Below are 57347 nucleotides of genomic sequence, written 5' to 3' on the forward strand. Positions count from 1 at the left end.
TGACTCATGGGATCACGCGTCTGCTGCCGGCAATGTGATGGTGAATGTAGAGCCTTGTCCAGGCCCGGCGCTGTCGGCCGCGACCTCGCCGCCATGCATGTCGACGATGCGCTTGACGATCGAGAGGCCGAGGCCGGTCGAGCTCTCGCCGGCGGTCGGCTTTGCTGACAGGCGCTGGAAGCGCCCGAATAGCCGCCCGAGATCCTCTGGCGAAAGTCCGGCGCCCTGGTCGACGACGCGAATGGCGGTTCTGTTGCCGTCCTGGCTGACCTGCACCGAAATCCGGCCGCCGATCGGACTGTACTTGATGGCGTTGCTGATCAGATTGTCGATCGCCTCGCGCATCCGGTCGGCATCGCATGCCGTGGTGAGGTTGGGCACGGCCGAAACCGTGATCAATTGTTGCTTGTTGACCGCAAGCGGCTGATTGGCGTCGGCCACTTCGCCGACCAGTGCCGCAATATCGACCGGCTCGCGGCGGATCGTGATGTCGAAGGCGTCCGCCATCGCATCGGAGATCAGATGATCGACCATCGACGTCAGGCGCTTGGTGGCGTCGCGGATATGGTCGATCTGAGAGGCGATGCTGTCGCGCGAGGAGCCGGCGGCGATCAGTTCGGTCAGCATCTCCGTGCGGCCCAAAATCACGCCGAGCGGATTCTTCAGGTCGTGGGCCACGGTGCCGAGAATTTCGTTCTTGAAGCCGTTGGCGCGCTGCAGGCGCAGCCATTGCGCCGACAGCCGGCGATTGGCCTGCATCAAGGCGCGGGTACGTTGCGCGACGCGGTCCTCGAGCTGGGTATTGGCCGCCTGCAGCTGCTGGTAGAGTATAACGTTGTCGAAAGCGATCGAAAGCCGGCTGCCGAAGATTTCGACCAGCGAGCGGTCGGTCTCCGACAATTGCCGCTCGGCCTGAAGCAGCACGACGACTTCGCGTCCCGAGCCGGTGCGCACATAGAGCACAGTGCGCTGGTCGACGAATTCGTGCTTGCGGCGCTTGAAAGCGGCCTCGACCATGCTCCGCAGCTCCGGATCGAGCGATCTGGCACCCGCGGCGCCGCTAAAGCGGCTGTAGCAGCCGGAGCCGGCCAGAACCGAGAACTCGTCGTTGAGGTCGCCGCCGTCGCGCAGCACCAGAATGCCCGCGCAGTCGACGTTGAGCAGCGAACCGATCTGCGTCAGCACGCCCTCGGCCAGGCGCTGCATCGACTTGAAGTCGTAGAGCGTCGAGGCGGCGTCGATGATGATTTCAAGCCCGCGGCGGGTTTGGACCATGCGTTCAAGCTGCTGATAGCTGCGTAGCGCTGCGGTGAGCGAGGTGAACAGCTTGTCGGCGGTAAGCTCGGTCTTCGCCTTGTAGTCGTTGATATCGTACTGCACGATGACCCGGCGTTCGGGCGCCTGCCCGGGCTGGCCGGTGCGCAGAATGATGCGGACCGTCTCGTTGCGCAGGTCGTTGCGGATATATTCGACCAGGTCGAGACCGGCGGCGTCGGTCTCCATGATGACGTCGAGCAGCACGGCGGCGATATCGGAATGCGCGCGCATCAACGCCCGGCCCTCGGCGGCAGAATAGGCCGACAAGATCTCAAGCGACTGGCCATTGAGGACATAGTCGCTCAGCGCAAAGCGCGTGCCCTCATGCACGGCGTGATCGTCGTCGATGACAGCGATCTTCCATTTGCGTGCGCCCGAAGCTTCCGGCGCGGCAGGGGTGTCGTCGATCAGGTGGAGGACATCGTCCTGTTCGGCCATGAATCAGTCCTGTCGCGATCCTGGTACTCGGTTGGCTGACCGCCTTTGGCGGCCTTGTTAGAAGTCTTGGGCATGATAATGCGAAATGTGGTGCCTTGTCCCGGTCTTGAATCCAGCATCATGCGCCCGCCCAGTTGCTGGGTGACCAGATTGTAGACGATATGCAGGCCAAGTCCGGTGCCGCCCTCGTTGCGGCGGGTGGTGAAGAAGGGATCGAACGCCTGCCGTTGCACGTCTGCGGTCATGCCGGCGCCGTCGTCGGCAAAGATGATCTCGACGTCGTCGCTGCCGCGGGACTTCGCCGAGATCGTGATAGTACCGGAACGCCCGCCGGGAAAGGCATGGGTTGCGGCGTTCAGGAACAGGTTGGTGAGGATCTGGCCATAGGAGCCCGGATAGCCGTCGATCATGAGATTTTCGGGCACCTCGACCGACAGCGCGATCGACGCCTTTTTCAACGCAGGGCGCAGGCTGGCGATGATCTGGTCGGTGGCCTCGTTCAAGTTGAAGGTGCGGCGCTCCGCATGCGAGCGATCCACCGCAACCTGCTTGAAGGACTGGATGAGTTCGCCGGCACGATGCAGGTTGCTCACAAGCTGCTGAGCGGCGTCCCGCGAGGTCTTGACGAACTCGTCGAGTTGGGAGCGGCGTAGCCCATTGCCGCTCCGCAAGTCGTCTTCGAACGCTTCGGTGCGGCGGGCAAAACTGGAGGCAACCGTCAGGCTGATGCCGATCGGGTTGTTCACCTCATGGGCAACACCGGCAACGAGGCCGCCGAGCGCAGCCAGGCGTTCGGCGTCGATCAGGTTCTGCTGGGCCGTATTGAGTTCGTGCAGGGTATTTTCCGCCTTTTCCTTTGCGGCGCGCAGTTCGTCTTCGGTCTTGCGCTTGGCGATGGCGTTTTCGCGGAACACTTCCACGGCGCGCGCCATCTCGCCGACCTCATCGCTTGCGGCGGTGCCCTGGACTTTCCGGTTGAAGTCGCCCGACGTGATGGCGTGCATTGCCGTCATGATCTGCTGCAAGGGCAGACGGATCGACAGCGCGATCAGGACGCCGGCGGTAATGATGATGCCGAGGAAGATTACGGCAACGGAAAGCACTTTTCGGGAGATGTCGGCAAGCGTCTGGTCGAAAGTCTCCTGCGCCTTCTGCTCGCGCTGGCGCATCTTATCCGAGAGCTCGTCGATGAGGTTGGACGCATCGACCTGACTGGCGTCGATGGCGTCCCGCAACAAATCCGTACGGTTGGTCAGTTGCGCCGACAATTTCGCAAGGCCTTCGCCGAGCGACTTGGCGCGTGTATTAAGGCGCTGCAAGGCCATCCGCTGCAAGTCGTTGTCTGCGAGGTCGTTCATGACCGGGATGGTCTGCTGGATGGTTTCGGTATTGCGGCTCGCCTCTTCGGCGGCTGCGGTTGCGAGCGAAAGGTAGTAGGAGTTGGCGGCGACCAGCATCGCCGTAAATGCCTCGCGGGACTTGCCGAGCGAGGGCCAGATCAGCGCATCGCGATGGCCGGTTGCGCCCTCGATGATCGAATAGAGCCCGGCCATATCGCGGGCGGGGGTGAGGACCTCCTGCTCATAGGTTTTCGAGATCGTCGCCTGCACCTCGCGCAATTCGCTGAAGCCGTTGAGAAAGCGCTCGGTGACCTGTTCGAGCTTCTGCACCGAACCGGAAAGCATCGGATCGGTCGAGGCGCGCGTCTTCAGCGTGCCCAGCACCGCGTCGCGCAAGTGCGAGATCTCGTCGAACAGTTCGGGGCTCGGCTGGTTGATATAACGGTGGATCAGGTTTTGCAGATGGCCGGTTTCGCTCCCGAGCGTGGCCAGGATCTTGTCGGAATCGCGCACCTGCCGCACGTCGTCCCAGGCCGATCCCAGCACCTGAACGCCATTCCAGATCAGCGCCACCAGCACCACGACCACGGCGGAGTTCAATGCGGCGATCGACAGGATGCGCCAGCGGATCGGGACCGCGCGGACCAGCGTGACCAGACGGGAGTGACCGCGTGCGGCCAGGCCCGCCGGCATTTCCGTGGTCTCATGCTGGTCGGCGGTCCCGTTCAATTCAGTTGACCTTGCGAATTCGTTCGATCAGCGCCGCGGCCTGCGGATCGCGGCGCGTCTTGGCATAGATATCGGCCATCGCGGCCTCGAACGGCTTGCGATCGAAGTCGCTTACGATGGTCACACCGGCCGCTTGCGCGCGCCGGCGCGATTGCTCCTCGAGGTCTTTCCAGCGCTCGCGCATGAAATGCCGCGATTCCCTTGCGGCGGCGCGAAATACCGCCTGGTCTTCCGCCGACAGGCTGGTCCATGCCTTGCGCGACATCACCAGCACCTCGGGACTCATCGTGTGCTCGGTGAGTGTGTAGAAGCCGGCATATTTGTAGTGGTCGGTGGTGACAAATGACGGCCAGTTGTTTTCGGCGCCATCGATCAGCTTGGTGGCAAGGCCTGTGAGCACCTGACCGTAAGGCAGCTCGATCGGCTCGGCGCCGAGCGCCTTGATCATGTCGGACATCAGTTCCGATTGCTGCACGCGGAGCCTCAAACCTTTCATGTCGGCGACCGTACGGACCGGCCGGACGCTGTTGTAGACCGACCGCGCGCCCGAATCGTAGAAGGCGAGGCCGACAAATCCGTAGGGCTCGAAGCTGCCGAGGATTTCGTCGCCGATCGGCCCGTCCAGCACCTTCTGCAAATGCTCGATCGAGCGAAACAGGAACGGCAACGCCAGCACGTTCATTGCTGGCACGAAAGTGCCAATCAGCGCCACATTCGTTCGGTTGAGATCGATCGCGCCAGCGCGGGTCTGTTCGATGGTTTCCTTCTCTTCGCCGAGCTGACGCGAATGAAAGACGCGAATCTGCAGCCGACCATTGGTCCTCTCTTCGATGAGCCTGCCCATGAAGCGCAGGGCCTGGACGGTCGGATAATCCTCGCTCTGGGTATCGGCAGCGCGAAATTCGCGGGCCGAAGCTGATGTCGTGACGGCCGTCAGGAGCAAGGCAGCAAACATGATGACGGTCCGCGAAAGGCCGGCGCGGGTAAACACGGGCAACTTGTCCCCCCTGTAATAAGGTCTGCGGCGGGAAAAAAAGGTTCAACGCAATCTCACCGTCGAGTTTAAAGCACAGAACACCGCCAATCGCCGCCCTTTGGCTGGCGCGGATATGCGTTCTCACTTCCTCCTTGCCCGTGTGGACTTGGGCAGCGATCTCGCGTGAATTTCTGCCCATTAATTCAGCAAGTTTGGCTCGATGTATGCAATTGATTTCTGCGGTCCGGCTGCGGCTGCGGCGATCTTCAGCTCACGATTTGTAAGGTGAATCAGTATTTTAGGAGGCGGTTAACCAAACCTTAAGCCTTGGCACGAACCTTGCGACGCCGGCTCCCGAGACTGATCCTGCTTTGGAGCATCCGATGAAGCGCCGCGATTTTCTGAAATCTGTTTCCGGCCTTGCAGTCGGCGCGGCGGTCCAGGCGCCTGCGATCTGGTCGCCGGCAAAGGCCGATGCGCGGTCGGAAACCCTACTGGTCGTGACCGAAGGCGGCCCCAACAATCTGGACATTCATGGCGTCGGCACCAACCGCGCAGGCTATGAGGTCTCGTGGAATTGCTACGACCGGCTGATCAGTCATGAGCTGAAAACAGAGCCTGACGGAACGCAGGCTTACGACCGCGACAAGTTCAAGCTGGAACTCGCTGATGACATGAATCTCGGCGACATGTCGGTGACCTTCAAGCTGAAGAAAAACGCCAAATTTCACGATGGCGCGCCGGTCACAGCCAAAGACGTCAAATGGTCGCTCGATCGCTCAGTGACGGTCGGTGGCTTCCCAACCGTTCAGATGAAGGCGGGCTCGCTATCCAGCACGGAGCAGTTTGTCGTGGTCGACGATCAGACCATCAGAGTCGATTTCGCCAAGAAGGACCGGCTGACCCTTCCCGACCTCGCGGTGATCGTGCCGAGCATCTACAACTCGGAACTTTTGAAAAAGAAGGCCACGGAAAAGGATCCGTGGGCGATGGATTACACCAAGAACAACACGGCAGGCGGTGGGGCCTACAAGGTGGCGAGCTGGAAGCCGGGCGTTGAGGTCGTCTACGAACGCAATGACGACTGGGTCGGCGGCAAGCTGCCGCAGCTTAAACGGGTGATCTGGCGCACCGTGCCCTCGCAGGGCAACCGCCGCGCGCTGATGGAACGCGGCGATGCCGACATCTCCTTCGATCTGTCCAGCAAGGACACCTCGGAGATGAAAAAGGAAGGCAAGCTCGTCATCCTCTCGCACCCGGTCGGCAACGGCATGTATTCCATCGATCTGAACGTGAAGAACCCGCCGTTCGACAATCAGAAGGTTCGTCAGGCCGTGGCCTATGCGCTGCCCTACCAGAAGATCATGGATGCGGCGATGTTCGGTCTCGCCAATCCGCTGTTCGGCGGCCCTTCCAACACCGTCACTGATACGACCTGGCCGGCAAAAACCGGCTATGTGAACGATCTTGCGAAGGCCAAGGCGCTGATGGCCGAAAGCGGCGTGTCCGATATCGAGACCACAATCTCCTACGATCTTGGCACCAGCGATGTCAGCGAACCCGTCTCGGTGCTCGTGCAGGAGGCATTGGGGCAGATCGGCATCAAGACCACTATCAACAAGGTGCCGGGCGCCAACTGGCGCAGCGAGATGGCCAAAAAGACCATGCCGCTGATGCTCAACTTCTTCTCCGGCTGGCTCGATTATCCCGAATACTTCTTCTTCTGGGCCTATTCCGGCCAGAACGCGATCTTTAACACGCCGAGCTATGTCAACGCCGACATGGATGCGCTGATCGACGGCGCGCGGGCAGCGGCCGCGATCGGCGACAAAGAGAAATACGCCAGAGATGTCGAGGGCTTTATCTCGAAGGCCTATACCGAGGTGCCGAGGATTCCGCTGTTTCAGCCGGTCCTCAACGTCGCCACGCAGAAGAATATCTCCGGCTATGCCTACTGGTTTCATCGCCAGCTCGACTACCGTTCGATCGTGAAGGGTTAAAGGCGGATTGCGGCGCAGCCGGAGGAGGTCGAAACCCCCATGGTGATCCTCAAGCGGCTTGCAACCGTCATTCCGACCCTGATCGGCGTGATCGTCGTGACGTTTCTGCTGACGCGCGTTCTGCCCGGCGATCCCGCCGTGTATTTCGCCGGACCCGCGGCGACGCCGCAGTCGATTGCCGAGATCCGAAAATCGCTCGGCCTCGATCGTCCGTTGCCGGATCAGTTCGTGCGTTACGTCAACGATCTTGCTCACGGCAATTTCGGCAATTCTCTCTCTACCGGGCAGCCGGTGGCCGCCGAACTTGCAAGCCGTTTGCCGGCTTCGGCCGAACTGACGCTGTCCGGCCTGTTCCTGGCGATCGCCGTCGCGGTGCCGCTCGGCATCTTTGCCGCCGTCAAACAAGGCTCCTGGATCGATCACCTCTGCCGGGTGATCGCAACCGCCGGCGTCTCGCTGCCGGTGTTCTTCACCGGATTGTTGCTCGTTTACGTGTTCTATTTTCGCCTCGGCTGGTCGCCGGCGCCGCTCGGCCGGCTCGACGCCTTTGCGACCAGCCCGCCCGACATCACCGGCTTCTTTCTGATCGATAGTCTGATCACGGGCAATTTCGAGACGTTTCGTTTCGCGTTCGGTCAACTGATCCTGCCGGCGGTAACGCTCGCGATCTTTTCGCTGGCGCCGATCACGCGCATGACCCGCGCCTCGATGCTGGCGGCGCTGGCATCCGAATTCATCCGAACCGCACGCGCGAGCGGCCTCTCCAGCCGCACAGTGATCCTGACTTACGCTTTCCGCAACGCAATGCTGCCGGTCGTGACCACGCTCGGCATGGTGTTCTCGTTTTTGCTCGGCGCCAATGTCCTGGTCGAAAAGGTCTTCGCCTGGCCGGGCATCGGCTCCTACGCCGTGGAAGCGTTGCTGCAATCGGACTTCGCGCCGGTGCAGGGCTTCGTGCTGACCATGGCAATGCTTTATGTCGCGCTTAACCTCATGATCGACATGCTCTACGGCGTGATCGATCCGCGCGTAAGGGTCGAGGCATGACCGAAGCCAGCCTCACCACGTCGGCCACCAGTCTCCAGCCGGCGCCGCCGAACAACTCGATTATCCGTCATGCGATCTATGTCATCGCGGATAATCCGGTCACTGGGTTGTCGTTCGGCCTGTTCACCCTGATTGCGCTGTGCGCTTTGTTGGGGCCATATCTTGTCCCTTACGATCCGCTCGCCAGCGACACTTCCGCGACATTGCAGTCGCCGTCGCTGCATCACTGGTTCGGCACCGATCTCTTGGGGCGCGACATCTTCAGCCGCGTGGTGGTCGCGACCCGGCTCGATTTCGTGATCGCGGTTGCGTCTGTGGCGTTGGTGCTGGTGATCGGCGGGCTGGCCGGAATCGCCGCAGGCTTCTTCGGCGGCTGGACCGACCGCATTATCGGCCGCATCTCCGATACCATCATGGCGTTTCCGCTGTTCGTGCTGGCGATGGGCATCGTTGCCGCGCTCGGCAACACCGTCACCAATATCGTGATCGCCACCGCGATCATCAATTTTCCGCTTTACGTTCGCGTCGCGCGTGCCGAAGCCAATGTGCGGCGCGAGGCCGGCTTCGTGCAGGCGGCCCGGCTTTCCGGCAACAGCGACATGCGGATTCTGCTCGCGCAGATCATGCCCAACATCATGCCGATTATGATGGTGCAGGTGTCGTTGACCATGGGCTATGCCATCCTCAACGCCGCGGGCCTGTCATTCATCGGCCTTGGGGTCAAGCCGCCGACGCCGGAATGGGGCATCATGGTGGCGGAGGGCGCCAGCAACATCATTTCAGGCGAGTGGTGGGTGGCGTTCTTTCCCGGCGCGGCGCTGATGATCGCGGTGTTCTGCTTCAACTTGCTCGGCGACGGCCTGCGCGATCTGGTCGATCCGCAGCGGAGAACCTGAGCAATGACCGCGCTGCCGCTGCTAGACGTCAGCGATCTCACCGTCGAATTCTCGACCCGCCGCGGCATCGTCAAAGCGGTCCAGCACGTCAACATCCAGGTCGCCAAGGGCGAGACTCTCGGCATCGTCGGTGAATCCGGTTCCGGCAAATCGGTGACGTCCTACGCCGTGATGCGGATTCTCGACCGCGCCGGCAAGATCGCCGAAGGCTCGGTTCATTTCTCAGGCGTCGATGTCAAGGCCGCGAGCGAAGACCAGATGCGGGATCTGCGCGGCCGCGAAATCTCGATGATCTTCCAGAGTCCGCGGCTCGCGCTCAACCCGATCCGCAAGGTCGGCCACCAGATCGAGGATGTGCTGCTGCAACACGTCCAGGTCGACCGCTCGCAGGTCACTGAGCGCGCGATCGCCGCGCTCGAGCAGGTCAAGATCGCGCGTCCGCGCGAACGCTATCATGCCTATCCGTTCGAGCTTTCAGGCGGCATGTGCCAGCGGATCGTGATCGCGCTGGCGCTGGCCTGCGGGCCGCGCCTTTTGATCGCGGACGAGCCGACCACAGGTCTCGATGTCACCACCCAGAAGGCGGTGATGGATCTCGTCGTCGAACTGACCAGACAGCGCAACATGTCGACCATTCTGATCACGCACGATCTCGGATTGGCGGCGGCCTATTGCGATCGCGTGGTGGTGATGGAGAAGGGACGCGTGGTCGAAACTGCGCCCTCGGCCAACATCTTTGCGAGGCCCGAGCACCCCTATACGCGCAAGTTGATGCGCGCGACGCCGCGGATCGGCGTCTCCTTGCGCGATCTGTTGCCGGAAGAGGAAGTTCTTTCTTCAACCTCGCCCCGCTTGCGGGGAGAGGTCGGCGCGCCAAGTGCGCCGGGTGAGGGGGACTCTCTACAAGCGCGGTCCTTGGAGAATCACCCTCACCCCAACCCTCTCCCCGCAAGCGGGGAGAGGGAGAAAGTCGAGGACGCCAAACCGTTGCTGCTGGTCGAAAAGCTGGTGAAGGAATATCCGCGCCAGGGCGCGCCGGGGCTATTCGCCAAGCTATTTGCGCGCAAGCCGCCGGCCGAGCCGGACCTGTTTCGTGCGGTCGACGGCATCAGCTTCTCCGTGCGCCACGGCGAGAGCGTCGGTCTTGTCGGCGAATCCGGCTGCGGCAAGTCCACGACCTCGATGATGGTGATGCGGCTGTTGGATCAGACGTCGGGCCGCATCATGTTCGACGGCGAGGAGATCGGTGGCATCATGCCCAATGCGTTTGCGCGGCTGCCGCAGCGCAAGAGCATCCAGATGGTGTTTCAGGACCCGACCGACAGCCTCAATCCGCGTTTCACGGCCTCGCGCGCCATCGCCGACCCGATTCTGAGGCTGGGCAATATCAGAGGGCGCGATGCGCTGCGGTCGCGCTGCGAGGAACTGGCCAGTCTCGTTGGGCTTCCGCTGCATCTGCTCGACCGGTTTCCGCACCAGTTGTCGGGCGGACAGAAGGCCCGGGTCGGCATCGCGCGTGCGATCGCGCTCAATCCCAAACTCGTGATTCTGGACGAGCCGACCGCGGCGCTCGACGTCTCGGTGCAGGCCGTGGTCCTCAACCTGCTGCAAGACCTCAAGCAGTCGCTCGGCATGAGCTATTTGTTCGTCTCGCACGACCTTAACGTGGTGCGGCTGTTGTGCGACCGCGTCATTGTGATGCGGACGGGAAAGATCGTCGAACAGGGGACGTCCGACCAGGTCTTGGGCGATCCGCAAAATGCCTATACAAGGGAGCTGCTGACGGCGATCCCCCATCCTCCGCTACCCGTCAGCTAGTTGAGGAAGCGCAACAAAAATGACTGAAAAAGACTCGCTCGACGACTACATCGATGCTGCCGCGCAGCTCCTGAGATTGCCGGTCAAGGACGCCTGGAAACCGGCGGTGCGCGCCAACCTTGAGGTCTCCATGCGTTTGGCGCGGATGGTGGACGAGTTTGAATTTTCCGACGAAGCCGAGCCCGCCAGTGTCTTCACAGCTTGAGAACGCATTTGCGGAAATGTCCGCGTCCGATATCGCGCGCGCCGTCAGGGACAAGAGATTTTCGGCGTTGGAGGCCGTCGAGGCCGCGCTGGCGCGGATCGCCAAACACGACAAGGTGCTGAATTCCTTCACCAACGTCACTGCCGAGCGGGCGCGGTCGAAAGCGCGCGCGGTCGATGAAGCCATCGCCTCGGGAAAAAATCCCGGGCCGCTCGCCGGCGTTCCTTTCGCGGTCAAGAACCTGTTCGACGTGAAGGGCCTGTCGACGCGCGCCGGATCGAAAATCAATCGCGATCTTGCGCCGGCTGCGCGCGATGCGACGCTGGTCGAGCGCCTGGAGGCGGCCGGCGCCGTTCTGGTCGGCGCGCTCAACATGGGCGAATATGCCTACGACTTTACCGGGGAAAACATTCACGACGGTCCCTCGCGCAATCCGCATGATCCGACGCGAATGACTGGCGGCTCCTCGGGAGGCTCCGGCAGTGCGGTCGGTGGCGCGCTGGTGCCGTTGGCGCTGGGCTCGGACACCAACGGTTCGATCCGGGTGCCGTCGTCGTTTTGCGGAATCTTTGGACTGAAGCCGACCTACGGCAGACTGTCGCGTGCGCGCTCGTTCCCGTTCGTGTTCTCCTTCGATCATGTCGGCCCGCTCACGCGTTCCGTCGCCGACCTCGCGCTGGCCTATGATGCGATGCAGGGACCGGACGCGGCGGACGCCGCCTGCACAACGCGGCCGGTCGAGCCGGCATTGCCGGCGCTCGCCGAAGGGATCGGCGATCTGCGCATTGCCCTTGCCGACGGTTATTTCCAGAAGAACGTGTTTCCCGAGGCGCTGGAGGCCGTCGGCCGCGTTGCCAAGGCGCTCAAGGTCGATCGTACGATCGAAATTCCGGAAGCGGCGCGCGCGCGTTCGGCGGCCTACGTCATTTCCACCTGCGAGGGCGCCTCGCTTCATCTCGACCGGTTGCGCAAGCGTCCGGACGACTTCGATCCGGCCGTGCGCGACCGTTTGATTGCGGGCGCGATGATTCCGGCGCCGATGGTTGACCGCGCGCAGAAATTCCGCCGTTGGTATCGCGCGCAGGTAGCCGAGTTGTTCAAGTCGGTCGACGTCATTCTGGCGCCGGCGACGCCCTGCATCGCGCCCAAATTGGGTCAGGTGAATTTCACGCTCGATGGCGTCGAGCTTCCAGTGCGCGCCAATATCGGCATTCACACCCAGCCGATCTCTTTCATCGGGTTGCCCGTGGTCGCCGTTCCGGTGCCGCTGGAGCCGATGCCGATCGGCGTGCAGATCATCGCCGCGCCTTGGCGCGAGGATATTGCGCTGCGGGTGGCGGCGGCGCTGGAGCGCGACGGGATTGTCTCGGCGCCCCGGCCGAGAGGAATTTGAGCATGCAGGTTGATCTTCCCGATGTGCTGGCCGAGGTGACGGCGCAATTCGAGCGCTACGAGAAGGCGCTGGTCTCCAACGACGTTGCGGTGCTCGATGAGCTGTTCCGCAATGATCCGCGGACGCTGCGTTATGGCGGCGGCGAAAATCTCTACGGCTACAAGGAAATCATGGCGTTCCGCGCCGGCCGTTCGCCGATCGGTCTCGGACGCCGCACCGACCGTACGCTGATCACCACTTATGGCCGCGACATGGCGGTCGCGTCGACCTTATTCTACCGCGATACGATGGTTGGCAAGGTCGGGCGTCAGATGCAGACTTGGGTGCGATTCCCGGAGGGCTGGAAGATCGTGGCCGCGCATGTCAGCGTGATCGACGAACCGCGAGATCAAAAGGCATGAGCCTGGACGATTTGCCAGACCTCGCTGTGCCGCGCTCGGATCCGGATGCGCCTGCCGTCGCGCGTCCTGGTAGCCGCATCGTGCGCGCAGACAAATTGACCCGCGCCGAGGAATTGCGGCAACACCTCGCCGACGAGATCGTGCGTGGCACGCTCGCGCCCGGAGCGGCTCTGGACGAGACCGACATCGCGCGGCGGTTCAGTGTGTCGCGCACGCCAGTGCGCGAGGCGTTGCGGCAGCTGGCGGCGTCGGGTCTGGTCGAAGCGCGGGCCCATCGCGGCGCGGTGGTGGCGCAGCCCTCGGTCGAACGGCTGAGCGGCATGTTCGAAGCGATGGCCGAGCTCGAGGCTTTGTGCGCAGGTCTTGCCGCAGAACGCATGACACCGGCCGATCGCTACCGGCTCGAGGCGATCCATGAAGAGCTGCGGGTATTGAGTCATGCCGGCGATCCCGACCGCTTCCACCAGGTGAACGAGCGCTTTCACAGCGCGATCTATACCGGCTCGCAGAACGGTCATATCGCCGAGATCACGCTTGCGACGCGCAAGCGCGTGCAGCCGTTCCGCCGCGCCCAGTTCCGCAATCTCGGCCGTCTGGCGCAGTCGCATGCCGAGCACGACCGCGTGGTCGTTGCCATCATGCGCGGCGACCGCAACGGCGCGGCGAATGCGATGCGCGCGCATATCGAGCGCGTGCACGGCGAGTACGAGATTTACGCGGTTTCGGTTTAAGTAAGCTGCAGGCTCGTTCCGAGCTTACTTCGCTGATTGCGCCACATAGGCCCGCCAGCCGCCGAACGCCGAAATGTCTTCTGCGCGGGATACGTCGGCGGCTTCCACGATAAAGCCTTTGACGCCGCGCCCGTCTTTCAGACGCACCGTGCCGATCGAGAGCGGCGCCGGAATGGCGGCGACGAATTTGCCGAACGCCGCCGCGGGCAAGGCCCAGACTTCGAGCGCGATCGAGGTGCCGCTTCCTGCCTCGACGCGCAGCATCCCCGGCTTTGGCGGGGTGGTGGAGAGCGCATAGAGCCTGTAGTCGGGCGCGGTCGAGGTGGCCGCGATCAGCCGCGCGCCGAGCGCTTTGAGTTCGCCGTTGAGCGCCATGCCCGACAAATGCGCGCCGACCACGGCGATTGGAATTTCATCGCCGGTCAACGACAGGTCGAGGTCGGCCAGTTGCGGCATGGCGACGCGCTTGGCGCCGAGCGGCAGTTTGGTTTGCGCATGAAAGACCCGGCCGATGCTGGCCAGCATCGCGTCCTGGCCGGCAGGCGCCAATAGCGTGATGCCGAACGGAATCTCGTCCGGCCGTATCGTCGACGGCAGCGCCAGCCCGCAGAGGTCGAGCAGGTTGACGAAGTTGGTATAAGTGCCAAGCCGCGAGTTGAGCTCGATCGGGTTGGCGAGCACTTGCGCGGTGGAATACGCAGTCGGCGCGGTCGGCAGCACCAGCGCGTCGATGTCGGTGAAGGCGTGCTCGGCGATGCGCCGCAACGTCTGCAATCGATAGAGCGCGGCAAAGCTATCGGCAGCGGAAATCCGTCCCCCCGCGACGGTGATCTCGCGCGTGACCGGATGGATCGCGTCGGGCGATGACGCGAGCAGGTTGCGGATGACAAGGTAACGCTCGGTGACCCACGGCCCCTCATAGAGCAGTCGCGCTGTCTCATAAAACGGCTCGAGGTCGAAGCTGACGAGGGTGGCGCCAAGCCCGCGCCATCGCTCCAGCGCCGCGGCGTAAGCGGCTTCCTGCGCCTTGTCGCCGAAGAAGATGAGCTGGCCATCGCGTGGCACGCCGAGGCGCAAGCCCTGCGGGAACGGACCGAGCTTCGAAAACGTCCGATCCCGCGAAAACGGATCTGATCGGTCCAGCCCGGCCATCACTGAGAGCGCGGCCGCCGCATCGTCGACTGTGAGCGAGAATACCGAGACGCAATCGAGCGTCCGGCAGGCCGGCACCACGCCGGCAGTCGGCACAAGGCCAAGGCTCGGCTTCAGTCCGACGATGTTGTTGAGCATCGCCGGTACGCGGCCAGAGCCCGCGGTATCGGTGCCGAGCGACAACGGTACGAGGCCAGTCGAGACCGCAACCGCTGATCCCGAACTCGAGCCGCCCGGAACGAGATCGGCGCGCATCGGATTGACCGGAATGCCGTAGGGCGAGCGAACGCCGACAAGGCCGGTCGCGAATTGATCGAGATTGGTCTTGCCGATGATGATGGCGCCGGCCTGGCGCAGCCGCGCCACCGCCGTGGCATCGCGGGTCGGAAGATAGGAATAGGCCGGACAGGCGGCGGTGGTGGCCAGCCCAGCGACGTCGATATTGTCCTTCACCGCAACCGGAACGCCCAGAAGCGGAAGCTCGCGCGCGTCCTTGGCCGAGAGCGCGTCGGCTTCCGCAATCGCATCTTCCTCCTCACGCAAGGAGATGAAGATCGCGGGATCGTTGTGCTCGCGAATGCGCTTGAAGCTGCGTGCGATGGTTTGTGCGGGAGATTGTTGTCCGGCGCGGTGCGCGGCGACGATGGCGGCGACGGTTTCGGTCACGCGTCACCCCGGTCCGGGTGAGAGGTCGCGTGGGCGGATCGAAGCGAAGGAGAAAGCAAAGTCGCCATATCCAATTGTACTCTGGGGCTCGTGATATTTCCCGCGTTTCGAAGCAATTGACGTGCCATCGTGTACATCATTTGGGCGCTGCCCTTTTCGCAGGAAGGCACAGTCTTATCAACCGTTTGAAGGGATTCCAGGCGCGTTGGGCGCCGGTGCGGTGGTGACCTCGCGCCGAATTTTCGGGCAGGGCCACAGCCTGCCTTCAGCGCGCGACTTTGCTGGAGCCTTGGGTGATCAAGCGCGCGGCGCGCTGGTCGCGGGCATGAATCCAGAGCCAGCTCAAGGCGACACCGAGACGGTTGCGCAGGCCGATCAGGAAGTAGATGTGGGCGATGCCCCAGATCCACCAGGCAACGGTGCCGCGCAGCCTGATCCAGCCGAAATCGATCACCGCCTTGCGCTTGCCGATCTGCGCGAGGCTGCCGGCATGGCTGTAGCGGAACGGCGGCAGCTTCTTGCCCGACAGTCGCGCGCGAATCGATTTGGCGACATAGCGCCCTTGCTGCTTGGCGGCCGGGGCGATGCCGGGCACGGGATTGCCCGAGGGATCGGCGATCGTCACGGTGTCGCCGATCGCGAAGATCTCGGGATGATCGGGAACGGTGAGATCGGGCCGAACCTGCAGCCGCCCGGCGCGATCGGCCGGCGCGTGCAGCCACTCGGCAGCGCGAGAGGCGCGCACGCCCGCCGCCCAGATCAGCGTTCTTGCCTGTAGCGGCTTGCCGGCAAAAACCACCCCGTCGGCTGAGCATTCGGTGACGGGCTGGCCCAGGATCACTTCGACACCGATCTCCTCCAGCGAGCGCCGTGCATAGGCCGAAAGCTCGTCGGGGAAACCGGCGAGCACGCGCGGGCCCGCTTCGATCAGAACCACGCGTGTCTTGTGCGTATCGATGTTGCGGAAGTCTGGCGGCAGCGTGTCACGTGCGAGTTCGGCAATGGTGCCGGCAAGCTCGACGCCGGTCGGACCCCCGCCGACGATCACGAAGGTCAGAAGGGCAGCCCGCTTTTCCGGATCGGTTTCGCGCTCCGCACGCTCGAATGCAACGAGGATGCGGCGGCGCAGAGTCGTCGCGTCTTCCAGCGTTTTCAGGCCGGGCGCGAACGGCTCCCATTCGTCATGGCCGAAGTAAGCGTGACGCACGCCGGTTGCGAGCACCAAGGTGTCGTACGACAGCACGTCTCCATCCTCGAGCAGCACGCGTTTGTTGGCGGCGTCGACGCCGTTCACGTTGGCGAACAGGGTCGTGACTTCGCTCCGGTCGCGCAACAGGTAGCGGATCGGCCAGGCGATTTCGGAAGTGGCGAGCGAGGCGGTCGCTACCTGGTACAGCAGCGGCTGAAACAGGTGGTGGTTGCGCCGGTCGACCAGCGTGATCTGGACCGGCGCGCCTTTTAGCCGCAGCGCACATTCCAGCCCGCCAAAGCCGGCGCCGACAATCACCACGCGATGGGCGGCCTTCGGGTGAGGCTCTGCTGTTGGCATTGGCGACCCCCAATTCGAGCGCTTTGTCTTCTCTGGTGTAAGCGTTCGGCCGCTTCGCTCAAGACCGCTTTCCGGATGGGCTGATAGCAAAACCCGATCGCGCGGCCTTCGCATGCCAATGCAGGGTTCAACGGTCGGCACTATAATTCTTGCCATCCGCGCCAAGGGCGAACTATGGTGCATGCCGCTTGGGGCATGATCCGAAGGTTGAAAGAGGAAGCCGTCGGTTCGTGCTTGCCGCCGAGGCGCGGTTTCGCGCACAAAACAAGGCAAAAATCAGTGCCGATCGGCCGGCCGGGCGGCGACGAGGATCGAGGAGGAGGGACGACATGAGAACGGCATTCTGGCTGGCGGGCGCGGCTGCGCTTGTCTCGGCGCAGCTCTTGGCGCAACCGGCGATCGCCGGCGACACGATCAAGATCGGATTCGTGTCCACCTTCAGCGGGCCGACCGCCGTGATCGGCAACGACATGCGCAACTCGTTCGAACTCGCGCTCGATCATCTCGGCCGCAAAATGGCCGGCAAGCCGGTCGAGGTGATCTACGAAGACGACCAGCAGAAGCCGGATGTCGGCAAGCAGAAGACCGAGAAGCTCGTGCAATCCGATCATGTCGATTTCATCGTCGGATATATCTGGTCGAACGTGCTGCTCGCCTCGCTCAAGACGGCAGTAGACTCGCAAACCTTTCTGATCTCCGCCAATGCCGGGCCCAACCAGCTCGCTGGTGAATTGTGTTCGCCTTACGTGTTTTCGACCTCATGGCAGAACGACCAGACGCCGGCCGCGATGGGCCTCTATATGAACCAGAAGGGCGTGAAGTCGGTGTTTCTGATCGGCCCGAATTATGCGGCCGGCAAGGACATGCTCGCGGGTGTCAAAAGCACGTTCAAGGGCGAGGTGCTGGGCGAGGAATATACGGTGTGGCCGAGCCAGCTCGACTTCTCGGCTGAACTGACCAAGGCGCGCAACTCCAAGGCTGAATCCATCTTCGTGTTTTATCCGGGCGCCGCCGGCGTGCAGTTCCTCAACCAATATGTGCAGGCCGGGATCAAGCAGCAGATGCCGCTCTATACCGCCTTCACGATCGACGAATTATCGCTGCCGCTGCAGAAGGACAATGCGATCGGCGTTCCCGGCGCGCAGGAATGGGTGAACGATCTGCCGAACGAGCAGAACAAGCGTTTCGTCCAGGACTACAAGAAATACGCGCCGGCGCGCCCGACCTATTATGGTGCGCAGGCTTATGACGCCGCCCAGCTGATCAACAGCGCAGTGGTCGCGGTAAACGGCGATACCTCGAAGAAAGACGCGATGAAGGCCGAAATGGAGAAGGCCAATTTCAAGTCCCTGCGCGGCCCGTTCAAATACGGCAACAACCATATCCCGATCCAGAATTTCTACCTGCAGGATGTCGTGAAGGATGCCGACGGCACGCTGTCGCTGAAGACGGTCGCCACGATCGTCAAGGACAACCAGGACAACTTTCACGACAAATGCCCGATGAAATAGGCTCGGGCGCCGCACGTCCGCCGCGGCGGTCGTGTTGCCGCCGTCGGAGGGGAGGGGGTCGACATGAGATCGTTCTTGCTGGCGAGCGTGACCGCCATTGCTTTCGCTGCTCCCGCCGCTGCGGCTGATTCCATCAAGATCGGATTCGTCAACACCTTCAGCGGCCCGACCGCGCCAATCGGCATCGACGCGCGCAACTCGTTCGAACTTGCGCTTGATCACATCGGCCGCAAGATGGCCGGCAGGACGGTCGAGGTGATCTATGAGGACGATCAGCAAAAGCCCGACGTCGGCAAGCAGAAGACCGAGAAGCTGATCCAGTCAGACCATGTCGATTTCATCGTCGGCTATAACTGGTCAAATGTGCTGCTGGCCTCGCTCAAGCCGGCGGTTGATTCCAAAACCTTCCTGATCGGTATCAATGCCGGTCCGTCGCAGCTCGCCGGTGAACTGTGCTCGCCCTATGTGTTCCTGACCTCATGGCAGAATGACCAGACGCCGACTGCGATGGGCCTCTACATGAACCAGAAGGGTGTCAAATCGGTATTTCTGATTGCACCGAACTATGCGGCCGGAAAGGACCGCCTGCGCGGCTTCAAGGACGCCTTCAAGGGCGAAGTGCTCGGCGAGGAATATACGGTGTGGCCGACCCAGCTCGACTTCTCGGCGGAGCTCGCCAAGGCGCGCGCCTCGAAAGCAGAAGCGATGTTCGTGTTCTTCCCGGGTGCCGCCGGCGTGCAGTTCCTCAATCAATATGTGCAAGCCGGCATGAGAGAGCAGATTCCGCTCTATACCGACAGCATGATCGACGAATTGTCGCTGCCGCTGCAGAAGGAGAATGCGCTTGGCATTCTTGGGATACAGCAATGGGTGAACGATTTGCCGAACGAGGAGAACAAGCGGTTTGTCGCCGACTATCGCAAGAAGTATCCGGGCTTGCGTCCGACGTTTTACGGTTCGCAGGCCTACGACGCTGTGTCGTTGATCAACAGTGCGGTGGTCGCGGTCAATGGCGATTTGAGCCAGAAGGACGCGATGAAGGCAGCGATGGAAAAGGCTGATTTCAAGTCGGTGCGCGGCGCGTTCAGGTTCGGCAACAACCACGTTCCGATCCAGGATTTCTATTTGCAGGATGTGGTGAAGAATGCCGACGGCATGTTGTCGCTCAAGACCGTCGCCGCCGTCGTCAAGGACGACCAGGATCGCTACCACGACAAATGTCCGATGAAGTGAGCGAGAACTTGCTTTAAGCTTAAAATATCTGATAATGGCGGTGACGCGCGCGTTGCCGCTTCTTTTGCCTTTCCCAAGGGGCAGGTTGAAGTTTAAGTGGGGCGCCCAAAGGGGGCTAAGGACGGGGATATTTCGGGCGAAGATGCTGCTTGTCGTCGAACAATTTCTGAACGGGTTGCAATTCGGCCTGTTGCTGTTCTTGCTGGCGGCGGGGCTGACGCTCGTTTTCGGCATCATGGATCTCGTCAACCTGGCGCATGGTTCGCTCTACATGATGGGGGCCTATTTCGCGGCGACGTTCGTGGCCTGGAGCGGCAATTTCCTCATCGGCATTGCGCTCGCCCTCGGTGCGACGCTGCTGCTCGGTATCGCGCTGGAAGTGGTCGCGTTACGGCATCTCTATGGCCGCGATCATCTCGATCATGTGCTTGCGACCTTCGGGCTGATCCTGTTTTTCAACGATATGGTGCGGCTGATCTGGGGACCGGCGGGACTCGCGCTGCCGCTGCCGGCCTGGCTCACCGTGCCGGTGCAGATCGTGCCCGGCGTGTTCTACCCTGCCTATCGGCTGGCCATTATCGTCGTCGCGCTCGCAGTCGCGGCGCTGCTTTATCTGGTCGTGATGCGTACCCGCGTCGGCATGCTGATCCGCGCCGGTGCGTCAAACCGCGAAATGATCGGCGCGCTCGGCATCAACATCAAGCTGCTTTATACGCTGGTGTTCGGCCTTGGCGCCGCGCTCGCCGGCCTTGCCGGCCTGATGCAGGCGCCGATCCTCACCGTACAGATCGGCATGGGCGAAAATATTCTCATTCTCGCTTTCGTCATCATCGTCATTGGCGGCATCGGTTCGATCCGTGGCGCCTTTGTCGCCGCCATCTTGGTGGGAATGATCGATACGCTCGGTCGTGCTTTTCTCCCCGACCTGCTGCGAAAGGTCCTGAGTTCAGCCGCGGCGTCCACCGCCGCGCCGGCACTGTCATCGATGTTGATCTATCTCCTGATGGCGATCGTGCTGGTGGCGAGGCCGGAGGGGCTGTTTCCGGCCAGCCGTCGATGACCTCATCGCTCAACGCCCGCAATGTCGTCGCGGCGATCGTCGTCGCCGGCCTGTTGCTGCTGCCGGTGTTCTCGCAACTGACTGGCAATGTCTTCGTGCTGACGCTGTTCACGCGCATCGTGATCTTCGCGCTCGCTGCCGTCAGCCTCAATCTCATCATGGGCTATGGCGGCATGATGAGTTTCGGTCACGCCGCCTATCTTGGCATCGGCGGCTATGCGGTCGGCATTCTCGCCGCGGAAGGCTTCGGCTCCGGCTTCGTTCAGTGGCCCGTGGCGCTGCTCGCTTCGGCGCTGTTTGCGCTGGTGATCGGCGCGCTGTCGCTGCGCACCCGTGGCGTCTATTTCATCATGATCACGCTCGCTTTTGCGCAGATGGCCTATTACGTCGCCTCCGGCCTGTCCCGTTATGGCGGCGACGACGGCCTGACGATCTACAAGCGCTCTACGTTCGGCGGATTGATCAATCTCTCCAATCGCGTCCAGTTCTATTACCTCTGTCTCGCCTGCTTGCTCGGCGGGGTATTTCTGGTCTGGCGCATCGTCAATTCGCGTTTCGGTCTCGTCGTCCAGGGCCTGCGCTCGAACGAGCAGCGCATGCAGGCGATCGGTTTTCCGGCGACACGCTACCAACTCGTGTGCTTCGTCATTTCGGGCACGATGTGCGGGCTCGCCGGCGCGCTGCTGGCAAACAATACCGATTTCATCAGCCCTGCCGTGATGTACTGGACCCGCTCCGGCGATCTCATGGTGATGGTCATCCTCGGCGGCATGGGATCGTTGTTCGGCCCTGTCGCCGGCGCGATCGTCTATCTCGTGCTGGAAGAATTCCTGTCGCAGGTCACCGAATACTGGGCGATGATCATGGGACCACTGTTGCTGCTGATCGTGCTGTTCGGCCGTGGTGGGATCATGGGTCTTGTCGGGAGGCTGTCCCGTGGCTGAGCCTCTGCTTCGTATCCAAAATCTGATCAAGCGGTTCGGCGGCATCGTTGCAACCGACAATCTCTCGCTCGATATCGCGCAAGGCGAGCTCCACGCGATCATCGGTCCCAACGGGGCGGGCAAGACCACGCTGATCAGCCAGTTGATCGGTCAGTTGCGCCCCTCGGCCGGCACCATTCGCTTTGCGGGCGAGGACGTCACGCATCTGCCGGCCTGGAAGCGCAGCCACCTTGGGCTGGCGCGCTCGTTCCAGATCACCTCTCTGCTGCCGAACTTTACCGCGGCCGACAATGTCGCGCTGGCGGCGCAAGCGCGCGACGGCCACTCGTTCCGCTTCTTTGGCAATGCCCGCAAGGAGAAGGGACTTCGCGCCACCGCGCTGGCCGCGCTGGAGCGCGTCGGGCTGGCGGGCCGGGCCGATGTGGTGGTCTCGCAGTTGAGCCACGGCGAACAGCGCGAGCTCGAACTCGCCGTGGCGCTCGCGACCAGGCCGCAATTGCTGTTGCTCGATGAACCCATGGCAGGGTTGGGTGCCACCGAATCCGCGCGCATGGTCAAGCTGCTTGCCGAGCTGCGAAAGGAGGTCACGATCGTTCTGGTCGAGCATGACATGAACGCCGTGTTCGCGCTCGCCGACCGCATCTCCGTGCTGGTCTATGGACGCGTGATCGCCTCCGACGTGCCGGCAGCGATCCGTAGCAACGAAGACGTCAAGCGCGCCTATCTTGGCGATCAACACGTGGTGACAGGCCATGGCTGACGGCGCGCCGCTGCTCGAAGTGGATGGCATCGAGACCTGTTACGGGCTGAGCCAGGTGCTGTTCGGGCTGTCGCTTTCCGTCCGCAGCGGCGAGATGGTGGCGCTGATGGGCCGCAACGGGATGGGCAAGACCACGACCATCCGCTCGATCATGGGACTGACTGTGCCGCGTGCAGGCCGCGTGCGCTTTGGCGGACGCGAGGTTCGCGGACTGCCCTCGTTCCGGATCGCGCAGCTCGGGATCGGTCTCGTTCCGGAGGGCCGTCAGATCTTTCCAAACCTCACGGTGCGCGAAAATCTGGTTGCGGCTTCCGCCAACCGCCTCGATGCCGGCGATCCCTGGACGCTGGAGAAGGTCCATGCGTTGTTTCCGCGGCTTGCCGAGCGCGGTGGCAACATGGGCAATCAGCTATCCGGCGGCGAGCAGCAGATGCTGGCGATCGGGCGCGCTTTGATGACCAATCCACGGCTCCTGATCCTTGATGAAGCGACCGAAGGATTGGCACCGCTGATCCGCGAGGAAATCTGGAACTGCCTGTCGATGCTGAAAGCGCGCGGGCAGTCGGTGCTGGTGATCGACAAGAATGTCGAAAATCTCGCCCGCATCGCCGACCGCCACTACATCATCGAGCGCGGCCGCACGGTGTGGAACGGCACCTCCGAGCAATTGCTGGCGGAGCCCGATCTGCAGCACCGCTATCTCGGGATCTGAACCGCGAGCAGGCGAACTCAAAACATCCCGAAATATTCGCGGTGCTCCCAGTCCGAGACCTCGGCCTGGAAGCGTTCGAACTCGGCGTTCTTGATGTGAAGGTAATAGTCGACAAAGCCGGCGCCGAGTTTTTCGCGGAAGAACGTATCGTCCTTCAGCGCATCCAGCGCCTCGCGCAGGCTTTTCGGCAACAAGGGCGCCTGCGTCTCGTAAGGCGCATCGGCCGGCGGCGGCGGTTCGACTGCGCGATCGACGCCATCGAGGCCGGCGAGGATTTGCGAAGCCATATAGAGATATGGATTGGCGGCCGGCTCGCCGATGCGGTTTTCCAGTCGCGTGGCCGGATCATTGACGCCGCCAAGCATGCGCACCATGACGCCGCGGTTGTCGCGGCCCCAGATCGCGCGGTCCGGCGCCAGCGAATAGGCGCGGTAGCGCTTGTAGCCGTTGATCGTCGGCGTGGCGAATACGGCGGAAGCGCGTGCGTGCGCCAGCAGGCCCGCGAGATAATGGCGGCCGAGCGGGCTCAAGTCTTCGCCAGCTCCTTTCGCCATGAAGGCGTTGTCGCCGCCATCGCGCGACACCAGCGATTGATGCAGATGCCAGCCGGACGCGAATACGTTCGGCAGTTTGGGACGGCACATGAAGGTCGCGTGATAGCCATGACGGTGCGCAATCTGCTTCACGGCGCTTCGGAACAGCACCATGGTATCGGCCGGCTCAAGGCCTTTGGTCGGCTTGAAGGTGAATTCGCACTGGCTTGGGCCAAACTCGACCTCGACGGAGCGCAGCGGGAGGCCGAGCGCAAGAATGTCACGGCGGATGAGATCAAGCGCCGGCGCCATCTGGTCGTAACGCTGTTCGGTCAGATACTGGTAGCCATGCGACAACAGGCTGACGGCTGGCGGCGTGCCCGGCTGACCTGCGTCTTCCGGCGAGGTCTTGGCGTCTTCGAGCCTGAAGATATGAAATTCGACCTCGAGCCCGGCGACGAAATCGAGGCCGCGTTGCGTAAGCTGATCCAGCACCTTTCGGAACAGGTGACGCGTTGCGAACGGCACGGCACGACCGTCGGCAAAGTAGACGTCGCACAACAGCCAGCCGGTTTTGGGCGCCCATGGCAGCACACGAAAGGTCGTGGGATCGGCGACCATCAACACGTCGGCCGCGCCTTCCATCTCCGCCATCGCAAAGCCGCCGCCGGAGGTGAACACCGGAAATACCGTGCGATGCGCGGTGTCCTTGGCGAACATGGTCGTCGTGATCGTGCAGCCGCTCTCGAGCGACGCGAGGGCCTCGTCCGCCACCAGCGTCTTGCCGCGAAGGATGCCGTGCTGGTCGGGAAACGACAGGCGGATGGTTTCGAGTTCTCGTTCCTCGACGATGCGGCGAAGACGGCTCGCCGCCTCCTTCTGCTCGCCGGACCACAGGCCATGACGCTCGACGAAACTCACGGCAGAACCTCAATTGTCATTCCGGGGCGCATCGAAGATGCGAGCCCGGAATCCATGGCACCGTTCGAACGCTGGGAGTAATGGATTCCGGGTCTGGTGCTCGCGCACCATCCCGGAATGACGGTGTAGCGAACAGTAGTCATCACTACACCACCCTCAACTGCGGCTTGTCCGCGACCTCTTCCGCCGGCGTAGCCCACGGTGCGCCGCGGCGGCGTTTGACGTCGACTTCCATCCAGAAGGTTTCCCATCCGCGCGTCGGCCCAATACCGTCCATCGTCGCCGGACCCTGAATGCTTCTGGCGTGCGCGGCATCGAGAAACATGAAAGGCTTTTCGCCCTTGGCCGCTTTTTCGATCTCCTGGCGCAGCAGGCGACGGTATTGCACGATCGCCTTGTCGGCGGTGCCGAGATGCTCGCGGGTCCGATCCTGAATCGGCCCCATCGATTCCACCGCCCACTGGTCGTGCACGTTGATGTCATTGCCCATGCCGGTATAGGTCGCGGTCTCTTGCTCGTGCGGATCGAAGCCGTAGTCGTTCGATTTGTTCTTGCGCGAGACGTAGTCGGGCAGCTCGTACAGTTCGAGGCGCTGCTCGCGCATCTTCTTCTTGTCGACCGGCGCGGCGTAGGAGGTGAAGATCGCGTACCAATAGCAATTCTCGTCATCGAGGGGCACGTGCCACTGCGTGATCGTCATCTCGGTGCTCATCGGGATGACGAAGGCGTGCGGGAACAGCTGGTTGGTGACGCGCACATGGGTGCGCTCCTCGTCGATTTGGCGCAGCGCAATCAGCCGCAGTCCGTATTCGGTCTGCTCGACATTGATGATCGGGCGGTCGTATTCGCGCAGGATTTTCGTCATCGGCATTTCGCTGCCGGCCGAGGCACCGCGGAACTGGCGGCCGTAAGCCGAAGATGTATCCTCGTCCTCGAAGAAGCGGTGCAGGAACGAAGCGTGCGAGGGATCAATGCCGACTTCGAGCGCCTGCAGCCAGTTGCAGCCGATGTGGCCCTTGAAAGCGAAGGTGTGGCTGTCGGGCGCGACGAAGCAGTCGATTTCCGGAAAGGCCGGCGGCTCGCCTTCGCCGAGATAGGCCCAGAGGATCCCGCCCTTTTCCACGACCGGATAGGCGCGCTGCCGGATGCCCTGACAGAGTTTGGATTCCTTCGGCTCGGCCGGCGTTTCGAGGCATTGGCCCGAGGCATCGAACAGCCAGCCGTGAAAGGCGCAGCGCAACCCGCCATGTTCGAGCCGGCCGAAGGCGAGGTCGGCGCCGCGATGCGCGCAATGGCGCTCGATCAGGCCGTAGCGCTGTTGCTCGTCGCGAAACAGCACGAGCTCCTCGCCGAGCAATTTGACCGGGCGCACTGGCCGCGGCCCCTGAAGTTCATCGACGAGCGCCGCCGGCTGCCAGTACATCCGCATCAGTCTGCCGCACGGCGTCTTCGCCCCGGTGCGCGTGATCAGGTCATTCTGTTCCTGGCTCATCATGGCGCTTCACCTCATCTTAAAAACACTTGCGATGGAAGGCAGTCGCAGCTAGGTTTGTTCGACTATTGAACAAATGTTCAATTATGGTAACACGCTCCTTGAACCGCGCAAGCGCCTGATGGTGAAGCCCAAGCGCAGCGGCGCCGAGCCCCGCGCCACGGACTTTGTCGAGAGCCTCGACCGAGGCTTGCGGCTGCTGCAGGCCTTCGGCGAGCGGCCGGGGCCCATGACGCTCAGCGAGATCGCAGAACGCGCTGGCCTGGCGCGCGCCACCGCGCGGCGCATTCTCCTGACCCTTGCCCATGGCGGCTACGTCGCGAGCGACGGCAAGCTGTTCGCGCCGACGCCGCATGTGCTGACGCTTGCGGGTAGTTACCTGCGCTCGAACCAGCTCGTCGCCGTGCTGCAACCTGTGCTCGACGAAATTGCTTCGGCGGCTCAAGAGATCAGTTCGCTCGCCGTGCTGGATGGCGAGGAGGTCGTCTTCATCGCGCGCGGCAGCCCGACGCGGATTTTCCCAGGCGGCGTCGATATCGGCTATCGCCTACCGTCATTCTGCACGGCGGTCGGGCGCGCCATGCTCGGCCGCCTCGGCGATGCCGAGCTGAAGACGAGACTGGGCGCGATGAAGCGGCAGGCCCTGACGCCGCAAACCGTAACCGATCCGAAACGTCTTTTTGCCGCCATCATCGCCGACCGCGCCCGCGGCTATTCACTGGTGGACCGCGAGGCCGAACCGCATTTCCGTTCCATCGCCGTGCCGGTGAAGCGCTATGACGGCGCGATCGTTGCTGCGATCAACATCGGTGCGCATGTCGATCGTATCGCGACCGACGAGATGCAAAAGCGCTTCCTGCCGCTGCTGCGACAGCAGGCGGAGAAAGTAAAAGCGACGTTGCTGTGAGCCCAGGCGTCGTGCCCCCGATGCTGCGCAGCGCCATAGCGTGTCGAAGACGCGCGTGAACGCGCTTATGGTGATGCGCTGCTGATCCGGGGGCTATCGCGTGGGTCCCGGCCCTGCGTCGCGTCACTTGCGGGCCGCGACGCGTCCGGGAGATCAGGCGCCCGCGGCGCTGCGCATCCCGAACGCTTTCGGCTCGTCCTGTAGAACCGGCGAGACCGCATCCAGCAGCTTCTTGGCGGCAGCGTCGATGCTGAGCCCCGCAGTATCGACGACGGCGGAAGCGCGGGAATAGAGCGGCTCGCGGCTCACCAGAATGTTGCGCAGTTCAGCCATCGCCGAACGGTCGTCGGCCATCGGACGCAAGTCGCCTTGGCGGCGGACCCGCGCCATGTGTTCTTCCGGCTCGGCCTTCAGCCAGATCGTGTAGAACGACGACAGCACAAGATCGAAGGTCACGGGCTCGGACACGATGCCGCCGCCGGTCGCGAGCACCGTTGGCTCCTTCTGCGCCAGGAGCTGGGTCAGCGCCGACTGCTCCATGCGGCGAAAGCCTTCCTGACCGTAGAGCGCGATGATCTCGGCGACCGAAAGGCCGTTCTGTGCCTCGATCTCCTTGTTGAGCTCGACAAATTTCCAGCCGATCTTCTTGGCGAGCAGCTTGCCGAGCGTGGATTTTCCGGCGCCGCGAAGTCCGATCAGTGCAATGCCGGCAAATGAGGCGCGGCGCTGCTGCGCCGCGCCTTGGCCCGAGAGGATGTCCTTGGCCTGGGCAATCTGGGCAGGCGATGCCTTGCGAAGCAGTTCGCGGATCACGGCCCAGTCGAGTGACGGTTCCTGATGCGGAATCAGATCTTCCAGATGTGCACCCATCGCGTTCGATACCCGCCGTAGCAGCACGATCGAGACGTTGCCCTTTCCGCTTTCGAGCTGCGCGATATAGCGTTCGGAAATGCCGGAAACTTTCGCCAGCACCTTGCGCGACATGCCGCGCAGCGCGCGCATGGTGCGCACGCGCTGGCCGAGCTGTTCGAGAAAGCTGGTTTCGGTCTGGGTCATTATCCCCCACGCGAGGCACGCCTGTTCACGGTGTTCTTGGTGGGCTCGCGCAACGCGATAGGAAACATAGTGCCGAAGAGGATTGACAGCAAGCGCAAGGAGTGCCTTTCTATGAATTATAATTCTTAAAATCAAAAACGTAGCGTCGCGACGCTTTCGCACGGCGGCAGGGAGACCTTTCAAGGAATTGGCATGAGCGAGACATCGCCCGCGTACAATGCAGTGAATTATCTGCTCGACCGCAACATCGATGAGGGGCGCGGCGACAAGCTCGCTTACACCGACACCATCACCGAACTCAGCTATCGCGAACTGCAGAAGCAGAGCTGCCGAGTTGCCAATCTGCTGCGCCGTCTCGGCGTTCGCCGCGAAGAACGCGTGGCGATGATCATGCTCGACACGGTGGATTTCCCTTCCGTGTTTCTCGGCGCCATTCGCGCCGGCATCGTGCCGGTGCCGCTCAACACGCTTCTGACCGCGGATCAATACGCCTATGTGCTGGCAGATTGTCGCGCGCGGGTGCTGTTTGTTTCGGAAGTGCTTTATCCTGTCGTGAAAGACATCGTCGGCCGCATGAGCGATCTCGAATGCGTCGTCGTCGCCGGCAAGAATGCGTTCGGCCACAAGTTGCTGTCGGAGGAACTCAAAGGCGAGCCCGATACGTTCGCGACCGTACCGACCCATCCCGATGAGCCGGCGTTCTGGCTCTATTCGTCGGGTTCGACCGGCATGCCCAAGGGCGTGCGGCACCTGCACGCCAATCTTGCCGCCACCGCCGAGACCTACGCCAAGCAGGTGCTCGGCATTCGCGAGGACGATGTCTGCCTGTCGGCGGCAAAGCTGTTTTTCGCCTACGGACTCGGCAACGCCCTGACCTTCCCGATGTCGGTCGGTGCCACCACCGTGCTCAATCCGGAACGTCCGACGCCGGCTGCGATGTTTGCGTTGATGAACAAGTATCACCCCAGCATCTTCTACGGCGTGCCGACGCTGTTTGCGGCGATGCTCAACGATGAGTCCATGAAAGGGCAGGGTGCCGGCAAGCGCCTGCGCATCTGCACGTCGGCGGGCGAAGCGCTCCCGGAATCCGTCGGCAACGCCTGGAAGGCACGCTTTGGGGTCGACATTCTCGACGGCGTCGGCTCGACCGAACTGCTGCACATCTTCCTGTCGAATGCGCCCGGCGACATCCGCTATGGCTCCTCGGGCCGGCCGGTGCCGGGTTACAAGGTGCGGCTGGTCAACGAGGCCGGCGCTGACGTCGCCGATGGCGAGGTCGGCGAGCTCCTGGTCGATGCGCCCTCGGCGGGCGAAGGCTACTGGAATCAGCGCAGCAAGAGCCGGCGAACGTTCGAGGGACACTGGACCCGCACCGGCGACAAATATGTGCGCGAAGCCGACGGGCGTTACATCTTCTGCGGCCGCAGCGACGACATGTTCAAGGTGTCGGGCATCTGGGTATCGCCGTTCGAGGTCGAGAGCGCGCTGATCACCCATCCCGCGGTGCTGGAGGCCGCCGTCGTCCCGGAGGCCGACAGCGAAGGCCTGCTCAAGCCGAAGGCGTTCGTGGTGCTGCGACCCGGCGTTGCGACCAACGGCCTCGATGAAGCGCTGAAGGAGTACGTCAAGCAGAAGATCGGCGTGTGGAAATATCCGCGCTGGATCGAGACCGTCGAGGCGTTGCCGAAAACCGCGACCGGCAAGATCCAACGCTTCAAGCTGCGGGATCAAGGTTAGCGTCATGGCCGGGCTTGACCCGGCCATCCACGTCTTGCTTGACGGATAGAAAGACGTGGATGCCCGGCACGGGGCCGGGCATGACGAAGGTGAGAGTACTGATGTCCCTTCCTCCCTCCGGCCACCTGCGCATTGACGAGCAGGATCTCGAATATCGCCTGATCGGGCCGCAGCCTTCGCAAGCGCCGACCATCGTGATGCTTCATGAAGGTCTTGGCTCGGCGGCGCTGTGGGGCGATTTTCCGGACCGCTTGCAGACGGCGACCGGCATGGGCGTGTTCGTCTATTCGCGCGCGGGGTACGGCGCGTCGTCTCCGGTGACCTTGCCGCGTCCGCTCGACTATATGAGCCGCGAGGCGCTCGAGGTTCTGCCGGCGCTGCTCGACAGGATCGGCTTTACGCGCGGCGTGCTGCTCGGCCACTCCGATGGCGCCTCGATCGCGGCAATCCACGCCGGCGGGACCGGCGATCGTCGCGTGCGCGGCGTCGTGCTGATTGCGCCGCATTTTGTTGTGGAAGACGTTTCAGTCGCCTCGATCGCCGAAATCCGGAAAACCTATGAGACGACCGAACTCCGCGCCAAGCTGTCACGATGGCACCGGAACGTCGATAACGCGTTCTACGGCTGGAACGACGCCTGGCTCGACCCTGCCTTTCGTCGGTGGGACATCAGCGACTATCTCGCCTACATTCGCGTACCGGTGATAATCTTGCAGGGCGCGAACGATCAATATGGGACAATTCGTCAGGTCGAGATCGCAAGGGAAGAATGCTATTGCCCCGTTGACGTGACCATTATCCCGGGCGCCGGACATTCACCGCATCGAGAGGCGGCGAAACTGACGCTCGCAACTATTACGGACTTTGTAATGCGTATTTTGACCGTGCATGAAGGGGCCGAACACCCCATCGCCTGAAATTTTCGCCGTCCAGTTCTTTTCAAGTCGTGGCTATTGCTCAATGAATATGACTTCGTCCAGCGCGGCGCATCTGCCGCTGCCCGAATGGGCTTATGTACCCGGCGAACCGGCCGACAGCGAACCGGATCATGAGACGCTGTGGCAGGCCAAGGCGTTGGTGCCGGCGCAATTCTTCGGCTTCGTTCCGGCGCGCCATCCCGCGCTTCGTTATGGCATCGCGCTGAACGATGCCGGCTATTTCTGGGAATCGCAGGAGGTGCTTGAGGCAGTCTGGGCCGCGGCGCCGCAGCGCGGCCGCGAACGCATTTTGTTGCGTGCCTGCATCCAGATCGCCAACGCCAATCTGAAGCTGCGGATGCAGAAGCCGCATGCGGCCGTCCGGTTGTGGAGCGAGGCCCTGTCGGCGATCCGGGACTTGCTGTCGCGCCGGTCGGCGGTGGCGGGCGACGGCTTTGCCGATCGTTTCCCGGCGCCGCGGCTCGCCGCCGCGCTGGAAGCTCGTTTGATCCAGCCGAGGCTGTCGAAGTCCGATTGGATCAAGATCGGCTAATGCCGCCCGTTTCAAGTTCCTTCGGGATCCGGGTGCTGGATGTGCAGAAAAATGCACATTCCGGGCCTTGAAGTCCTCTAGACCTGCCCAACAGCATGCATTATTGTGCATGTGCCCTTAACCAAGAACCGCAAGCAGGGATGGCCCATGGCCGGAGACGAACGCGCGCTTGCAGGCGGCGCGAGCTTTATCGATTTTCAGACCGACCCCTCGCGCTATCGGCACTGGAAGCTCGCCGTCGACGGCGAGGTGGCGACACTGACGATGGATGTCGACGAAAACGGCGGGCTGTTCGAGGGCTATCAGCTCAAGCTGAATTCCTACGATCTTGGCGTCGATATCGAGCTCGCGGATGCCGTGCAGCGCCTGCGTTTCGAATATCCGAACGTCAAGGCGGTGATCATGCGCTCGGGCAAGAACCGGGTGTTCTGCGCCGGCGCCAACATCCGCATGCTGGCCGGCGCTACGCATGCGCACAAGGTCAACTTCTGCAAATTCACCAACGAGACCCGTAACGGTCTGGAAGATTCGTCCGAAAATTCCGGGCAGCGCTTTATCACCGTCGTGAACGGCACCGCCGCCGGCGGCGGCTACGAGCTCGCGCTTGCGACCGATCACATTATTCTCGCCGACGACGGCTCCGCCGCGGTCGCCTTGCCCGAAGTGCCGCTGCTTGCGGTGCTGCCCGGCACCGGCGGACTGACGCGGGTGGTCGACAAGCGCAAGGTGCGCCGCGACCATGCCGATTACTTCTGCACCATCGAGGAGGGCGTCAAAGGCAAGCGCGCCGTTCAATGGCGGCTGGTCGACGAGATCGCGCCCAACAGCAAACTCGAGGCAAAGATCGCCGAGCGCGCCAGGGAGTTCGCGAGCACCTCAAAGCGCAACGGCAATGGCAAGGGCATTGCGCTGACGCCGCTGTCGCGTAGCGTCGACGAGAGCGGTATCCGCTATGGGACCGTCAGCGTCGATATCGACCGCACCGCCCGGATCGCCACGATTTCGATCGCCGCGCCCGATGCGCCGCCGCCGGCCGACATCGATGGCATGATCGCGCAAGGCGCGTCGTTCTGGCCGCTTCAGCTCGCGCGCGAACTGGACGACGCGATCCTGCATTTGCGGATCAACGAGCTTCAGATCGCCATGATCGTTTTCAAGTCGCATGGCGATGCCGCGCATGTGCTGGCTTATGACAGCTTGCTCGAAGCCAACAAAGCGCACTGGCTGGTCAACGAAATCAGGCACTACTGGAAGCGCGTGCTCAAGCGCATCGACGTGACTTCGCGCACGCTGGTCGCGCTGGTCGAGCCTGGTTCCTGCTTTGCCGGCACGCTCGCCGAACTCGTGCTCGCCGCCGACCGCTCCTACATGCTGATCGGCACGCGTCAGGGCGATAACCGCGCCGCTCCCACCATTCAACTCTCGGCGCTGAATTTCGGCGCCTATCCGATGAGCCATGGTTTGACGCGGCTTCAATCGCGCTTCCAGGCCGATCCCTCCGATCTGGAGAATGCACGCCAGCGCGTCGGCCAGGCGCTCGATGCCGAGGAAGCCGAGGCGCTTGGCCTTGTGACCTTCGCGCTCGACGATATCGACTGGGACGACGAGGTCCGCGTGTTTCTCGAGGAGCGTGCAAGCTTCTCGCCTGATGCGCTGACCGGCATGGAAGCGAACTTGCGCTTCGTCGGGCCGGAAACCATGGAATCGAAAATCTTCTCCCGCCTCACGGCCTGGCAGAACTGGATTTTCCAGCGGCCTAACGCGGTCGGCGAGGAGGGCGCGTTGCGCCGCTATGGCACCGGCCAGAAGGCGCAGTTCGATACGACGCGAGTTTGAGGGAGCGAATGGCAAGTAGGGAGTAGCGAATAGTTGTCGCGCCTTTCTGCTTGCTACTCGCCATTCGCTATTCGCGGGCCTCGCACGCGACAGCATCTTTGGAACGACCACTCTCTACCGGGAGGATGCCCATGAACGTCAACATCATGAACGTCGATTACTCGACCAAGATTCCCAACAACGTGAATCTGAGCGAGGACCGCCAGGTGCTGAAAGCGCTCGAGGGCTGGCATCCCGGCTACATGAACTGGTGGGGCGACATGGGCCCCGAAGGTTTTCAGCAGTCGCTGGTGTATTTGCGCACCGCCTATTCGGTCGATCCGCGCGGCTGGGCGAAATTCGATTACGTCAAGATGCCGGACTATCGCTGGGGCATTCTTCTTGCTCCACAGGAGGAAAACCGCGTCGTTCCCTTCGGCGAGCATTATGGCGAGCCGGCCTGGCAGGAAGTGCCCGGCGAATATCGCGCGATGCTGCGGCGGCTGATCGTGATCCAGGGCGATACCGAGCCGGCGTCGGTCGAGCAGCAGCGCCATCTCGGCAAGACCGCGCCCTCACTCTATGACCTGCGCAACCTGTTCCAGGTCAATGTCGAGGAAGGCCGCCATCTCTGGGCGATGGTCTATCTCTTGCAGAAATATTTCGGCCGCGACGGCCGCGAGGAGGCCGACGAATTGTTGCGTCGCCGCTCCGGTGATGCCGATGCGCCGCGGATGCTGGGCGCCTTCAACGAGGCGACGCCGGACTGGCTGTCGTTCTTCATGTTCACTTACTTCACCGACCGCGACGGCAAGATGCAGTTGCACTCGCTGGCGCAGTCCGGTTTCGATCCGCTGTCACGCACCTGCCGTTTCATGCTGACCGAAGAAGCGCATCACATGTTCGTCGGCGAAACCGGAATCACCCGTGTGGTGCAGCGGACCTGTGAAGCGATGAAGCAAGCAGGCATCACCGATCCCACCGATATCGCCAAAGTCCGCGCGTTAGGGGTGATCGATCTGCCGACCATCCAGAAGAAGCTGAACCTGCATTACTCGCTGTCGCTCGATCTGTTCGGCTCGGAAGTCTCGACCAATGCGGCGAATGCATTCAACGCCGGCATCAAGGGCCGTTATCACGAGACCCAGATCAACGACGACCACCGCCTGACCAATGACACCTATCCGGTGCTTAAGCTCGTCGACGGCAAGATCACGCGCGTCGACGAGCCGGCGCTTACCGCTTTGAACATGCGCCTGCGCGACGACTACAGCCAGGACTGCATCAAGGGCCTGTTGCGTTGGAACAAGGTGATTTCGACCGCCGGCTACGATTTCAAGCTGATGCTGCCGAACGTCGCCTTTCACCGCGCCATCGGCGAGTTCAAGGACATCCACGCCACGCCCGACGGCGTCATGATCGACGATGCGACCTGGGCCGCGAAGAAGAATGCATGGCTGCCGTCAACCGAAGACGGCGATTTCATCGCATCGTTGATGAAGCCGGTGACGGCGGCCGGCGAGTTCGCCTCCTGGATCTCACCGCCCAAGGTCGGCATCGACAACAAGCCTGGCGATTTCGAGTATGTGAAGATCGAGACGTGAGGCGGCGAATGCGGAGTGGCGAACGAATTGAGCTACTCGCCATTCGCTATTCGTCCTATCCAGCGATCTCGAGTCCAGCGCTCGCATAAACCACGCCGCCATCGATCGCGATGGCGTTGCCGACCACATAGTCGCCGGAACGCGCAGCGAGGAAGATCGCCAATCCCGCTATGTCCTCGTCCGTGCCGATGCGCCCCGCCGGAATGCGTTTGGACAGCACATCGCCATGATCGCGCGCGGCGCGATTCATCTCGGAGGCGAACGCGCCCGGCGCGATCGCGGTCACGTTGATGTGCTCCTTGATCAGCTTCGTCGCCATCCGCCGCGTCAGATGGATGACCGCGGCTTTGCTTGCCGCATAGGAATAGGTCTCCATGGGATTGACGAAGATACCGTCGATCGAGGCGATGTTGATCACTTTCGCCGGCCGCTCGGCGCTGGCCGCCGCACGAAGCGGCTTGTGCAAGGCCTTGGTCAGGAAGAACAGCGACTTGACATTGAGGTTCATCACCTTGTCCCAGCCGCTCTCGGGAAATTCGTCGAAGTCCGCCCCCCAGGCCGCACCTGCATTGTTGACGAGAATATCGATCTTCGGCTCGCGCTTGATGATCTCGGAGGCGAGCAGCTCGCAGCCGGCATTGGTCGAGATGTCGATCGGCAGCGCGATGCATTCGCCGTCGTAGGCAGCGGTGAGTTCCTTGGCGGTCGCCTCGCATGGTCCCGCCTTGCGCGCGGTGATATAGACGCGCGCCGCGCCCTGGGCGAGAAAACCGCTCGCAATCATCTTGCCAATGCCGCGCGATCCGCCGGTTACCAGGGCAACACGGCCGTCGAGCGAGAACAGATCTTTGAACATGCGGCCTCCTCCGTTGATTTTGCTCTCGTTTGTGGAAGCCGCCGTCACGCGAGTCAAGGAAGCCCGCGGCCGGCGGATCGCGCGGAGTAAGGCGATCGCGTATGGGTCGGATGTTGCCCATGCGCCACAGTCCTTTGACAATTGACTTGTCCCTAGATCGCCGGAGCGCCGCCAATTGACCGGTGAAATCCGCTGGGATTAGCTGAGCCCATACTTGATGACGTTTTTCTCGGGTGGGGGCACCTCATGAAAGCGAATTTCATCATTGCCGCGGTGGCGGCTGGCTTCATCGCACTCGCATCAACGACTACCGCGCAGTCGCAGTCGCAGATCCCGCCGGTCACTGGGGCCGAAGCCGGTCATCTGACCGCGGCTGGTACCGGGGCGATCCGAGAAGTGAGCGCTGGTCGCCGGCACTACGAATACTACGCTGATTTCTGCAAGGTAATCGAGCGAGGCTCGCGAACCCTGGTCGAGATCAGGGACGCTCAGCAGCGGGCTTACATTTCGGCATTTCCGGGCGGCAGCGAAAGGGACCCGACGCAACTTGGCTACGCCAAAGGTCTCGAAAAGCTCGGCGACGAACTGCAAAAGACGCTCGATCAATGGTTCTCGTACTATAACGATCCCCGGTGCAATCCCCCGTACCGAACGGAATTGATGCGACTTCGTAATGAGCACTGGACGGGGTTCTCGCTCGGCACATACCTGATCGGCATCAACCGTGCCAAGGAGGAGATCGTCGAGACCTCCCGCGATACGGGCGACAAGACGAACTCGTTTCGCCCCGTTGGCGACCCGCAAGGTTTCGGAGTCCAGGCGGCCTACTTGTTCTCACCCTGGCACGATGCGTTGCGCGTCGGTCCGTTCGCATCCTTCGACGTGCTGCATCAGACCGTCAACCAGAATTTTGCAGGTGGCCAGTTTCTGGGGACCACGACGCACTGGCTCGTCACCACCGGCGGCAAGTTCGGCGGTGTCGTCACGCCCGATATCTTCGTTTACGGCCTTGCTGGCGTGAGCTGGTTGAACCGAAACCTGAACGTCAATTTCGCGACCGCTGCGTCCAGCACGGTCAACACGGCGGGCTTCACGGCCGGTTTCGGCGGTGAATGGCATCCGCTATCGTGGCAGCTTGCGGGACACCCGGTAACCCTGTTCGCGCAATATCAGCATACGTGGTGGGACACGGCGAACTTCTACGCTCCCGCATCGTCGCCTGCGTTCAACTATGCGTTCACGCGTGGTGACGATACCGTGAAATTCGGCGTCAATTTCTATTTCGGCGCGGGGCCGCAAGCGCCGAGCTATCCGGTAAAGGCGCTGATCACCAAGTAACCCGAGGCGCGGCTTGGCTATTCAAGCCGCGTCGACGCGGCGGAAGCCGTTCCACATCGCGGTGGCGGCGCCCGAGGTGAGCACCGGCAGAATCCGCTCTTGCTGGAAATTGCCGTTGAGCGAAAGCCGCGGCAGCGCGGTGGGGTGTTCCGCGCTCTCCGGAAAGATCATGCCGGGCCGCGTCGTCACCGCGGTCTTGAACCCGCATCTTTTGGCGAGCGCGAATTCGCGCGGACCCGCCGCGTGCCTGTCGCCATAGGGGTAGGCGAAATGCAGCACCGGGCGCTGCAAGACATCTTCGATCCGCGAGCGGCTCCGGGTCATCTCCTCGCTTGCCATCTCGTCGGTTTGTTTGGCGATGTTGCAGTGGGTGATCGAATGCGCGCCGATGCTGACCAGCGCCTCGCCCGCAAAGCCCTTTAACTCGTCCCATGACATGCAGAGATCGCTGCATATCTTGCGACGGTCGATGCCGTGCCGGCTGCATAGCTCGCCGATCTCGCGGTCCAGATCGTCGCGGCCGGGCAAGGCGCGCAGCCAGTTGTGGACGCGCTCGAAGGCGACGCTTTTTGCCGACAATGTCGAGGTATCGATGCGCGTGGTCACGCCGTCGATCGGGATTTCAAGGCTTGAGGCGGCTGCGATCACCATTTCGAGAGCGACCCACCACAGATTTCCCTGGGCCTGGGCGAAGTCGCTGGCGACATAGACGGTGAACGGTGCGTCAAATTCGCGCATCACCGGCAGCGCGAAATCGCGGTTGTCGCGATAACCATCGTCGAAGGTGAAGGCGGCGAAACGCCGCGAAAAGTCGCGCTCGCTCAAGCGGCGATGGACCTCGTCCATGGTGACGATGTCGACGTCATGCGAACGCAGATGGCTGAGAACCGTGCGCAGGAATTTCGGCGTGATTTCCAGATGGCTGTTGGGCCGGAACGCGGCTTCGGGCGCGGGGCGCACGTGATGCAGCATGAAAATACTGCCGACGCCGGCAAAGATCGGACGAAACAGGCGGTGCGCGCCGGTGAAATAAAGCGCCTCCAGGCCGGCGCGGATGACGTTGCTGCGTAACTGCTTCATCTCGTGTCCCGGTTCTGACATTCGTATTCTATCGCGGTGGGCACTCTTACGAATGTCAGAACCAAAGGGACCACCAGCAACCATTTGCTTTTGGAGTGGCTTTGGCTCTGACGTTCCTTCGAAGAACCCGCGGCGACACTGAAAGGAACGTCAGAGTCGCCACACCAGGCTGGATCCGGCCGGTTTGAACTTGCAAGCGCGACCGCGCAAATAGGCCCGAACGTCGGAAGCAGAACACTAGCGGCAGACTGCTGAAGAAACGATTATCCGCTGGCCGAACCATTCCCGGTTATTTCGGGTTTGACAGCCCCGCAAGGGTTTGTTTTCTCTCTCGTTCCGTGCCTTGCTTGAAGGGTCCGGCGCAGCTTTCGCCGACGCCGCGGCCGTGCCGAAAAGCAATAGCGGATCAGAGTGTTGCCGAAATTGCCCGTGGGGAAACGCCTGCAGGATGGGCGTGGATTTCGGAAAAGAACGAGGCTTCCCCGCCTCGTAGGATGTCGAATGCGCGGATTGATCAGGTGGAGTAGCAAATGGTGGCCGGGGACGATACCGCTGGCCGCCATTTGGGCGTTGGCCGCCTGGGTTAACACCACGCCGCTCGAAACCGAACTCGCCGGACGTTCGACCGCAGCGCTGAAGGACATCCTGCTGGACAAGAGCAAGATTACGGTCAGTGGCCGCGACGTCACGCTGGCTGCGGACGCTTTCTCCGAAGACGGACGCCGCAATGCGGTGGCCGCGATCGCGGCGGTGCCCGGCGTGCGCCTGGTCAACGACGAAACCCGTCTCATTCCGGAAGCGAAGCCGTTCGTATGGGCGGCCGAGCGCGATGTTGTGAGGGTGACGCTGACCGGAAGCTCTCCGTTGCCCGCGACCAAGAGCAAGCTCTTGGAGGCGGCGCGGGCCGATCTTGGCGGCGTCGAGGTCGTCGACCAAACCAGCCTGTCACGCGGTGCGCCGCCACGTTTCGACGAAGCCGCGCTGCTGCTGCTCGGCCAGGTGGCCAGGCTGAAGGACGGCAAGATCTCGATTTCGGATAATAAAATCAGCCTCTCTGGAATGGCGCGCGAACTCGGTGGCCGCGAGGCGATTGCGGCGGCCCTGAAGAATCTTCCCGCAGGCTTTTCGGTCGCGTCCAACGAGATCAAGGCACCGCCTTATATTTTCCAGGCCAACAAGGATCCGGTGGCCTCGACCGTGACGTTGACGGGCTATGTGCCTGACAACAACGCGCGTACGGCGATCGTTGCCGCGGCCGGTCGCAAGTTCTTCAGCGAGAAAGTCGTCGACAATCTCAAGACCAGCCTGGGCGCACCGTCCGGCTTCTCCAACGCGGTGGTGCCGGCACTCGGCGCGCTGTCGCGGCTGTCGACCGGGACGCTGGTGGTCACCGACCGCGAGGTGAAGCTGTCGGGCGATGCGCTTTACGACGCCGCCGCAGGCCAGCTTCGCGCCAACCTGATCAAGGATTTTCCGCAAGGCTGGCAGCTCAAGGCCGATCTTTCGGTCAAGCCCGCCGCGGCGCCGGTCGATGCGACCGTCTGCCAGCAATTGTTCTCCGAAGTGCTCAGCAAGGGATCGATCCGCTTTGAATCCGGGCGCTCCAATATCGATGCGGATTCGGCCGGGCTGCTCGATCACCTGATCGAGATTGCGCTGCGCTGTCCCGCCAACAATATCGAAGTCGCCGGACACACCGATACCGACGGCGATGGTCCGGCAAACCAGGCATTGTCGGAAAAACGCGCCCAGGCGGTGGTGGATTATCTGGTGAGAGCCGGCCTGCCGGCGAGCCGGTTTAGCGCGGTTGGCTATGGCAGCACCCAGCCGATCGCCGCCAACGACAGCGACGAAGGCAAGGCGCGCAACCGCCGCATCGAATTCGTCGTGAAGGAGCAGTCATGATGTTTCTGGCGACATTTCATTGGGGCTGGCTCGTGGCTGCACTGCTGCTCGGTTTTGCGATGGGCTGGGTCGCGGTCGTTCATCGCGGCAACGGCGTCTCCAGGTCCCTTGCGGGCTGGCTCGGTGCGCTGGTCGCATTGCTGCTCGCCGCATCGTTGATGCATATCGTGCCGGGCCGATTTGGCTATTGGCTCGATCTCGGCCTGATAATCTTTGCGGTCTATCTGGTCGGCTGCGGACTGGGGTCTTGGCTGCGGGACCGCGTGCTTCCTGGTCCGGTGGGCGCAAGCTGAAATGGATCGGGATGGCCGGAAACCCGCGCAGCTTGCGGGCAGCCGCCGTGACCCGGGCGTCCGCGACGAAATGCCTAGATCGCGGGCGCTTCGTGGTGCTTTTGAAGGCCTGTGCCACCACCTAATATGTTGAGGAAGCAGGCTAATTGGCATGAAGCGAATTCCCCTCCGGCGCAAAACCGGCTACCAGACAGGCTGGCGGCTGGATGGAGCGGGCTTTACCTTTGCTCCGGATATGCGCGCGAGGCTGTGAAGCGAATGTTAGAACTGGATCGCCGGGCACGGTGCGGTTGGCGGTATTGTCCGCACGACGGCCTTTTCGAGGGCCAGCGCCGCCCGTTTGAGGTTCCTGCAGGACCCGCGGCGAATTCGGTTCAGGAGCTTCAAATGGAAAGCGGCACCGGAATTAGTGAGCTTGCTCGTGCCCATGACTTTCCGACGTTCGCGAAAGGTGGGCACGGCGACGGAGTGCGAACTTCGGAAAGTGGGCACTAGATGTTGGAACCGATCCGCAGGGCGATTTCGTTTCTGCGCCACAGGCAGATCCTGCACAAGCTCGGCGTCGCGATCAGCGTCACCGTGATCGGCATTGCCTGCTACGTGCTCTACCACATGCTGCGTGACATCGACACGTTCGAGGTGCTCGAGGCGATCAAGAGCACCGAGCCGCGTTCGATTGCGCTTGCCGCGCTGTTTGTGGCCGCCGGCTATTTCACGCTGACATTCTACGATCTGTTTGCCATGCGCGCGATCGGCCGCAGCGACATTCCCTATCGCATCAATGCGCTCGCTGCCTTCACCAGCTATTCGATCGGACACAATGTCGGCGCCAGCGTCTTTACCGGCGGCGCGGTGCGCTACCGCATCTATTCGGCCTGGGGATTGAACGCGATCGACGTCGCCAAGATCTGCTTTATCGCAGGTCTCACCTTCTGGCTCGGCAACGCCGCGGTGCTGGGGCTCGGCATTGCCTATCACCCGGAAGCCGCTTCCTCGGTGGATCAGCTGCCGTCCTGGCTCAACCGCGTGATCGCGATTGCCATCATCATTTGCCTGATCAGCTATGTGATCTGGGTCTGGGCGCAGCCACGTAATGTCGGCCGCGGACCCTGGACGGTAGTGTTGCCGGGCGGCCCGCTGACGCTGTTGCAGATCGTGATCGGCATCGTCGATCTCGGCTTCTGCGCGCTTGCGATGTACACGCTGGTCCCGGACGAGCCCAATCTCGGTTTTGTCGTGGTGGCCGTGATCTTTGTCTCGGCCACATTGCTCGGTTTTGCCAGCCATTCGCCCGGCGGGCTTGGGGTTTTCGATGCCGCCATGCTGGTGGGGCTGTGGCAAATGGACCGGGAGGATCTTCTCGCAGGGATGCTGCTGTTTCGCCTGCTCTATTATATTGCGCCGTTCGTCCTATCTGTAATCTTATTGACGTTTCGGGAGGTTATCGTCGGCGCCCGGTCGAAACGGTTGCGGGAGGCGGCTTCCGCGGTCGCCGTGGAGCCGCCGCGCGAAGCCGTCTACGTCCGCGAGCGCGGTGACCACGGGGCCTGATCGGGCGGCCGTGACCCGATGAACCTCGGTGCGGTCGAGACCGCACCGTAAACGATGGTTGGAGCAACGTTGGCCCGATGGCTATAGACGATACTCCGTCGTTCTTCTTCTCGCCGTGGCCGGATCGCTTGAGGCACTCGGCCATCATCCTGCTTGCTGCGGCGATCGCGCTCTCGGCGGTGGTTGTGCTCGGCGAATTGTCGTTGTTGCGCGCGGCCGCGATCTTCGTCTGTATCGCCGCTGCCGCATTGGTGCCATGGCGGCTGCATGACGCCACGATGTCGCGTGAAGACGTCCGCGGCGTCAATCCGGTGGAATCCGCCGCTGTCGCCGCCGTGGTCGCCGGCATGCCCGACCCGGCCGTGCTGCTTGATCGCGCCGGCCGCGTCATTCATCTCAATGCCGCCGCAGCCCAGCTGGCGCCGGCCTTGCGCAAGAACGAACTGGCGCAATTCGCCCTGCGTTCGCCGGAGATCATCACCGCGTTGCGCGAAGCCATTGCGACCACGGAAACGCGCCGCGCCACTTACCTCGATCACGCGCCCGTCGACCGCTGGATGGAGCTCGTGATCATCCCGGTGCCGGTGCCGACGCTGTTCGGCGGCACCGATAAATGCATGCTGATGACATTCCACGACCAGACGCCGCTGCGCCGGGTCGAGGAGATGCGCGCCGACTTTGTCGCCAATGCCAGCCATGAATTGCGCACGCCGCTGGCGGCGCTGTCCGGCTTCATCGATACCCTGCAAGGGCCGGCGCGCGACGATCCGAAGGCGCGCGAGCGCTTTCTCGGCATCATGCACAGCCAGGCGACGCGGATGGCCCGGCTGATCGACGACCTGCTGTCGCTGTCACGGGTTGAATTGTCCGCCCATGTCCGCCCGGATACGCTCGTCGATATCGTGCCGATCATCCGCCAGGTGGTCGACGGGCTCGAGCCGCTGGCGCGCGAGCGCCAGGTCGAGGTCAATGTCGATCTGCCGGAGACGCCGGCCTGGATCGCGGGCGATCGCGAAGAGCTGATGCGGCTGTTCGAGAACCTGGTCGAAAACGCCCTCAAATATGGCGCCTCGGGCGGCCGGGTAAACGTCTCGCTGATCGCGGCCATTTCGAGCGAAGGCCAGCCGGAGCTTCGGGTCTTGGTGCGCGATTTTGGTCCCGGCATCGCGCCGGAGCATCTGCCGCGGCTGACCGAGCGGTTTTATCGGGTCGATGTCGGCGACAGCCGGGCCCAGGGCGGAACCGGACTTGGACTATCGCTGGTGAAACATATTGTTAACCGCCATCGCGGCCGGCTCTTGATCGAAAGCGTGCTCAAGCAGGGGGCGACTTTTACCGCCTGCTTTCCCCAGGCGCGGGCCCCGTCTTCGACCTGAAAGCAAGCGTTTTCAACAGCTTGCATCTGTCATCCAACTGTCATCAAACCTTCGTAAAAGCGGTACTGACGGCTCCTAAACGAGCCCCGTGAGCGCTTGGCTTACGAGATGGAGACCAGCAATGAATTTCTTCAAAACGATCGTCGCTGCCGGCCTGGTCGCCGCATCGACGTCGGCTTTCGCCGCCGACATCACCGGAGCGGGTGCGACGTTCCCGTTCCCGATCTATTCGAAATGGGCCGATGCCTACAAGAAAGAGACCGGTAACGGGCTGAACTATCAGTCGATCGGTTCCGGCGGCGGCATCAAGCAGATCGAAGCCAAAACCGTGACATTCGGTGCGACCGACATGCCGCTGAAGGTCGATCAACTCACCAAGGACGGCCTGGTGCAGTGGCCGATGGTGATGGGCGCGATCGTTCCCGTGGTCAATCTGGAAGGCGTCAAGCCCGGTGAAGTGGTGTTCGACGGCCAGACGCTCGCCGACATCTATCTCGGCAAGATCACCAAGTGGGACGATCCGGCGATCAAGAAGCTCAACCCGAACGTCAAGCTGCCGGGCGAGGCGATCACCGTGGTCCGCCGTTCCGACGGTTCGGGCACGACGTTCAACTTCACCGACTATCTCTCCAAGGTGAGCGCCGAGTGGAAGAGCAAGGTCGGTTCCGGCACCGCGGTCGAATGGCCGACCGGCGTCGGCGCCAAGGGCAACGAAGGCGTGTCCGGCAATGTCAGCCAGACCAAGAATTCGATCGGCTATGTCGAATATGCCTACGCCAAGCAGAACAAGCTGACCTACACGGCGCTGGTCAACAAGGCCGGCAAGACCGTGCAGCCGACGGTCGCCTCGTTCCAGGCTGCGGCCTCGAATGCCGATTGGGCCAACGCTCCCGGCTACTACGTGATCCTCACCGATCAGCCGGGCGAGGCGTCGTGGCCGATCACGGCTTCGACCTTCATCCTCATGCATCGCGAGCCGGCCGACAAGGCGGCCTCCGCCGAAGCCGTCAAGTTCTTCAAGTGGGCCTTTGCCAATGGCGGCAAGATGGCCGAGGAACTCGACTACATTCCGATGCCGGAGTCGGTCGTCAAGCTGATCGAGAAGACCTGGTCGGCCGACATCAAGAGCTGATCAAGGTTTATCTCGCGCTCCGTCATTCCGGGTCTGGTCGTTCGGACCATCCCGGAATGACGCCGGGTAAATCGTCGACAAGACCGCTATCGCTAAGGCGGCCTCTGACCAGGCAACGGGCTCACCTTGAACCAGACTGAGGGAATTGGCGTGGCAGACATGGCGGTCCAAAGCGGAGCAGTCGATGTCGCAGGGCCTCACGACCGCGCCAGGGCGCTGAGCGCGTTCAAGGCCGGGGACGTCACCTTCTACTGGATCACCCGCGCTTGCGCGATTTCGGTCCTGCTTATTCTCGGCGGCATCATTCTCTCGCTCATCATCGGCGCGTGGCCGGCGATGAAGGAATATGGCTTTGCGTTCCTGTGGACGCAGCGCTGGGCGCCATCGGCGGATCCGCCTGTGCTCGGCGCGGTCGGGCCGATGTACGGCACCCTGATCACCTCGTTCATTGCCATGTTGATCGCGATCCCGGTCGGGCTCGGCATTGCGGTGTTTCTCACCGAGCTTTGCCCGCAATGGCTGCGCCGGCCGATCGGTATTGCGATCGAGTTGCTCGCCGGCATTCCGTCGATCATTTACGGCATGTGGGGCTTCTTCGTGCTGGGCCCGTTCCTGGCCTACACGTTCCAGCCGTTCATGATCAATCTGTTCGACGGTGTGCCCGTGTTGGGGGCGATCTTCGCCGGCCCGCCGTCCTATCTCAGCCTGTTCAACGCCGCGCTCATTCTCGCGATCATGGTGCTGCCGTTCATCACCGCGATTTCGGTCGACGTCTTCAAGACGGTGCCGCCGGTCCTGAAGGAAGCCGCCTACGGTATCGGTTGCACCACCTGGGAAGTGGTTCGCAACGTCGTCATTCCCTATACCCGCGTCGGCGTGATCGGTGGCATCATGCTGGCGCTCGGCCGCGCGCTGGGCGAGACCATGGCGGTCACCTTCATCATCGGAAACTCGTTCCGGATCTCGTCCTCGATCTTCGCACCGGGCACCACGATCTCGGCGGCGATCGCCTCCGAATTCGCCGAGAGCGACGGGCTGCATCAGTCCGCGCTCATGCTGCTCGGCCTCTTGCTGTTCGTCCTGACCTTCGTGGTGCTGTCGGCCGCGCGGCTGATGCTGCTGCGCCTGGAAAAGAAGGCGGGGAAATAGCATGAACCCGATCTACAAGAGGCGTCACCGCAGGGACATCATCGTCCGGGGGCTCTGCGTCGCCGCCGCGGTGTTCGGCGTCACCTGGCTGGCGCTGATCCTGTTCACGCTGTTCTTCAATGGCCTCAAAGGCCTGCACCTCGAGGTCTTTACCCAGAACACCCCGCCGCCGGGCTCGAACGAAGGCGGTCTTTTGAATGCGATCACCGGCTCCATCATCATGACCGCGATCGGCGTCGGTCTCGGCGCGCCGCTCGGCCTGTTCGCCGGAACCTACCTCGCCGTATACGGCCGCTACGACCGTCTCACCTAGGTGATCCGTTTCATCAACGACATCCTGCTCTCCGCGCCCTCGATCATCATCGGCCTGTTCATCTATGGCGCGATCGTGGTGCCGATGGGCGGCTTCTCGGCGCTTGCCGGTTCGCTCGCGCTTGCGGTGATCGTGATCCCGGTCGTGCTGCGCACCACCGAAGACATGCTGCTGCTGGTTCCCAATCCGCTGCGTGAAGCCGCGTCCGCGCTTGGACTGCCGCGTTCGCTGGTGATCCGGCGCATCGCCTATCGGGCGGCGCGCTCCGGTCTCATCACCGGCGTGCTGCTCGCCACCGCGCGCGTCGCCGGTGAAACCGCACCGCTGCTGTTCACCGCGCTCTCGAACCAGTTCTTCAGCTTGAGCCTGACCAAGACGATGGCAAACCTGCCGGTGACCATCAACAATTTCGTGCAGAGCCCGTACGCCTACTGGAAGCAACTGGCCTGGAGCGGGGCGCTCATCATTACGCTCACCGTTCTCGCTCTCAACATTGGCGCGCGTATTCTTGGCGCCGAGAGGACCGCAAAATGACCGATCTTTCCGCCTCCGTAAGTGTTCCCCCGACGCCGACGCCGGCGATGGCCGGCCATGCATCAGCTCATTCTGAGCCGCCGGCCAAGGTGACCGCGCGCGGGCTGAACTTCTATTACGGCGAACATCACGCGCTGAAGAACATCAACATCACGCTCGGCACCAATCGCGTGACGGCGTTCATCGGCCCGTCCGGCTGCGGCAAGTCGACCTTGCTGCGGATCTTCAACCGGATGTACGACCTTTATCCCGGACAGCGCGCTACCGGCCAGCTGATGCTCGATCAGACCAACATTCTCGACCCCAAGCTCGATCTCAATCTGCTGCGGGCGAGAGTGGGCATGGTGTTTCAAAAACCGACGCCGTTCCCGATGACGATCTACGAGAACATCGCCTTCGGCATCCGCCTCTACGAGAAGATTTCACGTTCGGAAATGGACGACCGGGTCGAGAAGGCGCTGCGTGGCGGTGCGCTGTGGAACGAGGTCAAGGACAAGCTCAACGCGTCCGGCCTCAGCCTGTCCGGCGGTCAGCAGCAGCGGCTTTGCATCGCGCGTACGGTGGCCGTGCGTCCGGAAGTGATCCTGTTCGACGAGCCGTGTTCGGCGCTTGACCCGATCTCGACCGCCAAGGTCGAGGAACTGATCCAGGAACTCGCAGAAAATTACACGATCGCCATCGTTACCCACAACATGCAGCAGGCGGCGCGCGTCTCCGACAAAACAGCCTTCATGTATCTGGGCGAATTGATCGAGTTTGACGAAACCAACAAGATCTTCACCTCGCCGAACGATCGGCGAACACAGGATTACATCACCGGCCGTTTCGGCTAGGGAATAAGATCAGGCTCGATGTGTTCGGAACATCAGCCTGAAGGAGAGCAGGATGGCCTCAGAACATACCGCCAAGGCGTTCGATAGCGATCTTCAGGAGTTGACTCGCCTCGTGGCCGAAATGGGCGGTCTCGCCGAGCGCATGATCGTGGATGCGGTCGACGCGCTGATCCGGCGCGATGTGGCGGTCGGCCGCCGCGTGGTCGAGACCGATGCCGAGATCGACAACCTGCAGCGTCTGATCGAAGAGCGCGCGGTGCTGACGATCGCAAGGCGGCAGCCGATGGCGGTGGACTTGCGCGAGATCGTCGGCGCGATGCGGGTCGCGATCGATCTCGAGCGGATCGGCGACCTTGCCAAGAACATGGGCAAGCGGGTCGCGGCACTGGAAAGCGATTTTCAGCCCTTGAAGCTGATCCGCGGGCTCGAGCATATGACCGATCTGGTGCAGTCGCAGGTGAAGTCGGTGCTGGATGCCTATGCCGCGCACGATCTCCCGGCGGCGATGACCGTGTGGAAGAACGACGAGGAGGTCGATGCGATCTGTACCTCGCTGTTTCGCGAATTGTTGACCTACATGATGGAAGACCCGCGCAACATCTCGTTCTGCATTCATCTGATGTTCTGCGCCAAGAACATTGAACGGATCGGCGACCATGCCACCAATATCGCCGAGACGGTATTTTACATGATCGAAGGCCAGCAAATTCTCGACAAACGACCGAAAGGCGACATGACGACCTTTGCTACTACCGTACCCAACACCTGATTTCCCCCGTCGGGGGGAGCATCACACCCAGCAAACATTTATTTAAAGACGAAAGAAGGCTACGCACATGAGCGCACGCATTCTGGTGGTGGAAGACGAGGAGGCGCTGACAACGCTGTTGCGCTATAACCTCGACGCCGAAGGGTATGACGTTGAGACGGTCGGTCGGGGCGACGACGCCGACACCCGCTTGAAGGAGCGGGTTCCCGATCTCATCGTGTTGGACTGGATGCTGCCGGGACTGTCCGGCATCGAATTGTGCCGCCGCTTGCGGGCACGGCCGGAGACCAAGCAACTCCCGATCATCATGCTGACCGCGCGCGGCGAGGAAAGCGAAAGGGTGAGGGGGCTTGCGACCGGCGCGGACGACTACATCGTCAAGCCGTTCTCGGTGCCTGAACTGCTGGCGCGGGTTCGCGGCCTGCTGCGCCGCGCCAGCCCCGAGCGTCTCGCCACCGTGCTCACCTATGGCGATATCGAACTCGACCGCGAGAAGCGCCGTGTCGCGCGATCCGGCCGTCCCGTCGATCTGGGGCCGACCGAATATCGTCTGCTTGAATTTTTCCTCGAGCATCCCGGCCGGGTGTTCTCGCGCGAGCAACTGCTCGACAGCGTCTGGGGCCGCGACATCTATATCGACGAGCGCACAGTCGACGTGCATATCGGTCGGCTGCGCAAGCTGCTCAATCCCGGCCGCGAACAGGACCCGATCCGAACCGTGCGCGGCGCCGGCTATGCGCTCGACGATCGCTTTGCGAAGGTGGAGTAGGCTTTACCTTCTCCCCTTGCGGGCGAAGGTGGCGCGCAGCGCCGGATGAGGGGTTTCTCGCCGCGGCTTCATCACGCCGAAATAGAAATAGTCCTAGCCGTTGAAGCAAACCCCTCCCCCGAATTGCATCGTTCGATGCAATTCGGCCTCTCCCGCAAGGGGAGAGGCGGATTCTTACCGCGTCGTCTTCGGCGCTTGGCGGCGCCGGTCACCGGTCGGCTGGTAGGCGATGCGCGAATGATGCGCGCAATAGGGCAGGCTGGTCAGTGCCTTGCCGCCGCAGAAGAAGAATTCCGGGCTGGCGGGATCGCCGACCGGCCAGTGACACGTCGCCTCGTTCAATTCGAGCAGCGACAGCCGCTGGCTCATCGGCACCACATTGTCATAGGCGATCGGATCCGGTTCGAGTTCGACCTCGAAGGCATGGGCCAGCGCCGTGTTACCGCGCGACACCGGACGCGAGACCCGCATCATATGCTGGGCGGGACGCGCCTTGCGCGGACGTGGTGCGGCCGATGAGGGGCTCTTGGCGCGGCCGGACAGGCCCAGCCGGTGAACTTTGCCGATTACCGCATTCCGGGTCACATTGCCGAGCTCTGCGGCGATCTGGCTCGCCGAAAGCCCCGCTTCCCAGAGCTTCTTCAGTTGTTCGACGCGATCGTCAGACCAGGTCAATACCGTCATCGCACTCTTTCCTTCGCGTCGCGCCGGCCAGTTCTCGGGCAGCGCTGCGATGCCATCAGTCTCAAAAATCCCTTCCGGCAGAATCCCTTAGCCCTCGCCGGGCGCAAATTTGACGCCCGAACGTTTACGCAACACATCGATGACTTAGAGGAGCAAAAGCTACCGCACGAGATGTCGTATCCGACGCCTGAGAAGCTACAATATGGCGTGACTCCCGCGCAAGAGTCGCTGCGAGTGCTTCCACATGTTCCGTCGTTTTTAACACTTGGCGCGCGCATTTTAACGCTTGTGTTGCGCGCGGGAGACCGCAGATTTACGGGCTTTCCGTTGACACAGTTCGCCACAAGCCTAAAATGCCCGCAACGTGCCGCCCCGAAAAGGCGGCACGTTCCGTTTCGACCCACTGCTGGTTCAGCTCTGCTTGTAATTGTCGGCCGCGCCAAGACGCGCAAACAACGGCCACCTCTAACGTCTAAGTGTTGCCATGACCAAAAGCGCGACGTCGCATCTGCTTCCGGTTTTCGCCCGGGTTGATCTCGCCTTCGAGCGCGGCGAAGGCTGCTGGCTGATCGCGACAAACGGCGAGCGCTATCTCGATTTCACCTCCGGCGTTGCGGTGAACGCGCTTGGCCATGCGCATCCGCATCTGGTGAAGGCGCTGCAGGAGCAGGCGACCAAACTCTGGCACATGTCGAACCTGTTCAGGAGTCCCGACGGCGAGCGCCTCGCCGCGCGGCTTTGCGAGCAGAGTTTTGCCGACTATGTCTTCTTCTGTAATTCGGGCGCCGAAGCGCTCGAGGGCGTCATCAAGCTCGTGCGCCATTATCATTTCTCCAAAGGTCACCCGGAGCGCTATCGCATCGTCACCTTTGAAGGCGCCTTCCACGGCCGCACCCTGGCGACGCTCGCGGCAACCGGCACGGCGAAATATCTCGAAGGTTTCGGTCCTCCGGTCGATGGTTTCGACCAGGTGCCGCACGGCGATCTGGAAGCGGTAAAAAAGGCCATCGGCCCGCATACCGCCGGCATTCTGATCGAGCTGGTGCAGGGCGAGGGCGGCGTGCGCTCGGCGCAGCCCTCCTTCATCAAGGCGCTGCGCGCGCTGTGCGACGAGCAGGGCATCCTGCTGGCATTCGACGAGGTGCAGACCGGCATGGGCCGCACCGGCGAGCTGTTTGCCTATAAGCGCATCGGTGTCGAGCCTGACGTGATGTCGCTCGCCAAGGCGCTCGGTGGCGGTTTTCCGATCGGCGCGGTGCTGGCATCGAGCGAAGCTGCATCCGGCATGGCGCCGGGCTCGCACGGCTCGACCTTCGGCGGCAATCCACTGGCGGTCGCGGCGGCGAATGCCGTGCTCGACGTGATGCTGGCCCCCGGCTTCTTCGAGCATGTGCAGAAGATGTCGCTGCTCTTGAAGCAGAAGCTCGCTTCGGTGGTCGATCGTTATCCCAGCGTGTTGGCCGAAGTGCGCGGCGAGGGTCTCTTGATTGGCGTCAAGGCGGTGGTGCCGTCGGCCGATCTGGTTGCCGCGTTGCGCGATCAGAAGCTGCTTACGGTCGGCGCCGGCGACAACGTCGTGCGGTTCCTGGCGCCCTTGATCGTGTCGGAAGCCGAGATCGAGCAGTCCATGCAATCACTGGAACGTGCCTGCACTGCGCTTGCTGCAAAAGACAAGGCGGCCGCGCGATGAGCAAGGTGCTGCGTCATTTTCTCGATCTCAACGAGCTGCCGCTCGGCGAACTGCGCGAAGTGCTGGCCGCGAGCCTTGCCATGAAGGCGAAGCTGAAGGCGCAGAAGAACGGCGGCGAGGAGGCCGACAAGCCGCTCAAGGGCAAGACGCTGGCGATGATTTTCGAAAAGCCCTCGACGCGCACGCGGGTATCGTTCGACGTCGGCATGCGCCAGCTCGGCGGTGAATCGATCATGCTGACCGGCGCCGAAATGCAGCTCGGCCGCGGCGAAACCATCGCCGATACCGCGCGCGTGCTGTCGCGCTATGTCGACATCATCATGATCCGGATTCTCAATCACGAGGCGCTGCTGGAGCTGGCTCAATACGCCACCGTGCCCGTGATCAACGGGCTGACGCGCCGCTCGCATCCCTGCCAGGTCATGGCTGACGTGATGACGTTCGAAGAGCACCGCGGGCCGATCCAGGGCCGCACCGTGGCCTGGACCGGCGACGACAACAATGTGCTCGCTTCCTGGGCGCACGCGGCGGAACGCTTCAAGTTCAATCTGAACGTGGCAACGCCGCCGCAACTCGCGCCCAACAAGGCGATGCGCGACTGGATCAAGGCGACGCAGGCGCCGATCATGCTCGGCAACGATCCGGAAGCCGCGGTGCGCGGCGCCGATTGCGTCGTCACGGATACCTGGTTCTCGATGGGCGACAAGGACGGCGAGCACCGTCACAATCTGCTGCGGCCCTATCAGGTCAATGCGCGGCTGATGCGGCTTGCAAAGCCCGATGCGTTGTTCATGCACTGCCTGCCTGCACACCGCGGCGACGAGGTTACCGATGAGGTGATCGATGGCCCGCAGTCGGTGGTGTTCGACGAGGCCGAAAATCGCCTGCATGTGCAAAAAGGCATTTTGGCCTGGTGCCTTCAGGCGGTGAAGTAGCACTCGCCGCACGAACTCACAGTCTTCCTTTCCCTTGCGGGAGAGGTGAAATTTCTCAAACAACTGTCGTCCCTGCGCAAGCAGGGACCCATGCCGCGTGATCTCTTGATTTGGCGCGGTGGTTGAAGCCCTTTAACGTGGTTGCCGCCTGTGGTTATGGGTCTCGGCGTTCGCCGGGACGACAGCAACCAGCGTTACCGCCGCATCGCCCCTTTCGCTTCGTACTCTCCGACCCCAGATAGAGCGCCATGACCTCCAATTCCCCCGACATCAAAATGAAAGAAACGCCGGTTCGCGCGCCGTCCTCGGTTCCGGTCGACGATGCGGTGCTGCCTTTCGAAGTCGCCGCGCTTGATCTGCGCGGGCGATTGACGCGGCTCGGCCCCGGGCTCGACGATCTCCTCGCCAAGCATGACTATCCGCCGCCGGTCGCCAAACTGCTCGGCGAAGCCATCGTGCTGACGACGCTGCTCGGCTCGTCGTTGAAATTCGACGGACGTTTCATCCTGCAGACCCAGACCGATGGTCCAGTCTCGTTCCTCATCGTCGATTTTCAGGCGCCCGACCGGCTGCGCGCCTATGCGCGGTTCGATGCCGGCCAGATCAAGGAAGGGCAGACCTCCGGCCAGTTGCTCGGCAAGGGACATCTGGCGATGACGATCGATCAGGGCCCGGAGATGAGCCGCTATCAGGGCCTCGTCGCGCTGCACGGCGACAGCCTCGAAGACGCCGCGCATGAATACTTCCTGCGCTCCGAGCAGATTCCGACCAAGGTGCGCCTTGCGGTCGGCGAAGAGTGGCGCGGTGGCGAAGGCGGCGCGCGGCGGCGCTGGCGCGGCGGCGGCATGCTGCTGCAATTCCTGCCCAAAGCGCCGGAGCGGGCACGGCAGGCCGATCTCGATCCCGGCGATGCGCCGGAAGGCACCGTCGCGCATACGATTGCCGAGGACGATGCCTGGGTCGAAGGTCAGTCGCTGATCGCAACGGTCGAGGACGTCGAACTGATCGATCCCGCGCTCTCCGGCGAGCGGCTGCTCTACCGGCTGTTTCACGAACGCGGCGTGCGGGTGTTTTCCCCGCTGGTGCTGCATGCGCAATGCTCGTGCTCGCGCGATGCAGTTTCTGCCATGCTCAACAGCTTTGCGCCCGAGGACCGCGCCGCGATGGTGAAAGACGGCAAGGTGGTCGTGACCTGCGAGTTCTGCTCGTCGGTCTATCAGTTTACGCCGCACGAGGCCGGTGTGGACGAGGGAGCGGCCTAGCCCCCTCTCGGCCGCGTCCGCGCGCTGCGCTTCCGCGATTAGGCGCGGTGACCTTGCGCATCGGCCTTGATGCGCGAAATGACCTGGCCGCGGCGGGCGCCGCTATGCGCGCCCTGATGCCAGGTCAGGGCGCCATTGACGATGACGGATTCGATGCCGTCGGCCGGCTCCGTCGGCGTGTCGTAAGTCGCCTTGTCGATCACGGTTGCCGCATCAAATACGGTGATGTCGGCATGCTGTCCCAGCGCGATGGTGCCCCGTTTCGCCAGACCGAAATTTTTTGCGGTCAGGCCGCTCATCTTCCAGACGGCGGTCTCGAGCGGAAACAGCCCGACCTCGCGGCTGTAATGCCCCAGCACCCGTGGGAAGGTGCCCCAGAGTCTTGGATGCGGCTTGGTCCCGCCCGGCAGGCCGTCGGAGCCGACCATGGTGCATTCGAACGACAGGATGTTTCTGACATCGCCTTCGTTCATGATGAAATAGATGGCGCTCGCCGGCTGCAGCCGCCGCGCCGCCTCGAGCCGGCTGACCTGCCATTCATCCGCAATATCGGCGAGATCGCGGCCGACATGTTCCGGATGCGAGGCGCATTCGGCGATCATGATGCGTCCGCGTAGTCTGGCCTCGTCGGTATGCAGCATGGTCGAACTGGCCGCATAGGGATAGCAATCGAGCGCAACGCACTGGCACTTCATCGCGGCGTCGATCAAGGGCAGGGTCACGGCGGACTTGCCGAAATTCGCCTCGCCGACCAGCTTGTGGTGGGAAATCACCACCGGCGCATTCAGCGCGCGGCCGATCTCGAACGATTCCTTCAACGACTCGACGCTGCCTTCGGCCTCGTTGCGCATGTGCGTCGCGTAGACCGCGCCGGTGCCGCCGATCGGACGGCAAACCTCGATGACCTCCTCGGACGTGGCCATCGCGGCCGGCGGATAGTAAGTGCCGGTCGATACGCCGATCGCACCGGCGTCGAGCGCTTCGACCAGCAAGCCGCGCATCGCGGCGATTTCCTCCGACGTCGCGGCGCGATCGAGCGAAGCCATGGTCATCAGGCGCAGCGTCGTATGGCCGACCATCGGGGCGACATTGACCGAGGCGGGTGTGCGCCGCAGGGTCTCCAGATAATCGGAAAAACGCTCGAAGGTGCGGGCGGACGGATCCCCGGCGCCCAGCAGGCTCTGCGGCATCGGACGCGGCAGATCCGGCTTCAGTGGTGCGAGGCTGATTCCGCAATTGCCAGTCACCACGGTGGTGACGCCTTGCGAGATCTTGAACGTCATCTCGGGCTCGGAGAGCAGGGCATGGTCGTCATGCGTATGGGAATCGATGAAACCCGGCGCAACGATTTTTCCCCGGGCTTCCAGCGCCACGGGCGCTTGCGCGCCCGACAGATCGCCGATCGCGGCGATCATGCCGTCGCGGACGCCGACATCGGCATCGAAGCGAGGTTGGCGCGTTCCGTCGATGATCGTCCCGCCACGGATGATGAGATCGAAAGTGTCTGTGCGGCCGGTCATGGCAACTCCTTGGGTCTATCGGGTGCCGGCGGGCTGGATGGCGAAGCCTGTATCCCCGGCCGGGCGCCAGTTCAAGGCGACGATAGCCGACGTGACGGCGGACGCCAGCAGCAGGCAGAAGGCCGCAAGATATGAACCCCCGGACGCCGCGATCAGCGCTCCCATGGCCGCTGGGGCCACCGAGCCGCCGAGCTGTCCGCCGAAATTCATCAGCCCGGTCGCGCTGCCGATCAAGTGCTCGGGGAAGTGCCGCAGCGGCGCGGCGAAAACCGTGGCATAGACGAAATTGAACGCCAGCAGCAGCAGCGTCCAGTACGCCAGCAGCAGGTAAAGCGAGGCGGTCGTGATCATCAGAGCGAGAAAGACCGCGCTGAACAGCGCGCCGAGCACCATGAACGTTTTCTCGCGTCCCTTGCCGTGCTTGTCCAGCAGCAATCCGACGATATTGGTCCCGGCGAACGCAATCAGGTTCGGCAGCATGGTCGCAAGACCGGCCTGCTTCAGATCGACCCCATACGTCTTCATCAGGTAGGACGGCATCCAGGACTGAACGCCGATATAGAGCAGACTGGTAAAGGACCAGATCGCGGTCAGTTTCCACGCCATCGGGATTCGCAGCAGCGATCCCCACGGCTGATGCGGACGGCTCGCCGCATGCTCGCGCTGGGAGGCGATGCCCCCGCGCAGCGCAAACCAGAGGAACAAGGCGACCGCAAAGCCGAGGCAGCTCAGAATGTGAAACGATCCGCGCCAGCCGAGATAGGCGACGGTCGCGCCGATCAGGCCGGCACCGGCGGCATTGCCGAGGAACACCGTGGAAATCAGGAACGACTTCGCCCGTGCCCGTTCCGATTTTGGAAAGACCTCCGCGACCGTCACCGAACTTGCCGGCGAAAAGCTTCCCTCGCCGAGGCCGAACATGAAGCGAATGGCGAGCAGCGAGGCGAACGACCAGGCGAAGCTGGTCGCGCTGGTAAAGATCGACCACATCACGATGCAGCACACCACGACGATGCGCGAGCCGTAGCGATCCGACAACCACCCGCCCGCGAGCTGCATCAGCGCGTAACTGACGTAGAAGACGCTGAGCAACATGCCGGCCTGGCCTGCATCGAGCGAAAATTCGCGGCTGATCGGGATGACCGCTACGCTCATCAGGATGCGGTCGGCATACCCGACCGCCCAGGCCAGAAACAGTCCGGAGAGGCAGGCGATCTTTTGCGATCTTGAAAAGCCCGATGTCACGAAGTCTCCCCTTGTGCGGCACATCTGGATTGGATGCTTCCGTCGCGCCAGACCATTAGTCCGGTTGATTTCGACTGTAGATGCCGCAGTTCGGGCGCGCCCAATGAAAAGGCAGGGACCCGATATAACCTCGGGTTATACGGATGGCGCAGGGTTGACAGCGCAAAGCGCGCAGGAATTGATGCTTCCGACAGCTTACGCGCGAGCCATCGCTCGTTACGCCGGAGGATATACGTGCGCTTGCGACACATCGAGGTTTTCAGCGCGGTCATGCTGACCGGTTCGACCAATGGCGCGGCCAAGATCCTCAATATTTCGCAGCCCGCGGTGAGCAAGATTCTCCAGCATGCCGAGCAGTCGGTCGGATTTCCCTTGTTCCTGCGCAGCAAGGGCAAGCTGGTGCCGACCCAGGAGGCATTGCAGTTGCAGCGGGAGTTGACGCCGTTCGACGAACAGTTGCGGCGCATCCGCCGCCTCGCCGCCAGCCTTTCGCAGGGGTCGGCCCGTCCGCTGCGAATTGCCGCGACGCCCGCGCTTGCGCACCATCTGTTGCCACAAGCCGTGGCGCGCTGGTGCCGCGCCTATCCGCAATCAAGCTGCGAACTTTCGGTGGCGCACACGCGCGAAATCGAACAGGCGCTGCTGCTCAACGAAATCGAGCTCGGCCTGACGATGCGTCCGGTTTCGCATCCCAATCTGGTGCTCACGGAGCTGCGCAGTTGCGGCCTGTGCGCGATCGCGCCCGCCCGCTGGTGGCCCGACAAGCTTCTCAAAAGACCGCTGCGCGCCGAAGAACTGACGGATCAACCGCTCATCACCATCGATGCCGAGGACCATCTCGGCAGCATCCTGTCCAACTGGATCGAGGATGCCGGAGCGAGCCCCAAGAGCGCCATTTCGGTGCAGACCTATACGCTGGCAAAGTCGTTGGTGCAGGCGCGCGTCGGCATCGCGCTGGTCGATTCGTTCACGGCGAACTATCCGCCCGGCGTCTCCGACATCCAGGTGCGGCCAGTCGAGATTGCCTCGAGCCTCAACGTCTATGCGCTGACCCAGCACGAGCGCCCGCCGCCGCAGACTGCCGAGCGCTTGATGAAATTCCTGCGCCAGGTTTGCTAGCCGCGGTCCGTTGGGGCGGGTGCGGGCTATAACCCGCGTCTATATCCCGCCCGCCGATCGATATTGGACGGCTCAGGCGAATTGAAGAAAAAGTGGCACCTGTTGATCGGGAGATTCAGGTCGCCATGCATGTCATCGTTCTCGGGGCCGGCGTCGTCGGCTTGACCACGGCCTGGTATCTGCGCGCCGACGGGCACGAGGTCACCGTCGTCGAGCGCAATAGCGACGTGGCGAGCGAGACCAGTTTTGCCAATGGCGGCCAGCTTTCCTACAGCTATGTCGCGCCGCTGGCGGGCCCCGGCGTGCTTTCGAAGCTGCCGAAATGGCTGCTGCGGGGGGATTCGCCGGTTCGCTACCGTCCGCGCGCCGATCTCCAGCAGTGGAGATGGCTGGCGCAGTTCGTGCGGGCCTGCACCCATCGCCAGAGCGAGGAATCGACCCGGCGGTTGCTGTCGCTGTCGTTCTTCAGCCGCGACCTGATGGACGAATTGCTCGCTGGCGAGCCTGACCTGAGTTTCGATCATGCCAACGCCGGCAAGCTCGTGGTTCATCGCACCAAGGCCTCGTTCGATGCGGCGCGG

48 protein-coding genes and 1 pseudogene (1 of these 49 running past the window's edge) are annotated in these 57347 nt (G+C 62.7%); 36 read left to right on the plus strand and 13 right to left on the minus strand.

The genetic code is table 11. The features are described 5' to 3' along the window. Positions 1 to 12: 12 nt before the first annotated feature. From VFL62_RS25315 to VFL62_RS25325, 3 genes are read right to left on the minus strand one after another with little or no spacing between them, the layout of a single operon-like run. On the minus strand, positions 13 to 1755 hold the full coding sequence (locus VFL62_RS25315) for a DUF3369 domain-containing protein (RefSeq protein ID WP_325175130.1): 1743 nt from the start codon (positions 1753 to 1755) through the stop codon (positions 13 to 15). Continuing rightward, a complete protein-coding gene (locus VFL62_RS25320) occupies positions 1725 to 3788 on the minus strand; it encodes a sensor histidine kinase (RefSeq protein ID WP_325175191.1) in 2064 nt (687 codons plus the stop codon). The genes VFL62_RS25315 and VFL62_RS25320 overlap by 31 nt, the downstream gene beginning before the upstream one ends. Before the next feature lie 37 nt (positions 3789 to 3825). Then, positions 3826 to 4821 carry a TRAP transporter substrate-binding protein gene (locus VFL62_RS25325; protein ID WP_325175131.1) on the minus strand — a complete coding sequence of 332 codons (996 nt, stop codon included), beginning with the start codon at positions 4819 to 4821 and terminating at the stop codon, positions 3826 to 3828. A 362-nt stretch (positions 4822 to 5183) separates the two neighbouring features. On the opposite strand from VFL62_RS25325, the gene VFL62_RS25330 reads away from it, so the two are divergent. The 8 genes from VFL62_RS25330 to VFL62_RS25365 are packed head-to-tail and all read left to right on the plus strand — an operon-like array spanning position 5184 to position 13291. Continuing rightward, a complete protein-coding gene (locus VFL62_RS25330; protein ID WP_325175132.1) occupies positions 5184 to 6800 on the plus strand; it encodes an ABC transporter substrate-binding protein in 1617 nt (538 codons plus the stop codon). Between the two features lie 39 nt (positions 6801 to 6839). Beyond that, positions 6840 to 7847 carry an ABC transporter permease gene (locus VFL62_RS25335; protein WP_325175133.1) on the plus strand — a complete coding sequence of 336 codons (1008 nt, stop codon included), beginning with the start codon at positions 6840 to 6842 and terminating at the stop codon, positions 7845 to 7847. After that, positions 7844 to 8743: an ABC transporter permease gene (locus VFL62_RS25340; protein ID WP_325175134.1), complete on the plus strand. Its 900-nt coding sequence runs from the start codon at positions 7844 to 7846 to the stop codon at positions 8741 to 8743. The genes VFL62_RS25335 and VFL62_RS25340 overlap by 4 nt, the downstream gene beginning before the upstream one ends. A 3-nt stretch (positions 8744 to 8746) precedes the next feature. Continuing rightward, complete coding sequence (locus tag VFL62_RS25345) at positions 8747 to 10561, plus strand: ABC transporter ATP-binding protein (RefSeq protein WP_325175135.1); 1815 nt, start codon at positions 8747 to 8749, stop codon at positions 10559 to 10561. A 19-nt stretch (positions 10562 to 10580) separates the two neighbouring features. After that, complete coding sequence (locus VFL62_RS25350; protein WP_325175136.1) at positions 10581 to 10766, plus strand: DUF4089 domain-containing protein; 186 nt, start codon at positions 10581 to 10583, stop codon at positions 10764 to 10766. Between the two features lie 16 nt (positions 10767 to 10782). After that, complete coding sequence (locus VFL62_RS25355) at positions 10783 to 12159, plus strand: AtzE family amidohydrolase (protein ID WP_325175137.1); 1377 nt, start codon at positions 10783 to 10785, stop codon at positions 12157 to 12159. Between the two features lie 2 nt (positions 12160 to 12161). After that, on the plus strand, positions 12162 to 12560 hold the full coding sequence (hpxZ, locus tag VFL62_RS25360; protein WP_325175138.1) for an oxalurate catabolism protein HpxZ: 399 nt from the start codon (positions 12162 to 12164) through the stop codon (positions 12558 to 12560). Further along, positions 12557 to 13291: a GntR family transcriptional regulator gene (locus VFL62_RS25365; RefSeq protein WP_325175139.1), complete on the plus strand. Its 735-nt coding sequence runs from the start codon at positions 12557 to 12559 to the stop codon at positions 13289 to 13291. Before hpxZ ends, VFL62_RS25365 begins: the two co-directional genes overlap by 4 nt. A 24-nt stretch (positions 13292 to 13315) precedes the next feature. Here the strand turns inward: VFL62_RS25365 and atzF are convergent, their stop codons facing one another. Together atzF and VFL62_RS25375 are read right to left on the minus strand one after the other, a co-directional pair. Further along, positions 13316 to 15109, minus strand: a complete 1794-nt coding sequence (gene atzF, locus VFL62_RS25370; protein WP_325175140.1) for an allophanate hydrolase — start codon at positions 15107 to 15109, stop codon at positions 13316 to 13318. Between the two features lie 265 nt (positions 15110 to 15374). After that, positions 15375 to 16658, minus strand: a complete 1284-nt coding sequence (locus VFL62_RS25375; RefSeq protein ID WP_325175141.1) for an NAD(P)/FAD-dependent oxidoreductase — start codon at positions 16656 to 16658, stop codon at positions 15375 to 15377. A gap of 329 nt (positions 16659 to 16987) precedes the next feature. Here VFL62_RS25375 and VFL62_RS25380 point away from each other — a divergent pair, with 329 nt between their 5' ends. The 6 genes from VFL62_RS25380 (at position 16988) to VFL62_RS25405 (ending at position 22878) form a co-directional block, all read left to right on the plus strand. Next, complete coding sequence (locus tag VFL62_RS25380; protein WP_325175142.1) at positions 16988 to 18169, plus strand: ABC transporter substrate-binding protein; 1182 nt, start codon at positions 16988 to 16990, stop codon at positions 18167 to 18169. Positions 18170 to 18232: 63 nt separating this feature from the next. Continuing rightward, entirely contained in the window at positions 18233 to 19402 is a 1170-nt protein-coding gene (locus VFL62_RS25385; protein WP_325175143.1) for an ABC transporter substrate-binding protein, read from the plus strand. A gap of 142 nt (positions 19403 to 19544) precedes the next feature. Beyond that, positions 19545 to 20462, plus strand: coding sequence for a branched-chain amino acid ABC transporter permease (locus VFL62_RS25390; RefSeq protein WP_325175144.1), 918 nt, complete (start codon positions 19545 to 19547; stop codon positions 20460 to 20462). Further along, on the plus strand, positions 20459 to 21406 hold the full coding sequence (locus VFL62_RS25395; protein WP_325175145.1) for a branched-chain amino acid ABC transporter permease: 948 nt from the start codon (positions 20459 to 20461) through the stop codon (positions 21404 to 21406). Before VFL62_RS25390 ends, VFL62_RS25395 begins: the two co-directional genes overlap by 4 nt. After that, a complete protein-coding gene (locus VFL62_RS25400; protein ID WP_325175146.1) occupies positions 21399 to 22166 on the plus strand; it encodes an ABC transporter ATP-binding protein in 768 nt (255 codons plus the stop codon). Before VFL62_RS25395 ends, VFL62_RS25400 begins: the two co-directional genes overlap by 8 nt. Next, positions 22159 to 22878 (plus strand): ABC transporter ATP-binding protein, encoded by a 720-nt coding sequence (locus VFL62_RS25405; protein ID WP_325175147.1) that lies wholly within the window; start codon positions 22159 to 22161, stop codon positions 22876 to 22878. Before VFL62_RS25400 ends, VFL62_RS25405 begins: the two co-directional genes overlap by 8 nt. A gap of 17 nt (positions 22879 to 22895) precedes the next feature. On the opposite strand, the gene VFL62_RS25410 is transcribed toward VFL62_RS25405, so the two are convergent. After that, positions 22896 to 24332: a glutamine synthetase gene (locus VFL62_RS25410; protein WP_325175148.1), complete on the minus strand. Its 1437-nt coding sequence runs from the start codon at positions 24330 to 24332 to the stop codon at positions 22896 to 22898. Positions 24333 to 24477: 145 nt separating this feature from the next. Next, positions 24478 to 25827: an aromatic ring-hydroxylating dioxygenase subunit alpha gene (locus tag VFL62_RS25415; protein WP_325175149.1), complete on the minus strand. Its 1350-nt coding sequence runs from the start codon at positions 25825 to 25827 to the stop codon at positions 24478 to 24480. A 118-nt stretch (positions 25828 to 25945) separates the two neighbouring features. Between VFL62_RS25415 and VFL62_RS25420 the strand changes: the two genes are divergently transcribed. Then, positions 25946 to 26731, plus strand: a complete 786-nt coding sequence (locus tag VFL62_RS25420) for an IclR family transcriptional regulator domain-containing protein (RefSeq protein ID WP_325175150.1) — start codon at positions 25946 to 25948, stop codon at positions 26729 to 26731. 153 nt (positions 26732 to 26884) lie between these two features. On the opposite strand, the gene VFL62_RS25425 is transcribed toward VFL62_RS25420, so the two are convergent. Continuing rightward, entirely contained in the window at positions 26885 to 27787 is a 903-nt protein-coding gene (locus VFL62_RS25425; RefSeq protein ID WP_325175151.1) for a helix-turn-helix transcriptional regulator, read from the minus strand. Positions 27788 to 27979: 192 nt separating this feature from the next. On the opposite strand from VFL62_RS25425, the gene VFL62_RS25430 reads away from it, so the two are divergent. From VFL62_RS25430 to boxB, 5 genes are all read left to right on the plus strand, one after another. Next, on the plus strand, positions 27980 to 29524 hold the full coding sequence (locus VFL62_RS25430) for a benzoate-CoA ligase family protein (protein WP_325175152.1): 1545 nt from the start codon (positions 27980 to 27982) through the stop codon (positions 29522 to 29524). Positions 29525 to 29625: 101 nt separating this feature from the next. Continuing rightward, positions 29626 to 30441: an alpha/beta hydrolase gene (locus VFL62_RS25435; protein WP_325175153.1), complete on the plus strand. Its 816-nt coding sequence runs from the start codon at positions 29626 to 29628 to the stop codon at positions 30439 to 30441. Positions 30442 to 30484: 43 nt separating this feature from the next. Next, positions 30485 to 30994, plus strand: a complete 510-nt coding sequence (locus VFL62_RS25440) for a DUF309 domain-containing protein (RefSeq protein ID WP_325175154.1) — start codon at positions 30485 to 30487, stop codon at positions 30992 to 30994. A gap of 147 nt (positions 30995 to 31141) precedes the next feature. Next, entirely contained in the window at positions 31142 to 32830 is a 1689-nt protein-coding gene (gene boxC / locus VFL62_RS25445; RefSeq protein ID WP_325175155.1) for a 2,3-epoxybenzoyl-CoA dihydrolase, read from the plus strand. A 131-nt stretch (positions 32831 to 32961) separates the two neighbouring features. Then, positions 32962 to 34413 carry a benzoyl-CoA 2,3-epoxidase subunit BoxB gene (gene boxB / locus VFL62_RS25450; RefSeq protein ID WP_325175156.1) on the plus strand — a complete coding sequence of 484 codons (1452 nt, stop codon included), beginning with the start codon at positions 32962 to 32964 and terminating at the stop codon, positions 34411 to 34413. Positions 34414 to 34468: 55 nt separating this feature from the next. On the opposite strand, the gene VFL62_RS25455 is transcribed toward boxB, so the two are convergent. Further along, a complete protein-coding gene (locus tag VFL62_RS25455) occupies positions 34469 to 35269 on the minus strand; it encodes an SDR family NAD(P)-dependent oxidoreductase (protein WP_325175157.1) in 801 nt (266 codons plus the stop codon). Between the two features lie 246 nt (positions 35270 to 35515). Here VFL62_RS25455 and VFL62_RS25460 point away from each other — a divergent pair, with 246 nt between their 5' ends. Continuing rightward, complete coding sequence (locus VFL62_RS25460; protein WP_325175158.1) at positions 35516 to 36607, plus strand: hypothetical protein; 1092 nt, start codon at positions 35516 to 35518, stop codon at positions 36605 to 36607. Positions 36608 to 36628: 21 nt separating this feature from the next. Here the strand turns inward: VFL62_RS25460 and VFL62_RS25465 are convergent, their stop codons facing one another. Continuing rightward, on the minus strand, positions 36629 to 37687 hold the full coding sequence (locus VFL62_RS25465; protein WP_325175192.1) for a polysaccharide deacetylase family protein: 1059 nt from the start codon (positions 37685 to 37687) through the stop codon (positions 36629 to 36631). Between the two features lie 501 nt (positions 37688 to 38188). On the opposite strand from VFL62_RS25465, the gene VFL62_RS25470 reads away from it, so the two are divergent. From VFL62_RS25470 to phoB, 10 genes and pseudogenes are all read left to right on the plus strand, one after another. Then, the gene (locus tag VFL62_RS25470) at positions 38189 to 39592 is read left to right on the plus strand and encodes an OmpA family protein (RefSeq protein ID WP_325175159.1); all 1404 of its coding nucleotides are present in this window, start codon (positions 38189 to 38191) and stop codon (positions 39590 to 39592) included. Further along, a complete protein-coding gene (locus tag VFL62_RS25475; RefSeq protein ID WP_325175160.1) occupies positions 39589 to 39885 on the plus strand; it encodes a hypothetical protein in 297 nt (98 codons plus the stop codon). The genes VFL62_RS25470 and VFL62_RS25475 overlap by 4 nt, the downstream gene beginning before the upstream one ends. 495 nt (positions 39886 to 40380) lie before the next feature. Further along, positions 40381 to 41436: a UPF0104 family protein gene (locus tag VFL62_RS25480; protein WP_325175161.1), complete on the plus strand. Its 1056-nt coding sequence runs from the start codon at positions 40381 to 40383 to the stop codon at positions 41434 to 41436. 77 nt (positions 41437 to 41513) lie between these two features. Further along, positions 41514 to 42812, plus strand: a complete 1299-nt coding sequence (locus VFL62_RS25485) for an ATP-binding protein (RefSeq protein WP_325175162.1) — start codon at positions 41514 to 41516, stop codon at positions 42810 to 42812. A 121-nt stretch (positions 42813 to 42933) separates the two neighbouring features. Further along, positions 42934 to 43944 carry a phosphate ABC transporter substrate-binding protein PstS gene (gene pstS / locus VFL62_RS25490; protein ID WP_325175163.1) on the plus strand — a complete coding sequence of 337 codons (1011 nt, stop codon included), beginning with the start codon at positions 42934 to 42936 and terminating at the stop codon, positions 43942 to 43944. Positions 43945 to 44103: 159 nt separating this feature from the next. Beyond that, entirely contained in the window at positions 44104 to 45093 is a 990-nt protein-coding gene (gene pstC, locus VFL62_RS25495) for a phosphate ABC transporter permease subunit PstC (protein WP_325175164.1), read from the plus strand. A gap of 1 nt (position 45094) precedes the next feature. Beyond that, positions 45095 to 45940: pseudogene (gene pstA, locus VFL62_RS25500) on the plus strand (phosphate ABC transporter permease PstA). Then, positions 45937 to 46773 carry a phosphate ABC transporter ATP-binding protein PstB gene (gene pstB / locus VFL62_RS25505; RefSeq protein WP_414644843.1) on the plus strand — a complete coding sequence of 279 codons (837 nt, stop codon included), beginning with the start codon at positions 45937 to 45939 and terminating at the stop codon, positions 46771 to 46773. Before pstA ends, pstB begins: the two are co-directional and overlap by 4 nt. A gap of 52 nt (positions 46774 to 46825) precedes the next feature. Continuing rightward, on the plus strand, positions 46826 to 47542 hold the full coding sequence (gene phoU / locus VFL62_RS25510) for a phosphate signaling complex protein PhoU (RefSeq protein ID WP_325175165.1): 717 nt from the start codon (positions 46826 to 46828) through the stop codon (positions 47540 to 47542). Positions 47543 to 47609: 67 nt separating this feature from the next. Further along, positions 47610 to 48311: a phosphate regulon transcriptional regulator PhoB gene (gene phoB / locus VFL62_RS25515; protein WP_072817918.1), complete on the plus strand. Its 702-nt coding sequence runs from the start codon at positions 47610 to 47612 to the stop codon at positions 48309 to 48311. Positions 48312 to 48485: 174 nt separating this feature from the next. Here phoB and VFL62_RS25520 read toward each other — a convergent pair whose 3' ends face one another. Next, positions 48486 to 48995 carry a GcrA family cell cycle regulator gene (locus VFL62_RS25520; RefSeq protein WP_325175166.1) on the minus strand — a complete coding sequence of 170 codons (510 nt, stop codon included), beginning with the start codon at positions 48993 to 48995 and terminating at the stop codon, positions 48486 to 48488. A gap of 484 nt (positions 48996 to 49479) precedes the next feature. On the opposite strand from VFL62_RS25520, the gene VFL62_RS25525 reads away from it, so the two are divergent. The 3 genes from VFL62_RS25525 to VFL62_RS25535 all read left to right on the plus strand — a co-directional run bounded on the left by VFL62_RS25525 (position 49480) and on the right by VFL62_RS25535 (position 52882). Beyond that, positions 49480 to 50685: an aspartate aminotransferase family protein gene (locus VFL62_RS25525; RefSeq protein WP_325175167.1), complete on the plus strand. Its 1206-nt coding sequence runs from the start codon at positions 49480 to 49482 to the stop codon at positions 50683 to 50685. Then, positions 50682 to 51620, plus strand: a complete 939-nt coding sequence (argF, locus tag VFL62_RS25530; RefSeq protein WP_325175168.1) for an ornithine carbamoyltransferase — start codon at positions 50682 to 50684, stop codon at positions 51618 to 51620. The genes VFL62_RS25525 and argF overlap by 4 nt, the downstream gene beginning before the upstream one ends. A 248-nt stretch (positions 51621 to 51868) precedes the next feature. Then, a complete protein-coding gene (locus VFL62_RS25535; protein WP_325175169.1) occupies positions 51869 to 52882 on the plus strand; it encodes an Hsp33 family molecular chaperone in 1014 nt (337 codons plus the stop codon). A gap of 38 nt (positions 52883 to 52920) precedes the next feature. Here the strand turns inward: VFL62_RS25535 and VFL62_RS25540 are convergent, their stop codons facing one another. Both VFL62_RS25540 and VFL62_RS25545 read right to left on the minus strand, forming a co-directional pair. Continuing rightward, the gene (locus VFL62_RS25540; protein ID WP_325175170.1) at positions 52921 to 54402 is read right to left on the minus strand and encodes a D-aminoacylase; all 1482 of its coding nucleotides are present in this window, start codon (positions 54400 to 54402) and stop codon (positions 52921 to 52923) included. A 15-nt stretch (positions 54403 to 54417) separates the two neighbouring features. Beyond that, on the minus strand, positions 54418 to 55647 hold the full coding sequence (locus tag VFL62_RS25545) for an MFS transporter (RefSeq protein WP_325175171.1): 1230 nt from the start codon (positions 55645 to 55647) through the stop codon (positions 54418 to 54420). Positions 55648 to 55881: 234 nt separating this feature from the next. Here VFL62_RS25545 and VFL62_RS25550 point away from each other — a divergent pair, with 234 nt between their 5' ends. Then, positions 55882 to 56766, plus strand: coding sequence for a LysR family transcriptional regulator (locus tag VFL62_RS25550; RefSeq protein WP_325175172.1), 885 nt, complete (start codon positions 55882 to 55884; stop codon positions 56764 to 56766). Positions 56767 to 56858: 92 nt separating this feature from the next. Continuing rightward, positions 56859 to 57347: the 5' end (the start) of a D-amino acid dehydrogenase gene (locus VFL62_RS25555; protein WP_325175173.1), read on the plus strand. It continues 798 nt past the right edge of the window; only the first 489 of its 1287 coding nucleotides appear in the window; it begins with the start codon at positions 56859 to 56861; its stop codon lies off the right edge, out of view.

The organism is Bradyrhizobium sp. (assembly GCF_035701725.1).
Taxonomy (GTDB): domain Bacteria; phylum Pseudomonadota; class Alphaproteobacteria; order Rhizobiales; family Xanthobacteraceae; genus Bradyrhizobium.

What these genes read in the sequence shown, in the direction of transcription:
- VFL62_RS25425 (WP_325175151.1), bottom strand. Translation starts at nt 27,787, where the DNA reads ATGACCCAGACCGAAACCAGCTTTCTCGAACAGCTCGGCCAGCGCGTG.
- VFL62_RS25435 (WP_325175153.1), top strand. Translation starts at nt 29,626, where the DNA reads ATGTCCCTTCCTCCCTCCGGCCACCTGCGCATTGACGAGCAGGATCTC.
- VFL62_RS25355 (WP_325175137.1), top strand. Translation starts at nt 10,783, where the DNA reads ATGTCCGCGTCCGATATCGCGCGCGCCGTCAGGGACAAGAGATTTTCG.
- VFL62_RS25465 (WP_325175192.1), bottom strand. Translation starts at nt 37,687, where the DNA reads ATGAAGCAGTTACGCAGCAACGTCATCCGCGCCGGCCTGGAGGCGCTT.
- VFL62_RS25420 (WP_325175150.1), top strand. Translation starts at nt 25,946, where the DNA reads ATGGTGAAGCCCAAGCGCAGCGGCGCCGAGCCCCGCGCCACGGACTTT.
- VFL62_RS25315 (WP_325175130.1), bottom strand. Translation starts at nt 1,755, where the DNA reads ATGGCCGAACAGGACGATGTCCTCCACCTGATCGACGACACCCCTGCC.
- VFL62_RS25375 (WP_325175141.1), bottom strand. Translation starts at nt 16,658, where the DNA reads ATGCCAACAGCAGAGCCTCACCCGAAGGCCGCCCATCGCGTGGTGATT.
- pstC (WP_325175164.1), top strand. Translation starts at nt 44,104, where the DNA reads ATGGCGGTCCAAAGCGGAGCAGTCGATGTCGCAGGGCCTCACGACCGC.
- VFL62_RS25415 (WP_325175149.1), bottom strand. Translation starts at nt 25,827, where the DNA reads ATGATGAGCCAGGAACAGAATGACCTGATCACGCGCACCGGGGCGAAG.
- VFL62_RS25480 (WP_325175161.1), top strand. Translation starts at nt 40,381, where the DNA reads ATGTTGGAACCGATCCGCAGGGCGATTTCGTTTCTGCGCCACAGGCAG.
- VFL62_RS25335 (WP_325175133.1), top strand. Translation starts at nt 6,840, where the DNA reads ATGGTGATCCTCAAGCGGCTTGCAACCGTCATTCCGACCCTGATCGGC.
- VFL62_RS25430 (WP_325175152.1), top strand. Translation starts at nt 27,980, where the DNA reads ATGAGCGAGACATCGCCCGCGTACAATGCAGTGAATTATCTGCTCGAC.
- pstB (WP_414644843.1), top strand. Translation starts at nt 45,937, where the DNA reads ATGACCGATCTTTCCGCCTCCGTAAGTGTTCCCCCGACGCCGACGCCG.
- VFL62_RS25475 (WP_325175160.1), top strand. Translation starts at nt 39,589, where the DNA reads ATGATGTTTCTGGCGACATTTCATTGGGGCTGGCTCGTGGCTGCACTG.
- VFL62_RS25345 (WP_325175135.1), top strand. Translation starts at nt 8,747, where the DNA reads ATGACCGCGCTGCCGCTGCTAGACGTCAGCGATCTCACCGTCGAATTC.
- VFL62_RS25350 (WP_325175136.1), top strand. Translation starts at nt 10,581, where the DNA reads ATGACTGAAAAAGACTCGCTCGACGACTACATCGATGCTGCCGCGCAG.
- VFL62_RS25365 (WP_325175139.1), top strand. Translation starts at nt 12,557, where the DNA reads ATGAGCCTGGACGATTTGCCAGACCTCGCTGTGCCGCGCTCGGATCCG.
- VFL62_RS25540 (WP_325175170.1), bottom strand. Translation starts at nt 54,402, where the DNA reads ATGACCGGCCGCACAGACACTTTCGATCTCATCATCCGTGGCGGGACG.
- VFL62_RS25470 (WP_325175159.1), top strand. Translation starts at nt 38,189, where the DNA reads ATGCGCGGATTGATCAGGTGGAGTAGCAAATGGTGGCCGGGGACGATA.
- phoU (WP_325175165.1), top strand. Translation starts at nt 46,826, where the DNA reads ATGGCCTCAGAACATACCGCCAAGGCGTTCGATAGCGATCTTCAGGAG.
- boxC (WP_325175155.1), top strand. Translation starts at nt 31,142, where the DNA reads ATGGCCGGAGACGAACGCGCGCTTGCAGGCGGCGCGAGCTTTATCGAT.
- VFL62_RS25520 (WP_325175166.1), bottom strand. Translation starts at nt 48,995, where the DNA reads ATGACGGTATTGACCTGGTCTGACGATCGCGTCGAACAACTGAAGAAG.
- VFL62_RS25525 (WP_325175167.1), top strand. Translation starts at nt 49,480, where the DNA reads ATGACCAAAAGCGCGACGTCGCATCTGCTTCCGGTTTTCGCCCGGGTT.
- phoB (WP_072817918.1), top strand. Translation starts at nt 47,610, where the DNA reads ATGAGCGCACGCATTCTGGTGGTGGAAGACGAGGAGGCGCTGACAACG.
- VFL62_RS25485 (WP_325175162.1), top strand. Translation starts at nt 41,514, where the DNA reads ATGGCTATAGACGATACTCCGTCGTTCTTCTTCTCGCCGTGGCCGGAT.
- VFL62_RS25405 (WP_325175147.1), top strand. Translation starts at nt 22,159, where the DNA reads ATGGCTGACGGCGCGCCGCTGCTCGAAGTGGATGGCATCGAGACCTGT.
- VFL62_RS25440 (WP_325175154.1), top strand. Translation starts at nt 30,485, where the DNA reads ATGAATATGACTTCGTCCAGCGCGGCGCATCTGCCGCTGCCCGAATGG.
- VFL62_RS25330 (WP_325175132.1), top strand. Translation starts at nt 5,184, where the DNA reads ATGAAGCGCCGCGATTTTCTGAAATCTGTTTCCGGCCTTGCAGTCGGC.
- VFL62_RS25395 (WP_325175145.1), top strand. Translation starts at nt 20,459, where the DNA reads ATGACCTCATCGCTCAACGCCCGCAATGTCGTCGCGGCGATCGTCGTC.
- VFL62_RS25340 (WP_325175134.1), top strand. Translation starts at nt 7,844, where the DNA reads ATGACCGAAGCCAGCCTCACCACGTCGGCCACCAGTCTCCAGCCGGCG.
- pstS (WP_325175163.1), top strand. Translation starts at nt 42,934, where the DNA reads ATGAATTTCTTCAAAACGATCGTCGCTGCCGGCCTGGTCGCCGCATCG.
- VFL62_RS25320 (WP_325175191.1), bottom strand. Translation starts at nt 3,788, where the DNA reads ATGCCGGCGGGCCTGGCCGCACGCGGTCACTCCCGTCTGGTCACGCTG.
- VFL62_RS25380 (WP_325175142.1), top strand. Translation starts at nt 16,988, where the DNA reads ATGAGAACGGCATTCTGGCTGGCGGGCGCGGCTGCGCTTGTCTCGGCG.
- hpxZ (WP_325175138.1), top strand. Translation starts at nt 12,162, where the DNA reads ATGCAGGTTGATCTTCCCGATGTGCTGGCCGAGGTGACGGCGCAATTC.
- boxB (WP_325175156.1), top strand. Translation starts at nt 32,962, where the DNA reads ATGAACGTCAACATCATGAACGTCGATTACTCGACCAAGATTCCCAAC.
- VFL62_RS25455 (WP_325175157.1), bottom strand. Translation starts at nt 35,269, where the DNA reads ATGTTCAAAGATCTGTTCTCGCTCGACGGCCGTGTTGCCCTGGTAACC.
- argF (WP_325175168.1), top strand. Translation starts at nt 50,682, where the DNA reads ATGAGCAAGGTGCTGCGTCATTTTCTCGATCTCAACGAGCTGCCGCTC.
- VFL62_RS25535 (WP_325175169.1), top strand. Translation starts at nt 51,869, where the DNA reads ATGACCTCCAATTCCCCCGACATCAAAATGAAAGAAACGCCGGTTCGC.
- VFL62_RS25390 (WP_325175144.1), top strand. Translation starts at nt 19,545, where the DNA reads ATGCTGCTTGTCGTCGAACAATTTCTGAACGGGTTGCAATTCGGCCTG.
- VFL62_RS25460 (WP_325175158.1), top strand. Translation starts at nt 35,516, where the DNA reads ATGAAAGCGAATTTCATCATTGCCGCGGTGGCGGCTGGCTTCATCGCA.
- VFL62_RS25385 (WP_325175143.1), top strand. Translation starts at nt 18,233, where the DNA reads ATGAGATCGTTCTTGCTGGCGAGCGTGACCGCCATTGCTTTCGCTGCT.